At 61.7% G+C, this 57,671-nt stretch carries 52 protein-coding genes, 1 tRNA gene and 1 pseudogene (1 of these 54 only partly in view); 24 read left to right on the top strand and 30 right to left on the bottom strand.

All coding sequences use genetic code 11. The features are described 5' to 3' along the window. The 16 genes from CQ12_RS24610 to CQ12_RS24535 form a co-directional block, all read left to right on the top strand. Nucleotides 1-539, top strand: the 3' end of a protein-coding gene (locus CQ12_RS24610; RefSeq protein ID WP_057837888.1) for an ABC transporter substrate-binding protein. It extends 697 nt beyond the left edge of the window; 539 of the gene's 1,236 nt are visible here — the last part of the coding sequence; the start codon falls outside the window, past its left edge; the stop codon is at nt 537-539. Nucleotides 540-574: 35 nt separating this feature from the next. After that, a complete protein-coding gene (locus CQ12_RS24605) occupies nt 575-1,810 on the top strand; it encodes an ABC transporter substrate-binding protein (RefSeq protein ID WP_057837887.1) in 1,236 nt (411 codons plus the stop codon). Nucleotides 1,811-1,836: 26 nt separating this feature from the next. Next, nucleotides 1,837-2,217: a carboxymuconolactone decarboxylase family protein gene (locus tag CQ12_RS24600; protein WP_057837886.1), complete on the top strand. Its 381-nt coding sequence runs from the start codon at nt 1,837-1,839 to the stop codon at nt 2,215-2,217. Between the two features lie 13 nt (nt 2,218-2,230). Next, nucleotides 2,231-3,001: an SDR family oxidoreductase gene (locus tag CQ12_RS24595; protein WP_057837885.1), complete on the top strand. Its 771-nt coding sequence runs from the start codon at nt 2,231-2,233 to the stop codon at nt 2,999-3,001. A gap of 31 nt (nt 3,002-3,032) precedes the next feature. Then, nucleotides 3,033-3,773, top strand: a complete 741-nt coding sequence (locus CQ12_RS24590) for an SDR family oxidoreductase (protein ID WP_057837884.1) — start codon at nt 3,033-3,035, stop codon at nt 3,771-3,773. A 23-nt stretch (nt 3,774-3,796) separates the two neighbouring features. Continuing rightward, complete coding sequence (locus CQ12_RS24585) at nt 3,797-4,507, top strand: GntR family transcriptional regulator (protein WP_057837883.1); 711 nt, start codon at nt 3,797-3,799, stop codon at nt 4,505-4,507. A gap of 23 nt (nt 4,508-4,530) precedes the next feature. After that, nucleotides 4,531-5,508 carry a tripartite tricarboxylate transporter substrate-binding protein gene (locus CQ12_RS24580; protein ID WP_057837882.1) on the top strand — a complete coding sequence of 326 codons (978 nt, stop codon included), beginning with the start codon at nt 4,531-4,533 and terminating at the stop codon, nt 5,506-5,508. A gap of 430 nt (nt 5,509-5,938) precedes the next feature. Beyond that, the gene (locus CQ12_RS24575) at nt 5,939-7,054 is read left to right on the top strand and encodes an efflux RND transporter periplasmic adaptor subunit (RefSeq protein ID WP_245310110.1); all 1,116 of its coding nucleotides are present in this window, start codon (nt 5,939-5,941) and stop codon (nt 7,052-7,054) included. Beyond that, nucleotides 7,051-10,134: an efflux RND transporter permease subunit gene (locus CQ12_RS24570; protein ID WP_057837880.1), complete on the top strand. Its 3,084-nt coding sequence runs from the start codon at nt 7,051-7,053 to the stop codon at nt 10,132-10,134. The genes CQ12_RS24575 and CQ12_RS24570 overlap by 4 nt, the downstream gene beginning before the upstream one ends. A 31-nt stretch (nt 10,135-10,165) precedes the next feature. Further along, nucleotides 10,166-10,684, top strand: a complete 519-nt coding sequence (locus CQ12_RS24565; RefSeq protein WP_057837879.1) for a Na+/H+ antiporter subunit E — start codon at nt 10,166-10,168, stop codon at nt 10,682-10,684. Further along, on the top strand, nt 10,677-10,937 hold the full coding sequence (locus CQ12_RS24560) for an MrpF/PhaF family protein (protein WP_057837878.1): 261 nt from the start codon (nt 10,677-10,679) through the stop codon (nt 10,935-10,937). Before CQ12_RS24565 ends, CQ12_RS24560 begins: the two co-directional genes overlap by 8 nt. Before the next feature lie 4 nt (nt 10,938-10,941). Further along, entirely contained in the window at nt 10,942-11,184 is a 243-nt protein-coding gene (locus CQ12_RS24555) for a hydrogenase subunit MbhD domain-containing protein (RefSeq protein WP_057837877.1), read from the top strand. Beyond that, on the top strand, nt 11,181-11,519 hold the full coding sequence (gene mnhG / locus CQ12_RS24550) for a monovalent cation/H(+) antiporter subunit G (protein ID WP_057837876.1): 339 nt from the start codon (nt 11,181-11,183) through the stop codon (nt 11,517-11,519). Before CQ12_RS24555 ends, mnhG begins: the two co-directional genes overlap by 4 nt. Beyond that, nucleotides 11,516-12,217: a hydrogen gas-evolving membrane-bound hydrogenase subunit E gene (mbhE, locus tag CQ12_RS24545; protein ID WP_057837875.1), complete on the top strand. Its 702-nt coding sequence runs from the start codon at nt 11,516-11,518 to the stop codon at nt 12,215-12,217. Before mnhG ends, mbhE begins: the two co-directional genes overlap by 4 nt. A 26-nt stretch (nt 12,218-12,243) precedes the next feature. Then, nucleotides 12,244-12,603 carry a sodium:proton antiporter gene (locus CQ12_RS24540; protein WP_057837874.1) on the top strand — a complete coding sequence of 120 codons (360 nt, stop codon included), beginning with the start codon at nt 12,244-12,246 and terminating at the stop codon, nt 12,601-12,603. Next, nucleotides 12,597-15,710, top strand: a complete 3,114-nt coding sequence (locus CQ12_RS24535; RefSeq protein ID WP_057837873.1) for a proton-conducting transporter transmembrane domain-containing protein — start codon at nt 12,597-12,599, stop codon at nt 15,708-15,710. Before CQ12_RS24540 ends, CQ12_RS24535 begins: the two co-directional genes overlap by 7 nt. A gap of 720 nt (nt 15,711-16,430) precedes the next feature. Here the strand turns inward: CQ12_RS24535 and CQ12_RS24530 are convergent. Genes CQ12_RS24530 through CQ12_RS24515 form a run of 4 tightly spaced genes read right to left on the bottom strand, consistent with a single transcriptional unit; the run spans nt 16,431 to nt 20,422 of the window. Then, nucleotides 16,431-17,582: an acyl-CoA dehydrogenase family protein gene (locus CQ12_RS24530; protein WP_057837872.1), complete on the bottom strand. Its 1,152-nt coding sequence runs from the start codon at nt 17,580-17,582 to the stop codon at nt 16,431-16,433. A gap of 3 nt (nt 17,583-17,585) precedes the next feature. Further along, the gene (locus CQ12_RS24525) at nt 17,586-18,863 is read right to left on the bottom strand and encodes an MFS transporter (protein WP_083519468.1); all 1,278 of its coding nucleotides are present in this window, start codon (nt 18,861-18,863) and stop codon (nt 17,586-17,588) included. 49 nt (nt 18,864-18,912) lie between these two features. After that, nucleotides 18,913-20,157, bottom strand: a complete 1,245-nt coding sequence (locus CQ12_RS24520) for a cytochrome P450 (protein WP_057837870.1) — start codon at nt 20,155-20,157, stop codon at nt 18,913-18,915. A gap of 16 nt (nt 20,158-20,173) precedes the next feature. Next, a complete protein-coding gene (locus CQ12_RS24515) occupies nt 20,174-20,422 on the bottom strand; it encodes a 2Fe-2S iron-sulfur cluster-binding protein (RefSeq protein WP_347337444.1) in 249 nt (82 codons plus the stop codon). A 276-nt stretch (nt 20,423-20,698) separates the two neighbouring features. On the opposite strand from CQ12_RS24515, the gene CQ12_RS24510 reads away from it, so the two are divergent. After that, a complete protein-coding gene (locus CQ12_RS24510; RefSeq protein WP_157088454.1) occupies nt 20,699-21,718 on the top strand; it encodes an AraC family transcriptional regulator in 1,020 nt (339 codons plus the stop codon). A gap of 188 nt (nt 21,719-21,906) precedes the next feature. Beyond that, complete coding sequence (selD, locus tag CQ12_RS24505) at nt 21,907-22,434, top strand: selenide, water dikinase SelD (RefSeq protein WP_083519466.1); 528 nt, start codon at nt 21,907-21,909, stop codon at nt 22,432-22,434. Between the two features lie 396 nt (nt 22,435-22,830). Here the strand turns inward: selD and CQ12_RS24500 are convergent. The 6 genes from CQ12_RS24500 to CQ12_RS24470 all read right to left on the bottom strand — a co-directional run bounded on the left by CQ12_RS24500 (nt 22,831) and on the right by CQ12_RS24470 (nt 29,182). Beyond that, nucleotides 22,831-22,906 (bottom strand) — tRNA-Lys (locus CQ12_RS24500). Nucleotides 22,907-23,083: 177 nt separating this feature from the next. Beyond that, nucleotides 23,084-23,662, bottom strand: coding sequence for a Spy/CpxP family protein refolding chaperone (locus CQ12_RS24495; protein WP_057837867.1), 579 nt, complete (start codon nt 23,660-23,662; stop codon nt 23,084-23,086). Between the two features lie 132 nt (nt 23,663-23,794). Further along, on the bottom strand, nt 23,795-25,120 hold the full coding sequence (locus tag CQ12_RS24490) for a TRAP transporter large permease (RefSeq protein WP_057837866.1): 1,326 nt from the start codon (nt 25,118-25,120) through the stop codon (nt 23,795-23,797). Next, nucleotides 25,117-25,692, bottom strand: coding sequence for a TRAP transporter small permease (locus CQ12_RS24485; RefSeq protein ID WP_057837973.1), 576 nt, complete (start codon nt 25,690-25,692; stop codon nt 25,117-25,119). Before CQ12_RS24485 ends, CQ12_RS24490 begins: the two co-directional genes overlap by 4 nt. 128 nt (nt 25,693-25,820) lie before the next feature. Then, complete coding sequence (locus tag CQ12_RS24480) at nt 25,821-26,822, bottom strand: TRAP transporter substrate-binding protein (protein ID WP_057837865.1); 1,002 nt, start codon at nt 26,820-26,822, stop codon at nt 25,821-25,823. Nucleotides 26,823-27,622: 800 nt separating this feature from the next. Next, the gene (locus CQ12_RS24470; protein ID WP_057837863.1) at nt 27,623-29,182 is read right to left on the bottom strand and encodes a 2-isopropylmalate synthase; all 1,560 of its coding nucleotides are present in this window, start codon (nt 29,180-29,182) and stop codon (nt 27,623-27,625) included. A 437-nt stretch (nt 29,183-29,619) separates the two neighbouring features. Here CQ12_RS24470 and CQ12_RS24460 point away from each other — a divergent pair, with 437 nt between their 5' ends. Next, nucleotides 29,620-31,134, top strand: a complete 1,515-nt coding sequence (locus CQ12_RS24460; protein ID WP_057837861.1) for a CYTH and CHAD domain-containing protein — start codon at nt 29,620-29,622, stop codon at nt 31,132-31,134. Nucleotides 31,135-31,180: 46 nt separating this feature from the next. Here CQ12_RS24460 and CQ12_RS24455 read toward each other — a convergent pair whose 3' ends face one another. Next, entirely contained in the window at nt 31,181-31,753 is a 573-nt protein-coding gene (locus CQ12_RS24455) for a bifunctional transcriptional activator/DNA repair enzyme AdaA (protein WP_057837860.1), read from the bottom strand. Nucleotides 31,754-31,882: 129 nt separating this feature from the next. On the opposite strand from CQ12_RS24455, the gene CQ12_RS24450 reads away from it, so the two are divergent. Further along, nucleotides 31,883-32,308 carry a nuclear transport factor 2 family protein gene (locus tag CQ12_RS24450; RefSeq protein ID WP_057837859.1) on the top strand — a complete coding sequence of 142 codons (426 nt, stop codon included), beginning with the start codon at nt 31,883-31,885 and terminating at the stop codon, nt 32,306-32,308. Between the two features lie 269 nt (nt 32,309-32,577). Here CQ12_RS24450 and CQ12_RS45210 read toward each other — a convergent pair whose 3' ends face one another. The 8 genes from CQ12_RS45210 to CQ12_RS24410 all read right to left on the bottom strand — a co-directional run bounded on the left by CQ12_RS45210 (nt 32,578) and on the right by CQ12_RS24410 (nt 39,435). After that, nucleotides 32,578-32,820 carry a hypothetical protein gene (locus tag CQ12_RS45210; RefSeq protein ID WP_198164250.1) on the bottom strand — a complete coding sequence of 81 codons (243 nt, stop codon included), beginning with the start codon at nt 32,818-32,820 and terminating at the stop codon, nt 32,578-32,580. A 136-nt stretch (nt 32,821-32,956) separates the two neighbouring features. Continuing rightward, complete coding sequence (locus tag CQ12_RS24440) at nt 32,957-33,364, bottom strand: RAD23 family protein (RefSeq protein WP_057837857.1); 408 nt, start codon at nt 33,362-33,364, stop codon at nt 32,957-32,959. Nucleotides 33,365-33,595: 231 nt separating this feature from the next. Beyond that, complete coding sequence (locus CQ12_RS24435; RefSeq protein ID WP_057837856.1) at nt 33,596-34,510, bottom strand: polyphosphate kinase 2 family protein; 915 nt, start codon at nt 34,508-34,510, stop codon at nt 33,596-33,598. Between the two features lie 190 nt (nt 34,511-34,700). Continuing rightward, on the bottom strand, nt 34,701-35,672 hold the full coding sequence (locus tag CQ12_RS24430; protein WP_057837855.1) for a branched-chain amino acid ABC transporter permease: 972 nt from the start codon (nt 35,670-35,672) through the stop codon (nt 34,701-34,703). After that, nucleotides 35,669-36,550 carry a branched-chain amino acid ABC transporter permease gene (locus CQ12_RS24425; protein WP_057837854.1) on the bottom strand — a complete coding sequence of 294 codons (882 nt, stop codon included), beginning with the start codon at nt 36,548-36,550 and terminating at the stop codon, nt 35,669-35,671. Before CQ12_RS24425 ends, CQ12_RS24430 begins: the two co-directional genes overlap by 4 nt. A gap of 65 nt (nt 36,551-36,615) precedes the next feature. Next, nucleotides 36,616-37,320 (bottom strand): ABC transporter ATP-binding protein, encoded by a 705-nt coding sequence (locus CQ12_RS24420; RefSeq protein WP_057837853.1) that lies wholly within the window; start codon nt 37,318-37,320, stop codon nt 36,616-36,618. 3 nt (nt 37,321-37,323) lie between these two features. After that, complete coding sequence (locus tag CQ12_RS24415) at nt 37,324-38,091, bottom strand: ABC transporter ATP-binding protein (protein ID WP_057837852.1); 768 nt, start codon at nt 38,089-38,091, stop codon at nt 37,324-37,326. A gap of 33 nt (nt 38,092-38,124) precedes the next feature. After that, nucleotides 38,125-39,435, bottom strand: a complete 1,311-nt coding sequence (locus tag CQ12_RS24410) for an ABC transporter substrate-binding protein (protein ID WP_057837851.1) — start codon at nt 39,433-39,435, stop codon at nt 38,125-38,127. Nucleotides 39,436-39,718: 283 nt separating this feature from the next. On the opposite strand from CQ12_RS24410, the gene CQ12_RS24405 reads away from it, so the two are divergent. Next, nucleotides 39,719-40,525: a FadR/GntR family transcriptional regulator gene (locus CQ12_RS24405; protein ID WP_245310109.1), complete on the top strand. Its 807-nt coding sequence runs from the start codon at nt 39,719-39,721 to the stop codon at nt 40,523-40,525. Between the two features lie 70 nt (nt 40,526-40,595). Here CQ12_RS24405 and CQ12_RS24400 read toward each other — a convergent pair whose 3' ends face one another. From CQ12_RS24400 to CQ12_RS24390, 3 genes are all read right to left on the bottom strand, one after another. Beyond that, nucleotides 40,596-43,745 carry an ABC transporter substrate-binding protein gene (locus tag CQ12_RS24400; protein WP_057837849.1) on the bottom strand — a complete coding sequence of 1,050 codons (3,150 nt, stop codon included), beginning with the start codon at nt 43,743-43,745 and terminating at the stop codon, nt 40,596-40,598. 295 nt (nt 43,746-44,040) lie between these two features. Continuing rightward, nucleotides 44,041-44,751 (bottom strand): hypothetical protein, encoded by a 711-nt coding sequence (locus tag CQ12_RS24395; protein ID WP_057837848.1) that lies wholly within the window; start codon nt 44,749-44,751, stop codon nt 44,041-44,043. Nucleotides 44,752-44,792: 41 nt separating this feature from the next. Next, complete coding sequence (locus CQ12_RS24390) at nt 44,793-45,821, bottom strand: ABC transporter substrate-binding protein (RefSeq protein WP_057837972.1); 1,029 nt, start codon at nt 45,819-45,821, stop codon at nt 44,793-44,795. 133 nt (nt 45,822-45,954) lie between these two features. Here CQ12_RS24390 and CQ12_RS24385 point away from each other — a divergent pair, with 133 nt between their 5' ends. After that, nucleotides 45,955-46,404 (top strand): cupin domain-containing protein, encoded by a 450-nt coding sequence (locus tag CQ12_RS24385; protein WP_057837847.1) that lies wholly within the window; start codon nt 45,955-45,957, stop codon nt 46,402-46,404. A gap of 124 nt (nt 46,405-46,528) precedes the next feature. Here the strand turns inward: CQ12_RS24385 and CQ12_RS24380 are convergent, their stop codons facing one another. From CQ12_RS24380 to CQ12_RS24360, 5 genes are all read right to left on the bottom strand, one after another. Further along, nucleotides 46,529-47,479, bottom strand: a complete 951-nt coding sequence (locus CQ12_RS24380; protein ID WP_057837846.1) for a phosphotransferase family protein — start codon at nt 47,477-47,479, stop codon at nt 46,529-46,531. A 138-nt stretch (nt 47,480-47,617) separates the two neighbouring features. Continuing rightward, nucleotides 47,618-48,406 carry an ABC transporter permease gene (locus CQ12_RS24375; protein WP_057837845.1) on the bottom strand — a complete coding sequence of 263 codons (789 nt, stop codon included), beginning with the start codon at nt 48,404-48,406 and terminating at the stop codon, nt 47,618-47,620. Further along, nucleotides 48,406-49,233 carry an ABC transporter ATP-binding protein gene (locus CQ12_RS24370; RefSeq protein ID WP_057837844.1) on the bottom strand — a complete coding sequence of 276 codons (828 nt, stop codon included), beginning with the start codon at nt 49,231-49,233 and terminating at the stop codon, nt 48,406-48,408. The genes CQ12_RS24375 and CQ12_RS24370 overlap by 1 nt, the downstream gene beginning before the upstream one ends. 163 nt (nt 49,234-49,396) lie before the next feature. Continuing rightward, a complete protein-coding gene (locus CQ12_RS24365; RefSeq protein ID WP_157088452.1) occupies nt 49,397-50,341 on the bottom strand; it encodes a TorF family putative porin in 945 nt (314 codons plus the stop codon). 2 nt (nt 50,342-50,343) lie between these two features. Then, nucleotides 50,344-51,003: a VIT1/CCC1 transporter family protein gene (locus CQ12_RS24360; protein WP_063799803.1), complete on the bottom strand. Its 660-nt coding sequence runs from the start codon at nt 51,001-51,003 to the stop codon at nt 50,344-50,346. A gap of 267 nt (nt 51,004-51,270) precedes the next feature. Here CQ12_RS24360 and CQ12_RS24355 point away from each other — a divergent pair, with 267 nt between their 5' ends. Together CQ12_RS24355 and CQ12_RS24350 are read left to right on the top strand one after the other, a co-directional pair. Continuing rightward, complete coding sequence (locus tag CQ12_RS24355; protein WP_057837841.1) at nt 51,271-52,059, top strand: ATP-binding cassette domain-containing protein; 789 nt, start codon at nt 51,271-51,273, stop codon at nt 52,057-52,059. Further along, nucleotides 52,056-53,615 (top strand): ABC transporter permease/substrate-binding protein, encoded by a 1,560-nt coding sequence (locus CQ12_RS24350; RefSeq protein WP_057837840.1) that lies wholly within the window; start codon nt 52,056-52,058, stop codon nt 53,613-53,615. Before CQ12_RS24355 ends, CQ12_RS24350 begins: the two co-directional genes overlap by 4 nt. Nucleotides 53,616-53,853: 238 nt before the next feature. Here CQ12_RS24350 and CQ12_RS24345 read toward each other — a convergent pair whose 3' ends face one another. From CQ12_RS24345 to CQ12_RS41480, 3 genes and pseudogenes are all read right to left on the bottom strand, one after another. Further along, a complete protein-coding gene (locus CQ12_RS24345; RefSeq protein ID WP_083519463.1) occupies nt 53,854-55,608 on the bottom strand; it encodes a sulfatase-like hydrolase/transferase in 1,755 nt (584 codons plus the stop codon). Between the two features lie 5 nt (nt 55,609-55,613). After that, nucleotides 55,614-57,323: a sulfatase-like hydrolase/transferase gene (locus CQ12_RS24340; protein WP_057837839.1), complete on the bottom strand. Its 1,710-nt coding sequence runs from the start codon at nt 57,321-57,323 to the stop codon at nt 55,614-55,616. A gap of 220 nt (nt 57,324-57,543) precedes the next feature. Then, nucleotides 57,544-57,671 (bottom strand): annotated as a pseudogene (locus tag CQ12_RS41480) (TetR family transcriptional regulator); the annotation flags it as partial.

The following is a 57,671-nucleotide window of genomic DNA, read 5'->3' as shown; positions in this document are numbered from 1 at the left end:
CCGCACGTCCCGATCTCCTGCTCTTCATGCCGAACGCGGTATCGGACGCCAAACTCGGGCTGGAGAAGATCAACGAGTTCGGCCTCGGCCAAGGCAAGATACCGACCGTCTCCTTCAGCATCACGATTGCCGAGCCCGACATGCTGCAGAGCGTGAGCACGGAGGCTGTGCAAGGCATCATGACGATCGTCGCCAATTGGGGCTCGAAGGGCCAGGAAGAGCTGATCGCGGAGCTGAAGGCCAAGTACAAGGAGCCCTGGGCGACACAGAACGTCGTCTCGACCTATGGCGACATGTGGCTGATGAAGGAGGCTCTGGAGAAGGCCGGCAAGGTCGACCGCCAGGCCGTCGCGCAGGCTTTCCGCACCATGGATGCCGGACCTTCGAGATATTATCCCGGCGGCCAGCTCAAATTCGACGAGAAGGGCCGCCGCGTCGGCGCCGGTGTCGTCATCGTGCAGTGGCAAAATGGCGTGCCGGTCACCGTCTATCCGCCCGAACTCGCGCAGGCCTCGCCGTTCTGGCCGAAAAAATCCTGACAAGAATACTTGTTCACCATTGAGGGAGGATCGTCATGACTGGGAATTTCCAGACCAAAGTGACCCGGCGAACATTGCTCGCCGGCGCATCCAGCGCACTGATTGCATCCCGTGCCTGGGCGCAGCAGCTTTCTGAAGTCAAGGTCGGCCTGTTGGTGCCGATTTCCGGCATGTACGCGCGGCCAGGAACCGTGATGCGCCACGGTGCCGAAATGGCGATCGATCACATCAACGCCCAGGGCGGCATCAAGGCGCTTGGCGGCGCCAAGATGAAACTGGTGGTGCTCGACTCCGGAGACAGCACCGAGAAGGCCAAGAATGCTGCACAGCGCATGGTGGCGCAGGAGACCGACCTGGTGGCGGCGAGCGGCGCCTATCTCTCTTCCTTCACGCTGGCGGTCACCGAGGTTACCGAGCGGGCCAACCTGCCTGTCCTCACCCTCTCCTATTCCGATCTCATCACCGACCGCGGCTTCAAATACGTCTTCCAGACCTCGGCGACTGCGGGCTCCCAGGCCCGGCAGGCGTTGCCGCAGATCATCAAGCTTGCGGAATCCGCCTCCGGCAAGCGGCCGAAAACGGTTGCGATCCTGACCGACAACACGGCGGCTTCGGTCGCCTCAGCCAAGTCGATGCGCGAAGGCCTCCTTGCGGAGAACCAGCTGCAACTCATCGTCGACGAAACCTTCACACCGCCGCTGGCCGACGCCACGTCGCTGGTGCAGAAGATTCGCTCGGCCAAGCCGGACCTGCTGTTCTTCCTGCCGACCGTGATCTCCGACGCAAAACTGCTGCTGGAGAAGATGAACGAGTTCGGCCTCGGCCAGGGCAAGATCCCCACCATCTCGTTCGGCATCGCGATTGCCGAGCCGGACATGCTGCAGACCGTCAGCCCGGAGCTGTTGCAGGGCGTGTTGACCTGCGTCGCAAGCTGGGGCGCGAAAGGGCATGAAGCGCTGATCGCGGAGCTGAAGAGCCGCTACAAGGAGCCATGGATGACGCAAAATGCGATCTCCACCTATGGCGACATGTGGGTGATCAAGGACGCACTCGAGAAGGCCGGCAAGGCCGACCGCGTCGCGGTGGCCGAAGCGCTGCGCAGCATGGATGCGGGCCCGTCCAAGTACTACCCGCTCGGCGAGATCAAGTTCGACGAGAAAGGCCGCCGTCTCGGTGCCGGCATGACCATCGTGCAGTGGCAGACGGGCGTACCGGTCACGGTGTTCCCGCCACAGCTTGCAATGGCGCAACCATTCTGGCCGAAGAGCTGACATCGCCGCAATAAACGGAGAACACGATGGACAAGACGACCTACGACCGCGGGCTCGAGATCCGCAAGAGCGTGCTCGGCAGCGAATTCGTCGACAAGGCGTTGGCATCGGCGGATGATTTCAACCGCCCGATGCAGGATCTGACGACCGAGTACTGCTGGGGCTATGTCTGGGGCCGCGACGGCCTGACACGAAAAACCCGCAGCTTCCTCAATCTCGCAATGCTCTGCGCGCTCAATCGCCCGCACGAGCTGAAGACGCATGTCCGCGGCGCACTGGCCAATGGCGCCACACGCGAGGAGATCCGCGAGGTGTTCATGCAGGTGGCAATCTACTGCGGCGTGCCCGCCGGCGTGGATGCATTCCGCAACGCCAAGGAAGTGTTTGCCGAGTTGGACAAAAAATAGGAGCCGCCGCGCAATGAAGGACAAATGGGCCCTCGTTACCGGAGCGACCGCCGGCCTTGGCCTGGCGGTGGCGGAAAGCCTTGCCGGCGCGGGGGCCAATATTGTCCTGCACGATCTCGTGGCGCCCAGGGAAGCCGCCGATCGTCTCGGTGCTCGCTTCGGCGTCGACGTCATGACGGCCGAAGCCGACTTGTCTCAACGTGCCGCCATTGAAGCTATGATGGCAGAGTTGCTCAACCGCTGTGGTGCGATCGATATCCTCGTCAACAACGCCGTTATCAGGCATTTTGCCGCCGTCGAGCATTTTCCGCCGGACGAATGGGACCGCGCGCTGGCAGTGAACCTGTCGGCGCCCTTTCATCTGATCCGGCTGGCGCTCCCTGCCATGAAGCAGCGCGGCTGGGGCCGCATCATCAACATGGCCTCGATCTATTCGACCCGCGCCGTCGAGGATCGCATCGACTACGTCACCACCAAGACAGCGATCCTCGGTGTCACCCGCGCCGTCGCGCTGGAAACGGCGCGTACCGGCATCACCTGCAACGCGGTAGCGCCTGGCACGCTGCCGACACCTGCCATTCAGGGCAGGATCGCATCCATCGCCGCGAAAGCCGGGGAGAGCGTTGAAAGCGCCACGGAAAGGTATCTCGCGACGCGCCAGCCCTCCGGCCGGTTCGTCGGTATGGAAGCTGTCGGCGCCCTCGTGGCCTTCCTTTGCAGCGCGGCCGCACAGGACATCACGGGGACCTGCCTGCCGATCGATGGAGGATGGTCGGTCGCATGAGAAGAGTTGAGCTGGAAAAGGAGCGCTTCCGATGACTGAAGAATCAGGCCAGACTGTTGTTCTGACCGGCGCTGCCGGCGGCATGGGGCGCGCGATCACGAAGGCTCTGGTCGAGAGTGGACGCCGCGTCGTCCTGGTCGACCGTGACGCGAGCGCCCTTCAGGAGTTGGCCGCCACGACGGGCAATGCCGTATTCCCCATCCAGCTCGATGTGAGCAATGCGCAAGACGTGGATCGCCTGCCGGATTCGATCCCGGAAAAATTCAGGCCGATCGATGTCCTGATAAACAATGCGGGGCACGACATCGGTGGACGAACGCGCTTCGACATCGGATCGGCGGATGACTGGTCCAACATCATCCAGACCAATCTGATCGGCCTGATGCGCGTCACGCGCGCCATTCTCCCCGATATGGTCAAACGCAATGCCGGGCACATCGTCAACATCAGCTCCATCAATGCGGTGCGAATCGTTCCTGACATGGCCGCCTATAGTACCAGCAAGGCGGGCGTCCACATGTTCACCGAAACCCTCCGCGGCGAGCTGGCCGAGACGGCGATCCGGGTGACCGAGCTGCAGCCGGGCTTGACGCGGACGAACATCATCCTGACCCGCTATCGCGGTGACCGGCAGCAGGAGAAGGAGTACTTCGACCAGTTCAAGATGGCGCTGGACCCGGCCGATATTGCCCGGTCGATTGTCTTCGCCCTTGACCAACCCGCCCATGTTCAAATTGCCGAAATGATGATTCTGCCTGTAAACCGGTACTGAGCCACGCAAACGAAGGCCCGGCCATGGACAGACGTAGGGAATTGCAGTCGACACTTCGAATAGAGGACGTTCCGACCGTCCGGGCGATGGTTGCACAGAAGCTGCGCGAGGCAATCATGTCCGGCACGCTGAAGCCGGGCCAACGGCTGGTCGAGCGCGAATTGTGCGAGATGATGGGTGTCAGCCGTCCTTCGATCCGCGAGGCGCTGCGGCTCCTGGAAGCCGACGGGCTCGTCAACACCGTGCCGCACCGCGGTCCCGTTGTCAGCACGATCAGCCTTGAGGAGGCCAAGCAGCTCTACGCTGCCCGCGCGGTGCTGGAGGGGTTTGCGGGCCGCGAATGCGCCCGCCTGCGCGACCCCGACGTGGTGCGCCGGATCGGCGATGCCTTGACGCGGCTGAAAGCGGCTGCGGCCAATCAGGACCTGGTCGGATGCCTGGAAGCCAAGACCGACTTCTATGGCGCACTGATCGGCGGCTGCCGCAACAGCTTCGTCGAGCGGATGCTCAAGCCGCTGCACGACCGGATCACGCTGTTGCGGATCACCTCGATGTCGCAACCGAAGCGGATCAACAAGAGCCTGCGCGAGGTGACCGCGATCTGGCGCGCGATCCAAAGCGGTGATGAAGAACTTGCCGAACGCTGTTGTGTCGATCACATCAAGGCAGCCGCGGTGGCTGCCCTCGACATGATCGAGCGGTCGGCCAAGGAAAAGACGCTTCCCGACGAATAGGCCAAGCGCGCAGGGAGATTTCGATGAAGTTTTTAGTACGATCGCTGCCTTTGCTTCTTCTGCTGTGCTCCCCGTTTGCTACGGCGTCTGCGCAGGACTATCCCTCCCGCCCGATCACGATGATCGTGCCCTTCTCTGCCGGCGGTCCCGGCGACGTCATCGCACGGATTCTCGCAACCTCGATGAGCGCCACGCTGAAGCAGTCGTTTGTCATCGAGAACGTGGTCGGTGCCGGCGGCACGCTCGGCACCAATCGCGTCGCGAAGGCCCCGCCTGATGGTTACACACTGCTCTTGATGCATGTCGGCCAGGCGACTGCGCCAGCGCTCTACGCCAAATTGCCGTTCGATCCGGTCGCCGATTTCGCGATGATCGGCCTCGTTACCGACGTGCCGATGATCCTCGTGACGCGGCCGAATTTTCCCGCCAAGGATTTGAAGGAACTGATCGCTCGCATCCGCAGCGATGGCGACAAGATTACGTTCGGCAATGTCGGCCTCGGCTCCGCCTCTCAGCTCTGCGGCTTGATGTTCATGAGCACGACCGACACCAAGCTCACACCGGTCTATTACAAGGGCGGCGGTCCGGCTCTGAATGACGTCGTCGCCGGTCATATCGATGTCTATTGCGATCCCGCGACCGGGCCGACGCCCCATATCCAGTCCGGCACGATCAAAGGCTATGCGATCACCGGCAAGCAGCGCGTGGCGACATTGCCTGATGTACCGACATCGGCCGAGGCCGGCCTTCCCGCTTTCGATGTGACCACCTGGTACGGCCTCTATGCGCCGCGCGGCACACCGAAACCCGTAGTCACTTCGCTGGTCGCTGCCCTGCAGACCGCCCTCAAGGACCCGGCACTTGTCAGCCGCTTTACCGAACTCAGTATGGCGCCCGTCGAGCAAGAGCGCGCGACGCCGGAAGCGCTTGAGAGCTTCCTCAAGGCGGAAGTCGACAAGTGGCGACGGATAATCAAGGCGGCGGGAATCGAGCCGCAGTAAGCGGAATCAGCACTTCCGCAGCTCAAAACAGACAACGCAAGTCACCACCAGGTTCCCGGTGCGCCGCAGGCTGAGCAAATGTTTCGCCCTTCTCGTTGAGAAAGTCGAAGTTCCCTGGGCCCCAGGCTTTGCTGCCGCCGGCGGAATGGCTGGAGGCGCAGGAGAATGCTTTCGCGACGGTGGGCGCACCAGGGCTCGAACCTGGGACCCGCTGATTGAGGGTCAGCCATCGGTTCAGAGCAATCAATGAGTTGCAGGGTCGCGCACCTGGGCTTATCCGGCCGAAAATGGGCATTCGTCGCACGTTCATAGTACTTCGTTGCACCGCCCGTTACGCCGACATCTCTCTTGATCTAAATCAACGGACTCCCGCCGATGACGATCAACGAATGGCGGGAAGAACCAGGTAAGGCAAGAAAGGGAGTGAGCCATGTCCGCATGTGCCTCCCATTTGATGAAAACTCGTCGCCTGCGGCAGGCCGGACTGATTGTCCTGATCGCTCCCGTGCTGTTTACAGCCTGCCAACGTGAGACGGAAACAGCGGCTCCAGCAGTCCGTCCGGTTCGAACCGTAACCGTGGAAAAGAGCAAGGCAGGAACACAGCTCACTTTTACCGGCAGGATTGAAGCCGAGGACGAAGTATCGCTTTCGTTCCGTATTGGCGGCCGGCTTCTCGAGAGCAATGGTAAGCTCGGAGATCGGGTGGAGCGTGGTCAGGTTATCGCGCGCCTTGAACCACAGAACGAGATGAACGGCCTGCGGCAGGCGCAGGCCGCTCTCGCGGCCGCCCAGGGGCAGTTGGTTCAGGCCCGCAATCAGTTCGAACGTCAGCAGACCCTCTTCGGGCAGGGCTGGACCACCAACGTCAACTTCGATCAGGCAAAACAGGCCCAGCAAACCGCTCAATCGCAGGTCGATGCGGCCGAGGCCCAACTCAAGATCGCGCATGATCTGGTTGGCTTCACCGAGCTCAAGGCTGACGCTCCGGGGGTTTTGACGGCAACCGGTCCCGCGGCGGGTGAAGTCGTCCAAGCCGGACAAAGCATAGTCAGGGTTGCCCGCAAGGATGGCCGCGATGCCATCTTCGACATTCCCGCCCAGGTCCTCCGAACGGCGCCGAGCGATCCTGAGATCAGCGTAAGTCTGACCGACGATCCCGCGGTGACCGCCCGCGGGCGCATCCGCGAAGTTGCCCCCCAAGCCAATCCGGCAACACGAACCTTCGAAGTCAAGGTTGGCCTGACTGATCCTCCACCGGCGATACGTCTTGGTGCAACCGTGACCGGGCGCATGGAAACGGAGGCTGTTCCGATCATTGAGATCCCGGCTACGGCGTTGACGAAAGCAAATCAACAGCCCGCCGTTTGGGTCGTCGATCCCACAAAAAATACCGTATCGCTGCGAAACATCGACGTGCTGCGCTTTAACCAGGCGCTGGTGGCAGTTTCCCAGGGAATTGACACCGGCGAAATCGTGGTCACGGCGGGCGTGCAAGCTCTACACCCGGGTCAGAAGATTCGCATACTCGGATCGGGCCCGTCATGAGGTTCAATCTTTCAGAATGGGCGCTGAATCACCGCTCGTTCGTCGCTTATCTCATGATCATTGCCGTCATTGCCGGCCTCGTATCCTATTTCCGTCTTGGGCGCAGCGAGGATCCCACCTTCATCATCAAGACCATGGTTGTTCAGGCTGCGTGGCCGGGAGCAACCATTGAAGATACGCTGAAGCAAGTAACCGAGCGACTTGAGCGCAGACTGCAGGAAACGCCACATCTCGACTTCCTGCGCAGCTATACCAAGGCAGGCATCACGACGATTTTCGTCAATTTGAAGGGCAGCGCAAACGCGAAGGAAGTCGCCGACACCTGGTATCAAGTTCGCAAGAACATCGGCGATATCAGGCACACGCTGCCAACAGGCATCGTTGGACCCGGTTTCAACGACGATTTCGGCGCGACGTTCGGGATCATCTACGGTTTCACCAGCGACGGGTTCACCCATCGCGAGCTTCGCGACTACGTCGAAGACATCCGCTCGAAGCTGCTTCTTGTTCGTGACGTCTCGGAGATCGAACTGCTGGGAGCTCAGGACGAACGGATCTATGTCGAGTTCTCGACGAAAGAACTCGCCGGCCTAGGCATCGACCGCTCGGCGCTCATCGCCGCGCTCCAGGCGCAAAACGTTGTACGTCCGGCGGGCACCATCCAAACCGGCGACGAGAGTCTGTCGCTGCAGGTTTCAGGCGCGTTCCGTACGGAGCGGGACGTCGCCAACGTCAACTTCATCGCGGACGGACGGACGCTGCGCCTGAGCGATATCGCGCAAGTGCGGCGCGGCTTTTCTGATCCTCCCCAGCCCATGTTCCGCGTAAACGCCGAGCCGGCGATCGGGCTTGCCATCGCCATGCGGGAGGGCGGAGATATTCTTGCCCTCGGCAGGAACATCAAGCGGGCGATGGACGCGGTCACGGCCGACCTGCCGATCGGAATCCAGCCAATCCTGGTCGCCGATCAGGCCGTCACGGTTGATGGCGCGATCTCCGAATTCATGACCTCGTTGTTGCAGGCGATTGCCATCATTCTCGTGATCAGCTTCATCAGTCTGGGCGTCCGCCCAGGGCTGATCATCGCGCTTTCCATTCCCTTGACGCTCGCCATCGTGTTTCCGATCATGCAGATGGCGAGCATCGACATGCAGCGGATATCGCTCGGCGCCCTCATCATCGCGCTGGCACTGCTCGTCGATGACGCGATGACCACCACCGACGCTACCCTCAACCGCCTGGCCGCGGGCGATGACAAGATTGAAGCTGCGACGTTCGCGTTCCGGACCTATGCATTCGCCATGCTCGCGGGAACGCTGGTAACCATCGCCGGATTTGTTCCCGTCGGCTTTGCGGCCAGCTCCGCCGGGGAGTACACATTTTCGCTATTTGCCGTCGTCAGCATCGCACTGCTCGTATCATGGTTTGTGGCGGTCGTCTTCGCCCCGCTGCTGGGCGTCCTCATTCTGAAACCGCCCCGTACCTCGCAAACCGCGACTCCCGGCAGAATTCTTTCTTGGTATCAGAACTTCCTGACCGCGGCCATGCGGGCGAAATGGGTGACTATTCTTCTCACCTTGGCTCTCTTCGGCCTGTCCTATCTCGCCCTTCCGCTCATTCCCCGCCAATTCTTTCCATCTTCCGATCGTCCGGAGCTTCTGGTCGATATCAGCTTGCCGCAGAACTCGTCGATCTATGCCAGCGAAGCCGCCGCGAAGCGCTTCGATGCGACCCTGAAGGGCGATACGGATGTAGCGCGCTGGAGTACCTATGTGGGACGCGGCGCCATTCGCTTCTATCTACCGCTCAATGTACAGTTGGCGAACGATTTTTTCACACAGGTGGTGATCGTTGCGAAGGATGTCCCGGCGCGTGAGCGCCTTCGCGTCAAGCTTGAAAAATTCCTGGCCAATGAATTCCCGAGCGCGATTTCCCGGGTCGCTCCGCTCGAACTCGGCCCGCCGGTTGGCTGGCCCGTCCAATATCGCGTAAGCGGCCCCGACATTGACCAGGTGCGCGAAATCGCACTGAAGCTTGCCCAGATCGTCGCAACCAACCCGCAAGCCGAGCAGGTCAATTTTGACTGGATGGGGCCGGCGCGTCAGTTGCGCATCCATGTTGACCAGGACGAAGCGCGATTGCTGGGCTTGAGCTCGCAGGCGGTGGCGAGCGTCCTCAACACCGTGATTTCAGGCACGCCCGTCACCCGGGTTCGCGACGATATCTATCTTGTCGACGTTCTGGTGCGCGCGACCGACGAACAACGCGTCTCGCTTCCAACTCTGAGCACCCTGCAGGTACCGCTTCCGAACGGGCGAACCGTCCCGCTGAACCAGTTCGCAACGTTCGAATACAAGCAGGAGTATCCATTGGTGTGGCGGCGCGACCGTGTGCCCACGCTGACGGTGCAAGCCGATGTGGCGCAGGGAGCACTTCCGGAAACCGTCATCAACGCGCTGGCGCCCACGGTCGATAGACTGGCAGCAACCCTTCCCCGCGCTTATCGCGTCGTCGTGGGCGGGACGGTTGAGGAAAGCGCGTATTCGCAAGCTTCCGTGATGGCGGTCGTTCCGGTCATGCTGTTGCTGATGTTCACGGTCCTCATGGCCCAGCTGCAAAGCTTTCAGCGGCTGTTCCTGGTCCTCAGCGTCGCGCCTCTCGGCTTGATCGGCGTTGCCGCGGCGCTTCTCGTGTCGCGCAGGCCGCTCGGCTTCGTCGCAATTCTTGGCATCCTGGCATTGATCGGCATGATTACCAAGAATGCCGTGATCTTGATTGGCCAAATCGACGCCGAACGCGCGCAGGGGAAGGACGTCTGGTCTGCCGCAATCAATGCCAGCAGCTCCCGCTTCCGCCCGATCATGCTGACCGCCGTATCGACCGTCCTCGGCATGATCCCGATCGCTCCAACGGTGTTCTGGGGACCAATGGCGTTCGCGATCATGGGAGGATTGCTGGTTGCGACGATTCTTACGCTTATCTTCCTTCCTACCCTGTATGTAGCCTGGTTCAAGGGAACCGAGAAATCAGCCGGTCTGCAGAAGCCGGCGGAGATCGGCATTCCGACGACCAAGTCGTAACACTCGATTCTGACAGTCGGGGGGTCTGACAATGGTGCCAAATCAATCCGCAGCGAGACGGCCCAGCGGCTTCCTTTGGCTATCGGTGCTTCTCACATTTATCTGGTTCGCGGCGAACTCGTCCTTCGCCATTAGCGTGATCGCGACCGGCGCAATCATTTCCGTCGTTCTGGCCTACATGTTCACACGCAAGCCGGGCGCGTGGCGAGACGTCCGCTTGTCCCCGGGGCGCCTCTATCATTTCGTTCTCTACACATGTGTCTTTCTGATCGAGTTGGTCCGCGCGAACATCAACATGATGCGCTACGTCTATGCCCCACGCATCAAGATAAACCCCGGCATCGTCAGGATCAGAACGAGACTCGAGACTCCCGTCGGACGTCTTGCACTTGCCAGCTCCATCGCGCTGACGCCTGGGTCACTCGTTGTCGACATCGATGGCGACAGCCTCTTCGTTCATTGGCTCGACGTCAAAACAACAGACACGGACGAAGCAACCCGTGTCATTGCCGGCGTATTCGAAGAACACCTGAGGAAGACCTTTGGCTGACGCAATCCTTACCGCCGCGGCGATTCTGATCTTTCTCGGGGTCGCGTTTGGCGTGTTGCGTCTCGTTCTCGGACGAACCACGGTAGACCGCGTTGCGGCAATCGACATGCTGACCGTCGTTTCGATTTCGCTCATTGCGCTTTACGCGCATGTGGCCGGCCGTTCGATCTACCTGGACGTCGCTCTGGTTTACGGTGTTCTGAGCTTTCTGGCTGTCCTGGCGATTGCACGCTATCTCGAGCGAGGTCTTTGACAACATGCTTGATCTCTTCGTTTACCTGTTGTGCGGCAGCATTCTTGTGAGCGGTATGCTGGCAGTGTGCCTGGACAGCACCCTGGCGGCGGCGGTCAGCGGGGGACTCGCGAGCCTCTTCGCAGCGGTTTGCTACGTCCTGCTAGGCGCGCCGGATGTCGCAATGACGGAGGCGTCGATCGGCTCCGGCTTGTCGGTGCTCATTTTCCTTTACGCGATCCACAGGACAACAGAGAGAGCACGATGACGGATCTGATCGGAAGCGTTCTAGTCCTGCTTGGCGCAATCTTCCACTTTTCGGCAGGGCTTGGCATGTTGCGCATGCCCGATGTGTATACCCGCATGCAGGCGGGCACCAAGGCCTCCACACTCGGCAACACTTTGGTGCTCACGGGCCTGGCCATCCATCACCCGGGCTGGAGTTTCAAGCTCCTGATCATCGTCTATTTCGTGCTGATGACGAATCCGGTCTCCTCGCATGCGTTGGCTCGGGCGGCGCATGCTATCCGAATTCCCATGGCGGGTGATACGGGCATAGATGCGCTGCGTGACGCACAGCAGAGAGTTGGGAACGGCGCATGATCCGCCGCCTCTCCATCGTCATCGCTCTCGTCTCGTTCGGGCTTGTGTTCGCAAGTCTTGTCGCCGGCTATGCCGAGCGGCAATCGCCGCGGCCCCTGGCGGAAGGCTACATCAGGCTCGTCCCGCAGGAGCTGGGCGCGGCGAACGTCGTTACCGGCATATTGCTGACCTACCGCGCGTTCGACACACTCGGGGAGGTAGCCGTTCTGTTCATGGTGGCGGCGAGCGTCGGCCTCGTGCTCGGTGGGGAACGCCCACCGCGCGGCGTGCGCTCCGAGGTTCGTCCTGACGCGGCCCGGCCATCGTCGGAGATCGTACAGACTGGCACGCAAATCCTCGTTCCGCTCATTTCCATTTTCGCGGCGTACATCATCATGAACGGACACCTGACCGCGGGTGGCGGCTTCCAGGGCGGCGCCGTCATTGCGTCCGGCGTTCTGCTCGTGCTGCTAGCCTACCCGCAATACCAGCCCGATCTCGAATTCCTTGGCATCACAGAGTCTGTGGCCGGCGCATTGTTCGTGCTGGCAGGCATCGCGGGGCTGATCGTTGCGGATGGCTTTCTGGACAATCGGATCCTCCCACTTGGGCAATTCGGTGCGTTCTTCAGCGCCGGTGCCATTCCCGTCCTATCGGCGCTTCTGGGCATCAAGGTTGGCTGCGAGCTAAGCGTCATTCTCGAGAGGTTCCGGCCCTAACCCGATCATACGAAGGGAGCCGTCCGATGATTTCGAGGATCGTTCTGACGACAGGGCTTCTCCTCGTCCTGATCGGACTTTGGGGCATGCTCACACACCGCAACATCCTGCGGATCATCATCGGATTCTCGTTGATGGGAACCGGCACCCATATCGTCATCGTCGCAATCGGATACGTGGCGAACGGCACAGCACCGATCATCGACCGCGCGCTGAGTGTGTCGGAAGCGACATCACGTGCCGTCGACCCGGTACCGTCTGCACTCGCCGTCACCGCGATCGTGATTGGCATGGCTGTGACGGCGGTCATGCTGGCCTATGCAATACGGCTCTATGAGTGCAGGAAAACACTATCAATCGACGCCTTCACGGAGTCGAAATGGTAGAGGGCCTGCTCCACCCACTCAACATTTTCATTGTGGGCCTGGGTGGCGGCTTCCTGATTCCACTGTTCTATCGTCTTGGCAAATCCTGGACAGCCGCCGCCTTTATCGTCGCGCTCGCGGCCATGACGCTGATCTCCGGCTACGCACTGTTCGTCCTCTTGAACGGCGCCGCGCCCACTGAGATCCTGACCGGCGGCGCGAAGCCGCCTTATGCGATCAATCTGCGCATGGGGCTCGCCGAAAGTTTCTTCGCCTTCAGCGTCAATCTCGTCGCGCTTTTCGGCGTCGCCTATGTCGCGCGCGAAAGGTACGGAACGATGCTGCTTTACCTGCTGCTGGTCATGGGCATCCAGGGCATGGTGATGACCCGCGATCTCTTCAATCTGTTCGTCTTCCTGGAGATCGTCTCGATCGCGACCTATGGGTTGCTCGGCCTGCGGGACGCACACGCGGCTTTGTCGGCGACGTTCAAGTTTCTCATGGCGACCGTCCTGGCGTCGACCTTCTTCCTGATCGGCACCTTGCTGCTCTATGCCACAACCGGCATCCTGAACATCGACGAACTGATCGCAAAGCGCGCCTCGATCACAGGTCCGATCGGCTTCGCCGCACTCATCTTCCTGCTGGCGTGCCTGCTGCTGGAGCTGAAGCCCTTCCCCGCAAACGGCTGGGGCCTCGACGTCTATGAGACGGCGCGCAGTGACGTTGCCGCGATGATCTCGGGCGGAGTTTCGGCGGGCGTCTTCTTCGCCCTTCTCAAGTTATTGCCCCTGTTCGAGGACCAGCTGGAACTTATCGCCGCCCTGGGCGCGATGACATTCGTCTTCTCAAACCTCATCGGCCTCCAACAGACGAACGCACAGCGTCTTCTCGGCTATTCTTCGATCGGCCAGATGGGCCTGCTGACCATCGCCGCGCCCCTGCTCTACCGACTCAACGCCGACAATGCGATGTTCCTGGTGGTCGGCGGGCTGTTCATCAATCACCTGTTCGCCAAAGTCGGACTTTTCTGGCTGGCCGGTTACGTCGGCAAGGAACGCCTGCAAGATTGGGCGGTCCTCGCCAGACGGCCGGGAGCGATCCTGACGTTCGGCATACTGATCGTCGCGATATCAGGATTGCCGCCATTCCCGGGATTCTGGGCGAAATGGCAACTCGTCATGACCCTGGCAGTCGGCGATCTCTACGTCTGGATCGCCATCGTGCTGGTAGGATCGTTGCTCGAAGCGGCCTACATGTTCCGCTGGTTTGGCCTCGCCCTTAACTCTCCAGCCGAGGCGGACGGCGTGTCCCACGGCCAGGCTGATTTATTTCCAATCTTCGGAATGGCTCTCCTTCTTGTGGTCAGCGGGTACGTCGCCGGCAAACTTGCCGGCCTTGCCGCACTGTGGGCGTACATGCCGCTTGCTGCAGGCCTCGTATTATACATGCTCGCTCGGCTGCCGAGCCGGGTGCAGTATCTGATCGTGCTCGTTCTGGTGACCGTTGGTGGAGGCCGGCTCATTCTCGAATTGTCCGGCATAAGTTTTCTGTTTGCGATGCTCCTTCTCGCTGGCGGCCTTGTTCTGTCGATCGCCTGCCTCGCCCGCACGGACCGCCGTTCGGGTTTTTATCCGCTGCTTGCCGTCATGCTGCTGTCGCTGCCGGCGTTGCCGCGCGCCACGACCAGCCTTGAATTCATTTTCGTTTGGGAGCTGATCACACTATCCTCCTATTTCCTGATCCTGCAAAGGACCGAGGCCGCGTCCCACGCGCTGCAGTATTTGCTGTTCTCGCTGGCCGCGGCCTTCTTCCTGCTATGCGCGTTCGCAGTACTGCACGCGCAGACCGGCAGCGTGTCGCTATCGGCGCTGCGCGTGGCGGGCCCGGACAGCGCTCCCGTCTTTGTGCTGCTGGCCATCGGCCTGCTGATCAAGGCCGGCGCCATCGGGGTCCATGTCTGGCTACCGGGCGCCTATGCGGAATCCGATGACGACGTATCCGCCCTGCTCTCGGCCGTCATCAGCAAGGTGTCGATTTTCGGACTGCTGGTCGGAACCTACGTCGCGATCCGCTCTGACGTGAGCTTGAATCTGGCGCTCGTCGTGGGCTGGATCGGCATGCTGACCACGCTGGCCGGCGCCATGCTTGCCGCGCGCCAGGACGATCTGAAGCGCATGCTCGCCTATTCCAGCATGAGCCAGCTTGGCTACATCGTGGCGGCGATCGCACTGATGAGCCATCTCGGCTGGGTTACGGCGCTCTACCTCGCTGCCAATCATCTCCTGGTGAAGGGCATCCTGTTCCTCGTCGCAGCCGCGATCATCTTGCGAACGGGGAAGCGGTCGATCGTCGAACTCGGCGGTCTTGCCGGCGTCATGCCCGTCACATTCACAGCGGCTGCGATCGCGATTGTCGCGATGTCCGGTCTACCGCCGCTCGCCGGTTTCGGCGGCAAATGGCTGCTGCTGAGCGCAATGATGGAGAAGGGCTGGTACGGGCCGGCGCTGATGACTCTGCTGGCGACCTTTGTCGGCTTCATATACATGGCACGCTTCATCCAGGCGATCTTTCTCGGACCTCGGAAGGCTGCACATGACGCCCTGGCGGAGGCGCCGATTTCCCTGCTGATACCGCAGACCCTGCTGATCGCCGGCATTTTCCTGATGTCATTCTTCCCGAAACTGCTGATCACCCCGCTCTCCAACGCGATCGATCCGCAATTCGCATCGACGCTGGTGTGGCAGGGCATGTCGCTGGAGATGATCTACGGCTACTGGAATCCGGTACCTGTCATGGCGCTCGCCGTGATCGCATCCACGATATTGTTCGGATTGTTCTGGTTGCTGCAACGAAGCGGCTGGTGGTCAGCCATCGCAAATGCCGAGATCGGTGGCACACGATCAAGCCTCTACAAAGGCCTCACGACTGTCTTCACAGTCCTGACGCCTCCATGGGCCGGCGCGCTCTGGGGCGGATTGACCGAGGCCACCACGAGCTCGGCCGAGAGGATCCGGATCCTCTACACGGGCAACGGCCAGACCTATAACCTCTACATTTTGTATTACTTTATTGCTCTGTACGCGGCCGCAGGCGGCGTTCGCCATTTGTGGGCGGGGGTCGACTAAACCAGAGCGCGTATCTCAAGCGAACTCCGTCAACGCGTCGTACGAGACCCGTTTTGTTCTCGGGAAGCTCCGCTCTAACTTATTGAAGATGAATGCTCGCGATGGTGGGCGCACCAGGGCTCGAACCTGGGACCCGCTGATTAAGAGACACGCTGCTGACCTTGATTTCTCAAGAGAATTTTTCCAACTGAGACAAGATCTGATCATTAGAGATCAATGGCTTACAGCGAAAAATCCAACTGTGAGCGCGCGTCCGGGTTGTCAGATCGATGCATCCGAGGCGTCGGGGGTCGAGTGACTGGAGCGACTCGTACCCCCGACAGCGTTTGTCCTCATTGCGGTTTGCATAAGTCTTCGTGACTGACCGAACACTGAACTCTGCTCATAAGGGGCATTGTCACTCCCCGGTCGTGCGCGAGTACCTTCGCTTGCGACTTCCGCGAACGTCATATCATCCAAAAGATGACTTCCCACGCTTGCCCTCACGAGATTTTTCTTGATCTTCCGCTGCACACGTCATGCACACACGCCATCCTAAGCACTTGAAGGAACTCTACTCTCGCTCCAATCCATCATGAGGAAGTTTGAGCTAGGTCCAGCCCTCGACATCTAACGAAGGAAGTATTTCGTGGACGGGAATGTCGTGGTGCTAACTGGACTCCCAAACTGGCCACGCAGTGCCCATCGCCCCCCGTTCCAGCGGCGGCGACGAGGGTCGCATTAGTTCGATCGCAGCAACCGCTTGGCGATATTTAGAAGGTGAATTTGGCTAGTTCCCTCATATATGCGAAACGCCCGAACGTCTCGGTAGAAGCGCTCGATGCCAGTACCTTTCACGTATCCTTGCGCGCCAAAGACCTGGACTACCCGATCGGCCACCCTGCCGCACATCTCGGTAGCGAAATATTTGCATATGGAGACGTCCATTGTGACGTCCTCGCCCCGATCGCGTTTTCGCGCGGTCTCGACAATCAGGGCACGGGCAGCCTCGATCTCGACCTTGCATTCGGCCAGCATCGCCTGCACCAACTGGAAATCAGCAATCGGCCGACCAAATTGTTCCCGTCGCCGCGCGTAGGCGATTGCCTCATCGAGCATCCGAATGGCAGGTCCGGTACAAAGCGCCGCAAGATTGATGCGCTGCTTATTTAGCGCCTTCATTACCGTCTTGAAGCCACGCCCCGGCACGCCGCCGACGATGGCGCTTGCTGGTACCCGGCAATTGTTCAGGACGATTTCGCCGATCGGGGCTCCTTCCTGTCCCATCTTCGGCGTCGAACCTCCAGGCTCGAGGCCAAGTGTACCGCGTTCGATCAGGAAAGCACTAATACCCGACGCGCTCGGATCATCGGGATTGGTACGTGCGAAAACGGTAAAGAGGTCGGCGATCGGAGCAAGTGTAATGTAGCACTTTTTGCCATTGATAACGTACTGACCGTCGCCAGTCGGCTGCGCCGTCGTGCTCAAGGCGATCGCGTCCGAGCCTGCGTCCGGCTCTGTCAGCGCAAGACAGCCCAGCATCTCGCCTGACGCGAGCCTTGGAAGGTACTTGCGCTTCTGCTCTTCCGTTCCGTCCTGGACCAATCCTTCGGAGCCGATACCGGCGTTGGTGGCGATATGGGCCCGGTAGGCCACCGAGCATCGGGACAATTCGATGAAGGCGAGCGCCAGTTCCTCGGTCGTGAGGCCACTGCCGCCATACTCCTTCGGAATGCTCCATCCGAATGTGCCGAGACGTCGCGCCGCGACAACAATGTGGTCGGGAACCCTGTCTTCGGCCTCGACCCGATCTTCTTCCGGAATGCCCAATTCGCGGACAAAGGTCTTGATGTCGCCCAGCAGGCGATCGAGCTTTTCGGTATTGGTGATCATTGCTTAGGTTGCCTGGACCGCCGCGGACTTGACTATATCGAAGCGGGCGCGCTGCGATTCCGGACGTAAGAAAAGCAGCCCTATGACACCGCCAACGAGCGTGACCACCCCGCAGATCGAGAACCCGAGGCTGTAGCCCTCGACCGTCGAGGCAGCCCCTTCGATAACGCTTCCCATCAAGTAGGGGGCGATGATACCTGCCGACGTGCCCACAGCGCTATTAATGCCCAGCATGGCGCCGCGCTGACTAGGCGGCGTTATCTCGGCAAGGATGGCCGGAGAAATCGGATAGACAATCGATGGCAGTGCGACACCGATTAGAACGAGAACGATCTTCAGCGCGACACTGGCGACAAAGGGCGCGGCCAGGAGAGCAAGCCCACCGACAATGAGGGCTGCGCCTGTGAGCACGCCACGCGCTGCTCGGCTTGAGTATCCCCTGCGCATCATCGATTCGGAAACCCAGCCCCCGCCGATCACCACAAAGAACCCGACCAGGAAGGGCAGAGCCGTCAACTGACCTGCCACCGACTGCGAGAAGCCCAGCGCCTTGATCAGCCACGGTGTGAACCAGGAGAGCACCAGAGCCAGACCAAAATAGGCGCCAAAGTAGCTGCACCAGGAAGCAAGATTCGTGGGGCTCAATAGTAGCGAGCGGTAAGGAAGCCGGTCCAGAGTGTCGGCCTTGGCCGAGCGAGCCGCAACATCTGGTCCCTCTTCTCCGAAAATGGCAAAGAGCAGCACCCAGAGCAGTCCAACGACGCCAAGAGATCCAAACGCATAATGCCAGCTATAGTTGGTGATGATCCAGGTGAGGATCGGAACGACGATGATAACGCCGATTGATGCTCCCTGAGAAATGATGGCGCCAGGAAGTGCGCGCCGGTCGTCCGGAAACCACTTGTAGGTGGCATGGAGCGCCACCGGATAGGCTGGCCCCTCACCCGCACCGAGCACAATGCGGCAGACGATCAAGGTTTCGATACCAACCTTGCCCAGCATCGGAAACTGGACCAGCGCCCATATCAGCCCCATCGCCAATAGCGCCCATTTCGAATGGATGCGGTCGACGAGGAACCCGGTGACGATCGCGGAAACCGAAAACAGGAAAAAGAAGCTCGAACCGACAAGGCCGAACTGCTTCGGAGTCAGTTGCAGGTCTGTCATGATGGGAACGCCGGCCAGGCCAACAATGACCTTGTCGGCGAAGTTAATCATCATGAAGCCGAAAAGCAGGGCAACCATGACCCAGGCCTTTCCAGCCGTTCTTTGATCCGACATCGATTCCTCCCTTATTCTTTTGTTTGCTTCGAACGGGCGCGTTGGACGCTCAGGCTGATATGCGGACCGACAGCGATGAATAGCCGTGCACGAAGTTCGACGGCACCCGCACCGGCTCTCCAGTCACCTTCACATCCAGTTCGCGCCTTAGAATCTCTTCCCAGAGGATTCGCAGTTGCATTTCTGCGAGGCGATTGCCAACGCAGCGGTGAATGCCGAAACCAAATGAGAGATGCTGCCGTGGGTTCTTGCGATCGATGATGAAGCTGTTCGCGTTCTCGATCACTTCCTCATCGCGGTTGCCGGAAATGTACCACATGACAACCTTGTCACCCTCGCGGATACGCTTTCCCCCGACTATAGCGTCCTGAACAGCGGTCCGGCGCATGTGCGCAAGCGGTGTCTGGTAGCGGATGATCTCGGAAACCGCGCTCGGAATGAGGGCGGGATTGTTGCGGAGTTTCTGCAACTGATCCGGATTCTGGTTCATGAACCAAAGCCCGCCGGTGATCGAGTTGCGCGTGGTATCGTTGCCGCCGACGATCAGGAGAATGAGATTGCCGAGGAATTCGCGCGGCTGCATGTTGCGCGTCGCAGGCGAATGGGCCAGCATCGAAATCAGATCGGAGCCTGGCGCCTTGTTGATGCGCTCGTTCCAAAGCCGGGTGAAATACGCCAAGCACTCGGCCAGAATGGCGTCGCGCTTCTCCCAAGTATCGATCGGCTGGCCAGCCTGCGGAAACGTGGTTGCCACGTCCGACCAGTACGTCAGCAGCCGCCGATCCTCAAAGGGAAAGTCGAACAGAGTCGCGAGCATCTGCGTCGTCAACTCGATCGAGACCTTGTCGACCCAGTTGAAGCTTTCCTGACGAGGCAGACTATCGAGGATCGTGCAGACCCGGCTGCGGATCAGCCCTTCAAGATTGGCGAGATTGGCCGGCGCGACGATCGGGCTGACGGTCTTGCGCTGCTCATCGTGCTTGGGAGGATCCATCGCAATGAAGTTAGGAAATCGCTCACCCACATTGCGATCGACGATGATGATGCCGCCGGCCTCGGAAGAAAATGCCTTGTGATTGGTATCGACCGCCATGATGTCTCGATATTTGGTGATCGACCAATAGGGGCCAAACATGCCGTCCCTGCAGAAGTGGACGGGGTCTTCCTTACGCAAGCGCTCGAAATACGGCCAGACGGTATCGTCCTGAAAGCGCTTGGGATCGCTCACATCGATTCGATCCAGCGGTACCGCCTGCGCCTCATATTGGGCCCGATTGACAGCCAGTGTGCTCATCGCAGATCTCCTCGCCTTAGTGCTGGCTTTCCGGCAGACGGACCCGGAGACCATCCAGGGCATCATCCATCCGGATCTGGCAGGCGAGCCGCGAATTCTCCTGCGCCGTCGACGCAAAATTCAAGAGTTCGTCTTCGGGGACTGTTCGCTCGCCAGTCTTTTCCAGCCAGGCCGGCTCGACATAGACGTGGCAGGTGGCGCAGGCGCATTCGCCGCCGCAGTCACCGTCGATTCCTGGCACATTGTTGTCCACGGCCGCCTGCATCACGCTGGTTCCGGCTGGGACTTCGATCAGATGTTCGCGTCCTCCGAACTCAAGAAAATGGATTTTCGGCACGGCAATCCTCCCAATGTTTGCGAGTTGATCGGGCGATGAACGAAGCCGCCGGTCCAAGCCTGGCTGCCTTGAAATCGCTTCTTGGAATTGGCGCGCATATAGGCCACCGATAGCGGCTACGTTTTGCTTACCGGGGCAGCCGCTTTGCAATTTGGGGCGCTTGGCGCTAAGGTCCGGTACCTCCGAAGGGATGCCGAGGGCTCCATGATGGCCATTCCCGCAAATCTCTTCCGGGCCGCGATCCTTACGGGCTACTTTGATGTGGCACAGTCGTTTGGCCTCGACACCTATCGACTAACCAAAGGCGTCGGCCTGCACCGACTAGACCTATCTGATCCGGATGTACTCATCCCCACGGCAGCAGTCCTCGAACTGCTGGAGCGCTCGGCCCTTGCCGCCGGCGCCGAAGATTTCGGGCTTCGCATGGCCGCAAAGCGCAGTCTCGCGCATCTTGGACCGATCGGCCTCGTCGCGCGCGAAGAGCCTACACTTCGAGACGCCCTTAAATTGTTCGAGCGCCATTTCCGGCTTCACACTGAGACCCTGATTCTCACGATCGACGAACGAGGTGATATTGGAAGCGTCGGGGTTCAGTTGATGCTCGCGACGAAGGGCAGCGCGCGGCAGACGATAGAACTCATCGTCGGAATTGTGTTTCGTACTCTAAAGGCGCTCGCAGGTGATCGATGGTCGCCAGAATACGTAAGCTTCTCCCATTCATCACCAAAAGGGCGCACCACCCACAACAGTTTCTTCAAATCGCGCCCTTACTTTGATGACGCGTTCAATGGGATCGCATTGCGAACGGACGACCTCAACGCACCGATTACCACCGCGGATCCAGTTATCGCGCGCTATGTGCGTCACTACCTGGAAGACGCGATGGCCCAACCCGCCGTCTTGATCGATGCGACCGTACGGCAACTCGTATTCGCCCTGCTGCCGTCGGGGCGATGCACCAGCGATTTGTTGGCGCGTCATTTAGGGATCGATCGTCGTACCCTGAGTCGTCGCCTCGCCACGCGAGGCACCACTTTCTCGGCCATCGTCAACAGCGTACGCCTCGAGCTGGTGCAACGGCACATCCGGACGGAAAGCAGATCGCTCACCGAGACGGCGCAGTTGCTTGGCTTTTCAAGCTTGGCCACGTTTTCGCGTTGGTTTTTATCTCATTTTGGCACCAATGCCACCGCGTGGCGCAGGATGCACGGTCAAATCACCTGATGAAGAGCTGAGAAGCTCTCCATGAATTCTCGACGCTCCCCACAACGGGTTGGCGATGCTCATCTCGCGGATAAGCCGGCGAATTTCCGACGGTGCAATTGGTCGGCCGCAGCGACGATCTGGTGGCGCAGTCGGCTTGATCACACGGCATCTGGTCGGGATCGGCTCGAGCAAGCTATTCGGCCTAGATTTCCCTCAAGCCGCTCGGCGTCGGCATCTATTCCGCCGCGATCAAGAAGGATAAGCTACCCGATAGCGGCTACGCCGATATGATCGCGACCACGACGCGGCTCAACAAGGTGGGGGCGAAGCTTGGCGCAAACAGCGCCGTGCATGCCATGACCGATGTGACAGGGTTCGGCCTGCTCGGACACGCCCTTGAAGTGGCGCGCGGCTCGAAAGTGTCGCTCGTTGTCGACATGAAGGCCCTGCCCTTCCTCAGGGAGGCAGCGCAGCTAGCCCAACAGGGATGCGTCACCGGCGCCTCGCACCGCAACTGGGCAAGCTATGGTGCGAGTGTCACCTTGCCTCTTCACTGCGCCGACTGGCAGCGCCACCTTCTCACCGATCCGCAGACCTCCGGCGGGTTGCTGGTGGCCTGCGAGGCCGCGGAAGCGCAAGGCATCCTGGAGACGATCCGGGAAGAAGGATACGCCGAGGCGCGCGTCATTGGTCGCGTGGAGGCGGGACCGCCCGTTGTAAGGATCGGCGTGTAGCGGCTTCCATCCGTCAGAACTCTGCAATCGCGGTCTGGTATCGAAATCTGTCACAAGTACGGGCCAGCTCGATCGCCACCGTCGAGCGCACGAAATCGTAAGCAGGCGTGCAGAATCATCTGTTTGGTAGCAGGGGAGCAACTCGAACCCCCTACCCGAACATTCCGGTTGTGGTTCCGGGCGAGCTGCGCCCGTCGGACTGTCCTATCTGCGCGCCTTAGTATCCCAATCTACGACGAGCTCGCAATCGATCTGCACCAATTGACCTGAGCGCTGCACTTCATGGCGAACGTACAGAAACGAAGGAGAAGCGCTCAGAAGTTCAGAACGATCAAGCCGTCCTCCCAACTGAAAAGCCCGTTCTGATCCGAAAATGCCCTAAGTCTTCGAAAGGATTGGTGGGCGCACCAGGGCTCGAACCTGGGACCCGCTGATTAAGAGTCAGCTGCTCTACCAACTGAGCTATGCGCCCGGACGCTTTAGGTCCGGAAAACCCTTGCGAGGGGCGTCGTTTAGCAAAGCGATCCCGCGATGTCCAGCAAGCCGGGTGAAGTTTTCCCGGGCTTTGGTGGCTTTCCGAAATGGCGAAAAGCCGCTGGATATCAGCGGCTTCTGCCGATGTCGGGACCCGGGGCCGATCAGGGGCGCATCAGAGCCGTTCGGGGCCGCCGCGGTCCGGGCTGCCATCCCGCTCATAGCGGTTGCGATGCCGGTCAAAGTCGCGATCCCGGCCCATTTCGCGCTCGAACCGGTGGTGGCGCCAGCCTTCCCGGCTCCCGAACCGGTCCATCCGGGTCAGGATGGCAAGCCGGCGCTTCTGGCTGTCATCCAGCGTCTTGTAGAGCGGATCGGCCGCATCCGCGATCTTCTTCATGGCCGCCGCCGAGGCCGCCATGGTCTCGGCCCGGTCACGCAGCCGGGCGACCGGATCGTCCGGCTTCTGCTGGCTGGAATCGTCCCGAGACGCATTCATCCGCGCATTGGCGCGATCGATCCTGAGCTTGGCGAACTCCTTGACCGCGGCCTCGACCGGCGGCCACAGCTTTTCCTGCTCGGCCGAGAGTTTGAGGCCGGCATGAACGGCGGCAATCCGCGCGTCCGCAAAAGCCGCCCGGTCCTCCGGGCTCATCCGCATATGGCCATAGCCCCAATGGCGGTGCTGGGCGTAGACGGCGGTGGAGCCGGCGATGGCGAGAACCGCAACCGCTGCGATGGCGAACTTCCTCATGCGAACCTCCTGTGAAAGGTTGCCTGAAGATGAGCCGGCCCCGGGCCGTGTTCAACTTAAGGATTGGCAAGAGAGGCTTCCCTTACCAAGATGTAATCCACCCTCCGTTTGACCCGGTGCAATGCGGCATGGCTAGAGCATGCCGAGCATTCGCGGCAGCCACAGCGAGATCTCCGGCACATAGGTGACGATGCCGAGGAAGATCAGCATGGTCAGAAGCCACGGCCACACCGCGATCGTAAGCTCCGTGATACCCATCTTGGCGATGCCGGACGCAACATAGAGGTTCAGCCCGACCGGCGGATGGCACATGCCGACCTCCATGTTGACCACCATCAGGATGCCGAGATGCACCGGATGGATGCCGAGCTTAACCGCCACCGGAAACAGGATCGGCGCCATGATCAGCACGATCGAGGACGGCTCCATGAAGTTGCCGGCGATCAGCAGCAGCACGTTGACGACGAGCAGGAACACGATCCAGCCGACGCCGATCGAGGTGATCCAGTTGGCGATCTGCTGCGGAATGTTCTCGTTCGCCATCAAGAAGGAGAACAGCACCGCGTTGGTGATGATGTAGAGGATCATCGCACTCATGTTGGCCGAGCCGAGCAGCACCTTCGGCACATCCCGCAGCGTCATGTCGCGATAGACGAACACGGCGATCACGAAAGCATAGACGGCGCTGATCGCCGCGGCCTCGGTCGGCGTGAAGACTCCGGCATAGATGCCGCCGAGCACGATCAGGATCAGCAGCAGGCCCCATACGCATTTGCGGAACGCAGTAATGCGTTCGCCCCAGCTCGCCTTCGGCAGCCTCGGATAATCGTTGCGCCATGCGCGGTAGAAGGTGGTCAGGCCGAGCAGCGTCGCCAGCATCAGGCCGGGAATGACGCCGGCGATGAACATCTGGCCGACGGACGCGGAGGAGACGCGCTGGCCGGCCGGATCGAGCGCAATGTTGCCGCCGGTTGCCACGCAATAGATTACCATCACGATCGACGGCGGGATCAGGATGCCGAGTGCGCCCGAGGTGGTAATGACGCCGGCGCCGAAGCGTTTCGGGAAACCCTGCTTCACCATCGCGGGCAGCATGATCGACCCGATCGCGATCACGGTAGCGGGCGAAGAGCCCGACACTGCGGCGAACAGCGCGCAGGCCAAGACGCCGGCAAGCCCCAGCCCGCCATACCAGTGGCCGATCATCGATCTCGCGAAATCGATCATGCGTCTCGCGACGCCGCCATGGGTGAGGAAGTTGCCGGCGAGGATGAAGAACGGGATCGCCATGATCTCGAAATTGTCGATACCGGTGAAAAGCTTCAGCGCCACCGATTCCGTCGGCACGTTGGTCATCGTGTAGATGAACGTGAGCACCGTGAGGCCGAGCGCGATCGAGATCGGCATGCCCGTGAGCATCAGCGCGATCAGGAGGCCGAAGATGATAACCGAGGTCATCGCGTCACCCCCGCAGCGCCCGCACCGGGCTCGTCGACGTCCACGCCCTCGACATGGGCGTGGTCGTGATGCGGCAATTCACCAGTGAAGAAGTAGTGATATGCCACCTGCAGGAAGCGGAAACACATCAGATAGGAGCCGAGCGGAATGCAGAGGTAGACGAACCAGCTTGGAATCTCGAGGTCGGGCGACACCTGGTCGGTATGGTAGAGCCCGTAGACGAACTTCGCGCCCATGGTGCCGATCACCACGGTGAAGAAGGCGCCACAAAGCAAACCGAACAGCACGACATAGTTACGCCAGGGCGACCTGAGCTGGTTGACCACGACGTCGACGCCGACATGGATGCCCGTGCGCACACCATAGGCGGCGCCGAACTTGGCCACCCACACGAACATGTAGATGCACAGCTCCTGCGCCCAAGACAGGTTGATCGGAAACAGGATCGGGAAGAGGACGGGTATGCCGAGCAGATAGCGATGGCACACGGCGAGGAAGATCAGCAGGGTTGCGAGCGCCATCAGCGTCGCGATCAATATCTCCTCAAGCCGGTCGAGGATGCGAAGCAATATCAATGTTCCCCCTTCAGGCTGGGCCTCTGACAACCCTCACCTACCCTATCCTGCGCGGCTCGCGCCGCTCGCCCCGAAAAATGCGAAGGGCTTCCGTGCCGTGGCACGGAAGCCCAATCAACATTCACCTAGTTCGTCGCGCCCCTCGTCTCCTTCAGGAACTCGTCGATCAGCGGCTGGCCGACGCGGCCGGCGACATCCTTGTAGACGGGCTCCATCGCCTTGCGCATCGCGGCGTCCTGCTCGGGCGTGAGCTTGATGATCTCGCTCTTGCCCGTCTTCTTGATGTCGGCGAGCGCGTCGTCGTTTTCCTTCTGCGACTGGGCGTTGCCGTAGGCGGTGGCTTCCTTCATGGCCTTCTCGCAATTGGCCCGGACGTCCGCCGGCAGGCCATCCCAGAACTTCTTGTTGGTGACCACGACATAGCCGATGTAGCCGTGATTGGTTTCGGTGATGTACTTCTGCACCTCGTGCATCTTCTGGGTATAGATGTTCGACCAGGTGTTCTCCTGTCCGTCGACGACGCCGGTCTGCAGCGCCTGATAGACTTCCGAGAACGCCATCACCTGCGGGACCACGCCGAGCGAGCGGAACTGCGCTTCCAGCACCTTCGACGACTGAATGCGGAACTTCAGGCCACGATAGTCGGCAGGCGCCACCAGCTTCCTGTTGGCGGACATCTGCTTGAAGCCGTTGTCCCAATAGGCAAGACCGATCATGCTCTTCGGTTCGAGCAGCTTCAGGAGCCTGGCGCCGAGCGGACCGTCAGTCACTTTCCGCAGCGTCTTCAGATCGGGAAGAATGTAGGGCAGATCGAAGACCTCGAACTCCTTGACCCCGATCGGGCCGAACTTCGAGTTCGAGGGCGCCAGCATCTGCACCGCGCCGAGCTGCAGCGCTTCCAGCTCTTCCTTGTCCTTGTAGAGCTGCGAATTCGGATAGACTTCGACCTTGACCTTGCCCTCGGTGTATTTCTCGGCCAGTTCCTTGAACTTCTCGGCCGCCAGCCCCTTCGGCGTATTGGTTGCCACCACGTGGCTGAACTTGATGACGATCGGCGATTGCGCCGCAGCGGGTCCGACCAGAGCGAGCGCCGCGATCGATGCTGCGGCCAAAATCAGCTTGCGCATGTTTCCTCCCGTTATTGTCCCGGAACTCGCGACGCGGCTCCGGTGCTTGCATGCCAGATGCACCAATATAGACAAGCCGACCGAATTGCCATTGCCCGTTAGAAGGGGCCTGTTGACGCCGTTTGCTGCGTTGCAAAAAATTCCCGATTCAGGCGGATCGTGCCGGACGCGCGCACGCCGCGTCCAATAAACCTTCGGCATGTCTGCTTTCCCCGTAACGAAAGGCTCCTCAGGTCCCTCCCCGTCATTGCGAGCGGAGCGAAGCAATCCACGCCTCAACGCGGGGATAGATGGATTGCTTCGTCGCTTCGCTCCTCGCAATGACGGTCGATACAGTTTCGCATTCTCGCGGCGCGTTGCGCCCGAGGTTTGCTTTTAACTTTCCGCCCCCTCCATTCAGAGGGCGCAGGGAAGACCGGGTGCTTGCCACACCCGCGGTCTCGCGTGCCATTGCGCATGGCAAAAAGCGCACACGAGCATACAGGTTCGGCGGAAACACTCCGGCCTTCCCTGCGCAATGGCTTTACGGCTTACTTCGTGCTCTTCCCGGAGAACGGCTCTTTTCGGGATATCTTGTCGCAGTTGCGCGTTGAAAATGCGCTTGCACGGAAAGCAGATCAGTTCGCAGGGATCGTAGGGTGGGCAAAGCGAAGCGTGCCCACCATCGAGCAGCGTGCACGGTGATGGATGGTGGGCACGTCGCTGGCGCTCCTTTGCCCACCCTACAATCGCGTCGCTCAAAACAAAACACGGCGCTCAGAGCGCCGTGTTTCATTACTCGGGGATCGAGCGGGATTGTTTCAGCCCGCCGCCTGTGCCGGCATGTCGCGCTGGCGCTTCATGACGATCTTGTTGAGTGCGCCGAGATAGGCTTTTGCGGAGGCGACCAGCGTATCCGGGTCCGCGGCGCGCGCCGTCATGGAGCGACCCTCATGCGAGAGACGCACCGAGACTTCGGCCTGCGCATCGGTGCCTTCGGTGACGGCGTGGACCTGATACAGCTCCAGCTTGGCCTCGTGCGGCACCAGTGCCTTGATGCAGTTGAAGACCGCGTCGACCGGGCCGTTGCCTTCGGCTTCCTCGATCTTGATCTGGCCGTCGACGTCGAGCTTCATGGTGGCGCGCTGCGGACCATGGGTGCCGGCGATGACCGTCAGCGAGGTCAGCTTGATGCGATCATGCGAGGCCGCCATTTCCTCATCGACCAGCGCCTCGATGTCCTCGTCGTAGATGTCCTTCTTGCGGTCGGCCAGCGCCTTCATCCGCGCGAATGCATCTTCCAGCTGGTTCGGGCCGAGCTTGTAGCCCATCTCTTCCAGCTTGTGCACGAAGGCATGACGGCCGGAATGCTTGCCCAGCACCAGTGAGGACTGCTTCAGGCCGACCATTTCGGGCCGCATGATCTCGTAGGTCGAGGCGTCCTTCAGCACGCCGTCCTGATGGATGCCGCTTTCATGCGCGAAGGCATTACGGCCGACGATCGCCTTGTTGTACTGCACCGGGAACGAGGTCGCCGCCGATACCAGTTTTGAGGCGCGCGTCAGTTGCGTGGTGTCGATCCTGTTCCACCACGGGAATTTGTCGTTGCGTACGTTGATCGCCATCACGATCTCTTCGAGCGCGGCGTTGCCGGCCCGCTCGCCGATACCGTTGACGGTGCATTCGACCTGGCGCGCGCCGCCGGCGATGCCGGCCAGCGAGTTCGCCACCGCCATGCCGAGGTCGTTATGGCAGTGGACGGAGAAGATCGCCTTGTCGGAGTTCGGCACGCGCTCGATCAGCGTACGCATGAAGTGGGTGTACTCCTCCGGCACCGTGTAGCCGACGGTATCGGGAATGTTCACCGTGGTGGCGCCGGCCTTGATGACGGCTTCGACGATGCGGCAGAGGAAGTCCATCTCGCTGCGGGTGCCGTCTTCCGCCGACCATTCGACGTCGTCGATCTGGTTGCGGGCGCGGGTGACGTTGGCGATCGAGAGCTCGACCACCTGCTCCGGCGTCATGTTCAGCTTGACGCGCATGTGCAGCGGCGAAGTCGCGATCACGGTGTGGACGCGGCCGCGTTTGGCAAACTTCACCGCCTCGGCGCAGCGATCGATGTCCTTCGGATGGGCGCGCGACAGGCCGGCGATGACGGCGTTCTTGGAGCGGCGGGCGATCTCGCTGACCGCCTGGAAATCGCCTTCCGAGGTGATCGGGAAACCGGCCTCGATGACGTCGACGCCCATGTCGTCCAGCATCTCGGCGACCTCGAGCTTTTCCTCGTAGGTCATGGTCGCGCCAGGGCACTGTTCGCCGTCACGCAGCGTGGTGTCAAAAATGATGACGCGGTCCTTCTCGGACTTGTTGGCGGTGGTCATGGTTCTGTATTCCTTTGGGTCTTGCGCCGCTTCAAGTGGCGCTGAAGGGTCTGGTGATCTCGCTCAAAACCCCTGAGTGCCCAGGCGCAAATGCCCAGACGGCCCTCAGGGGCCGATAAGAAGCAGAAGCCCGCCAATAAGGAGGGTGGGCGCGGACGCAGCCGGACGAGCGGGGGCAGCCTTGGCGGCTCCACCCAAAACTCCCGACTTTTCGCTGCGAATCAGCATTGCCAGACCCTTGTGGACGCCCAAATCTCGGCCAAAACCATTGACGGTCCGTTGCCGCGGGGGCGTTCCGGGGTTGTTCTAGACGAGAAATATGGCCGGCCGCAATGCCAAAAGATGGTCAGGATGGGTGACCTAACGGCGGCGAAGCGGCCCCAGGAGCAGAAAGCACTTTCCGGCGTTACCAGCCCATAGCTCGAAGCGAACAGCCAATGGGCGTTGAGACCGAAATCAAGCTCCGTATGCCCAAGCGCCATCTCGGGCCCTCCTCCAGATTGACCGTGCCCGGCTGCAAAATTGGCAAGCGCTCCGAGAGCGACTTGCTGTCGACCTACTTCGACACCCCAAAACACAAGCTGAAACGGCGCGGACTTCTGCTCCGGGTGAGGCAAACGGACGGCAAGCACGTTCAAACGATCAAGAAGACGTCTGGCGCGCGGTTCGGCCGTGGCGAGTGGGAAACCGAGATAGCAGGTCGCACTCCCGATCTTGACGAGGCGGACGGCACGCCGCTTGAACGGCTGGCCTCAAACAAGCTGCGGCGCAAGTTGAAGCCGATCTTCGAGACCTCGGTACATCGCATCATCATGCCGGTCCGCACCAAACGGAGCGAACTGGAACTTGCCATTGATCGCGGCAGGATCGTCGCGGCCGGGCACACAGGCCGCATCGAGGAGATTGAACTTGAATTGAAAAGCGGTCCGGCAAGCGACCTGTTTCGCGTCGCGAAGGTGCTGGAGCGAAAGCTCGCGGCCGAGCTTTGTTTGAGAGCGAAGGCAGACCTTGGCTATGATCTCGTCAAGGGCAAGCGCGCTCAGGCTGTTTTCGCCGAACCAATCGAGTTTGGGAAGCGAATGACAGCCATCGAGGGCTTCCAAACCATTGCGCGCTCCGCCCTTCGCCATTTTTCGGGAAACGCTGATGCTGTCCGCAGCCTTGATCCGAAAGGCGTGCATCAGATGCGCGTAGGCTTGCGCCGCCTGCGCGCCGCCATTTCGCTGTTTTCCAAGGCATTGCCTGAGACGAAAGCCGAAGAGATCAACACAGAACTCAGGTGGCTGACAAATGAACTCGCCCGCGCGCGCGAGCTTGACGTCTTCCTGGAGGAGAAGATTGGTCCGGTCGCCCGCGAAATAACCCCGCGCCGGGGCGGCAAGGCCATTGCCAGGCAGTTCGCCGAAAAGCGCACCGAAGCGCTCGAGCAGGCCAGGAGGGCCGTGGATTCGCCGCGATGCCGCGCGCTACTCGTCGATGTGCTCGAGTGGATCGAGGCGCAGCACGGACGGACGGACGCCGCAAACAGCGAACTTGGCAAATTCGCCGCAAAGCTGCTGGATCGGCGCATCAGGAAGGCGCAAAAGGACGCCGGAAAGCTGCAAGAGTTGACAGCGCCCGAGCGGCACAAGTTCCGGATCAGGATGAAGAAGATCAGGTACGCGGCAGAGTTCTTCGAAAGTCTCTTCCCCGGCAAACGTGATCGAAAGGCGCTCGCGCTTCTATCGAAACATGCAAAGAAGATCCAGGATGCTCTGGGCTCGCTGAACGACTTCGTTGCGGATCGAAAGATGGCCGCAGAAGCGGCGCTCAAGGCGCCACCGCAAGACAGGCGCGCCCGAGCCTATGTTTCCGGCATCATCGTTGGCCGCGAAGATGAACAGGCAAGGCCGCTCATGCAAGCAGCGGCGAAGGAACTGCGGGCGCTACGCCATCTTTCCGCCCTTGCCTGATGCGGTCTTACACACGCTTGCGGGGCTGACGCGACTGGATACCTTGTCAATTTCGTCGCCCGCGCCCCTTGGGGCGGAGACTCGATGGCGAGCGGCCGTAAAGATCGGCGAAGGCAGCATTGAAGCGGCGCACACTGCCGAAGCCCGCGCGGAAGGCGATTTCCGTCATCGTGTCGCTGGTGGTGTCCAGCAGTCGCTTCGCCCGCTGCACCCGGCGGGTGGTCGCGACCTGCTGCGGGCTGGCCCCGACGTGGCGCTCGAACAGCCGGGCGAGATGGCGGGAGGTGACCCCCAGCCTCTCCGCCAATGCGACGACTGATCCGCGCTCCAGCGCGCCGCCTTCGATCAGTTTCAGTGCCCGCGCAACCGTCGACCGCGTGCCGTTCCAGGCCGGGCAGAATGGCGCGGTCTCCGGGCGGCAGCGCAGGCATGGCCGATATCCCGCCGCTTCGGCGGCGGCGGCCGTCGGGTAATAGGTGACGTTGCGCGTCAATGGATGCTTCACCGGACAGACCGGGCGGCAATAGATCCGCGTGGTCCGCACCGCCGTGAAGAAACGGCCGTCATAGCGCGCGTCGCGCCGCAGCCGCGCAGCATTGCAAACATCGAAACTCAGCATCCGCGAACCCTACCGCATCGGGCGGCCGGAAAAAATGGCTGGAGGTGATGAGGTCCGATTCCGGCCAGCAGCCAGGGTCGGACCGTTCTACATCGGCGATCGGCTCCACTCCCCACTGAAGGCAACAGCATGAACAATCCGACCGCCAAGGACGTCGTCCTCAACGCCTGGAAGACATTCTCGACACGCGACGCCGGCCAGATCGCATCCCTCTTCACGCCGGACGCCGAATGGATCGCGCCTGCCCGCAATGCAACGGCGGTGGCGCTCGACCACACCGATCACATGATCGGCCCCGACCAGATCGCGCGCTTTATCGCCTCCGAGATGCACCGCCTGTTCTCCGAAATCGATATCTCGTTCCGCGCTGTTCATGCCGATGGCGATTCGGTGATCGTTGAAGAGCGGATGCGGGCGACACTCCCCGAAGGACGGCATTATGACAATGACTACTGTTTCGTCTTTGTCGTCGCAGGCGGCCGCATCAAACAGGTTCGCGAATACATGGACACGCGAAAAGGCTGGCAGATGATCTTCGGAGAAGCCGCGGCGTAACGCGATGGCCGCAGGGTGGGCAAAGCGAAGCGTGCCCACCATTCGAACGACACCACGCGTAACGAGTGGCGGGCACGGCGCAGGTGCGCCTTTGCCCACCCTACTCTGGCGGCTCCCGTAGCCCGGATGAGCGCAGCGATATCCGGGCCCGAGGCTGAACACCGGCAGCGACGATCCCGCATCTCGCTGCGCTCATGCGGGCTGCGGAGCCGCAGGCTGGGCAAAGTGCGCGTGCGCACCATTCCGCGGCGCCTGTCCAACAAGGTGCCTTACGGCAGCGATCCTCTCAGTCCTTTGACACCACCGACGTCAGGAGTAACCGGGACACCGTCCTCTGCCCTGCTGCGCGTGCGGCGCCCATCGTGTTCGGACGCCGTGACGACCGCACCGCCTTTCTCAGCCGTCCCGACATTTTGAACGACGACCGCGCCAAGCACGAGCAGTGCGACCAGAATCAGCCCGCCCGTGGCCGGAGTTAAATTGGACACAAAACGCATCACTTCTACACCCACGCGCATCACCCGCGGCCCGCTGCTACAGCAGTCGTTGAGTCGCCAGGCGATTTAGTGACGTGGCGGTGGCGATGCGGCGTTCATTCTCTCGTGCGCACCGTACACCGCAGATATCCACGAGTGGCGCCCGGCGTTGCTACCCGACGCGCATGCGTTGCTCAACATTGGCCGCCGGCCCGCCTGCGCGGACGTTGCGCATGGCGGATGGATGCGCTTGCGAGGCCGCGATACTTTTCCAGGGACTGATCGTTTCGACGATGATGTTGATTCCGGCCAAGGCGCTGTCGATCTGGCGCTGCACGTTGTTGACCTCGGACTTCAGGAAGTCCTGCATTCTTTGCAGCTCGGAAACCAGCCCCTGAAGTTCGTCGATCGAGTTCGAGGTCAACCGGGCGACGGACGAGCTGATGCGTTCGGCACTGACCTCCAGTGCGCCAGCGGGTTTCGACTTCTCTTGCGGTTCCGATTTGCTGGATTGTGTCGCCAAAGCCGGTTCCGCCGAAGGCGTTTTTTCGTCGGGTGCGGCAGATGTTGGGGTATCCATCAGCTTCTCCGTTGGTGCGGGTTGTCGCACGACCAATCCCGAACCCAATTGGTTAATAATTCGTTTACAACGCCCCTGTTTGGTTAATATTTGTTTACGATCTGCCCGGGTTCTCGCTGAAGAAGCCGGCCGATCCGGAATTTTGTAGGTGGGCAAAGCGCAGCGTGCCCACCCTTCGTCCGGATTACTCGGCACCAATGGTGGGCACGGCGCTGCGCGCCTTTGCCCACCCTACTTCGCCTTTTCTTCCGCCAGCAGCGCCTCGCGCACCTTGGCGAACTCGCTGCGGTCGGCCTTGTCGACCTCGGGGAAATGCAAATCGAGCTTGTCGAGCGCTGAGACGATCGCCGAACCGATCACGACGCGGGCGAACCATTTGTGGTCGGCGGGGACGACGATCCATGGCGCGGCCTTGGCCGAGGTGTGGTGGATCATGTCCTGATAGGCGGCGTGATATTTTGCCCACAGCGCGCGCTCGCCGATATCGACCAGCGAGAACTTCCAGTTCTTGGCAGGGTCCTCCAGCCGCTCGAGGAAACGCTCGCGCTGTTCTTCCTTGGAGACGTTGAGGAAGAATTTCAGGATCACGGTGCCGTTGCGCGCGAGGTAGCGCTCCATCGCCGAGATGTCCTCGAAACGCTCCTTCCAGATGTCCTTGGTGACCAATTGCTGCGGGATCTTCTGCTTGGCGAGGACCTCCGGGTGCACGCGCACGACAAGGCATTCCTCGTAATAGGAGCGGTTGAAGATGCCGATGCGGCCGCGCTCGGGCAGCGCGATCGTGCTGCGCCAGAGGAAATCGTGGTCGAGTTCCCGGCTCGACGGCTGCTTGAATGAAGTGACCTCGCAGCCCTGCGGGTTGACGCCCTCGAATACACTCTTGATTGCGGAGTCCTTGCCGGCGGCGTCCATGCCCTGGAAGATCAGGAGCAGCGACCAGCGGTCCTGCGCGTAGAGCTTTTCCTGAAATTCGCTGAGCCGCTCGCGATTGGCCTCGATGATCTCTTTCGCCTTGTCCTTGTCGAGACCGCCCTTCTCGTTGGTCTTGTGCGATTTCAAATGAAATTCGCCGGAGCCGTCGTAGCGGAACGGGGCGACATAGGGTTTCAGTTCATCCGCGAGCGACTTCGAGGGCTTCTTGTTCATCTATCTCTCCTCGTCATGCCCGGGGCAAAAGCGCGAAGCGCGTCTCCGCGCCAAATGTCCCGGGCAGCCACGCCTTGACGCGGTCACCGATAGAAAGACGTAGATGGCCGGGCATAGGCGAGCGTAAGCGATGCCGTCCTTCGGACGGCTATGCCCGGCCATGACGGAAAGAGTTGTATTCGGAACCCCTTCACGCCTTCTTCGGTTGCGTCTTCAATCTGTCGAGGATGCTACCAAGAATACCCTTGGGCAGGAAGATGATGAAGACCACCAGCATCACGCCATAGACGAGGTTGTCCCAGCCTACCGCGTTGGTCCCGAACTTGATGCGCAGCACCTCCGCGAGCAGGATGGTGATGACGGCGCCGACTGTCGGCCCGAGCGAGACATAGAGGCCGCCGACGATCACGGCGAACACCATCTGCAGCGACACCGCGATGCCGCTGACCGTGTCGGGCGAGATGAACATCTGGTACTGGCAGTACAGCGCGCCGGCGAGCGCGGTCATCAGCGCCGAGATCAGCGTGATCTTGAGCTTTTCGGCTGTGACGTTGACGCCGGCCGCAGCCGCGGCGTCCTCGTCTTCCGAGATCGCCTCCATGGCGTAGCGGCTCATGCTGCGGTCGACCCAGCGCCAGATCAGAAGGCCGAACACCCAGACCCCGAGCGCGATCAGATACCATGTCGTCTTGCTGTCGAACTGCAGCGCCATCAGCCCGTGGCCGCTGGGCGCGCGGTTCGGCGTGTAGCCGAGCGAACCGCCGGTGTGGTCGCGCGTGGCGGTGATGACCTGCAGCACGATGCCTGACAGCGCCAGCGTCACCAGCACGAAATAGTGTCCGGTGATGCGGAAGCGAAAACAGGGATAGGCGACGACCAGCGCCAGCATCCCCGCCGCCACCATGCTGATGGGAATGCCGATCCATGGCGAGACGCCGAGATGGTTCCACAACAGCGCGGTGACATAGGCGCCGACGCCCATGAAGCCGCCGTGGCCGAGCGACACCAGCCCGAAGCGGCCCATGATCGACCACGCGGTATAGGCGAACGACCAGATCAGGATCAGCACGAGAATGTGCAGGTGATAGGGCTCGCGATAGACAAAGGGCAGCGCGATCAGCGCGACGAGTCCAATGGCCCAGGCAGCATTACGGGGATTCACGAGCGCCTCGCCAAAAGGCCCGCAGGCCGGATGAACATCATGACGATGAAGAAGGCAAATGCCAGCACGTAGCCCCATTCGAGATCGGAGAACAGGCCGCCAAGCGAAATGATCTGGGCGAACACGAAGGCCGCGAGGAAGCCGCCGACGAAATTGCCGAGCCCGCCGAGCACGCAGATCAGGAAGGTGATCGGCCCGAACGACAGCCCGACAAAGGGATGCACGTCATACTGCAGCACGAGGAGACAGGCCGCGAGACCGGCGAGCGCGCCGCCGAGCGCCGAGGTGATGAGATAGATGCGCTTGGTATCCACCCCCATCAGCGACATGATCTGCCGGTCCTGCGAGATGGCGCGGATCGCGGTGCCGGTATAGGTGCGCGTCATGAAGAAATAGACCGCCAGCATGCCGAGCAAGGCGGCGACAAAGGCGAGCAGCCGCGAATAGCTGAAATGCATGTCGCCGATCGCCAGCACCGGCAGGCGGATACCGAGATTGCGGAAGTCGATGCCGAAGGCGACGGTGGCAAAACTCTGCAGGATGAACAGCACGCCGCCGGTCGCGAGCAGCTGGTTGATCGGCGGAGCTGTCAATAGCGGCTCGATGACGATGTAATGCAGGAGCGCGCCGAGCGCCGCCACCAGTAGGATCGCGATCGGCGCCGCCACCCAGTACGGCAGGCCGAATACCTGGACCATGTAGTACATGCCGTACATGCCGATCATGACCAGCTCGGCATAGCAGATCCAGGTGACGTCGATGACGCCGAAGATCAGGTTGAGCCCGAGCGCCAGCAGCGCCAGCACGCCGCCGAGCAGGATGCCGTTGACCACGGCTTCCAGCAGGTAGATGTCGAAGATGTCGAGGAACCCTTGCATCGCTTGCCCTATTTTTTGAGCATGATCTCTTCGAAAAACCGGTTTCCACTTTTTCGGATCATGCTCTAGACCCCGAGATATGCCTGCTTGATGGTGTCGGTCTTCATCATCTCTTCCGACGTGCCCGATGCGCGGATGGAGCCGGCTTCGAGCAGATAGGCGCGGTCGACCACTTTCAGCACCTGCTGCACGTTCTGTTCGACGATCAGGACCGTGAGCCCGCTGGCGCGGATGCGCTTGACCAGTTCGAACACCTGCTGCACCACGACCGGGGCGAGACCCGCGGAGGGCTCGTCGAGCAGCAGCAGTTTCGGATCCGACATCAGCGCGCGGCCGATCGCGCACATCTGCTGCTCGCCGCCCGACATGGTGCCGGCCATCTGGCTGCGCCGCTCCTTCATCCGCGGGAACAGGTTGAACACGAATTCCAGCCGCTCGGCATATTTGGCGCGGGCGCCGGGCATGTAGGCGCCCATCTTCAGATTGTCGTCGACGGTGAGCCGCGGAAACAGCCGGCGGTTTTCCGGCACATGGGCGATGCCGAGATCGACGATGCGATGCGCCGGCGTCGCCAGCACGTCCGTATCCTCCATCTTGATGCTGCCCCTGGTCGGCCGGATCAGGCCGGAGATCACGCGCATCAGCGTGGTCTTGCCGGCGCCGTTGGGGCCGATGACGCCGACCGCCTCACCCGCCCTGACGTCGAGATTGATGCCGAACAATGCCTGGAAGGTGCCGTAACCCGCATCGAGCGATTTCAGTTCGAGCATGCGTCAGACTCCCGCCTTCCGGCGCGCTTCCGCCGCCGCTGCCTGGCTCGAATCCGCGTCCGCGCCGAGATAGACCTCGATCACGCGCGGGTCGCTCGCCACCGCGCTCGGCAGACCTTCCGAAATCTTCTCGCCGTGATCGAGCACCATCACGCGGTCGACCACCCGCATCAACACGCCCATGATGTGTTCGACCCAGATGATGGTGATGCCGAGTTCGTCGCGGATCTTGCGCAGCATGTCGGCGGCCTGGTCCATCTCGTGCTCGTCGAGCCCGCCGAGGCTTTCGTCGGCGAGCAGCAGTTTCGGTCCCGTCGCGAGCGCTTTCGCCAGTTCGAGCTTCTTCAGCCCGGCGGCGCCCAGGCCATCGACGCCGGCGTGGCGGTTGGTCGGCAAACCGACCATATGAAGCGCGCGCTCGGCGGCTTCATCCGCCTTGGCGCGGCTGTGGCGGCCCTGGCCGTAATAGCCGGCGAGCGCGACGTTCTCGAAGATGCTGAGCCGGTGAAACGGCCGCGGGATCTGGAAGGTGCGGCCGATGCCGCTGTTGATGATGCGATGCGGCGCATGGCCGGCGATCTCGGCGCCGTTGAACAAGATCGATCCCGCCGTCGGGATCAGCGTGCCCGACAGCATGTTGAAGATCGTGCTCTTGCCGGAGCCGTTCGGGCCGATCAGGCCGAGAATCTCGCCCTGCTCGACCCGGAACGACACGTTGTTAACAGCGGTGAAGCCGCCGAAGCGCTTCACCAACCCTTCTACCGTCAGCACCCCAGAACCTCCGCTTAGCCGTTTGCCCGGCTCTTACTGGTTGCTGAACGTGGTTCCCTTCGGCAGCGGCAGCACGGCCTCGCGCTGCGCCTGGCTCTTTGGCCACACCACGTATGACTTGTCGTCGACATACTGGATAACCACCGGGAACGAGCGTTCGTTCTGGCCGGCCATCTGGGTGCCTTCGCCGTGGAACTTGACGCCGAAGCCCAGCATGGTGCCGCCTTCCGGAATATCGGTCTCGAGGGCCGCCTTGCGCAGCGCATCGGGATCGACGCCGCCATACTTCTTGATCGCGCGCGGCAGTACCTCGGTGAGAAACAGATAGGTGTTGGACGCCGCCATGCCGACATGGGCGGAGCGGATCGCAACCCCCGGCTTAGCCTTGTCGAACTCCTCGCCGACTAGCTTGATCACCGGCGGCAGTTTCGGGTCCATGCTCTTCTGATTGGCGAGCCAGATCGAGATCGGATCGGTGTTGAAGACGTAATTGACGTCGCCGCCCAAACCTTCCTTCAGCTTCTCGTAGACGCCATAGCCCGCGCCGTGGCCGACCAGCGCGGCGAATTTCAGGCCCTGCTCGCGCGCCTGGCGGCCGAACAGGGTGATGTCGGGGTTATAGCCGGTATGGAAGACCACGTCGGGCCGCGCGCGCTTCAGTTTGGTCACCAGCGCGGAAAGATCCGGCGCGGTGGCGGAATAGCCTTCCTTCAGCACGATGTTGAAGCCGGCCTTCTTGGCGCCGGCCTCGTTGCCCTTGGAGACGTCGACACCATAGGCGCCGTCCTCGTGGATGATGGCGACGCGCAGATCCTTCGGCTCCTTGCCGAGCTTTTCCTTAGAGTTCTGCGCGATGAAATCCATCGTCATCATGCCGAACTGATCGCCGGAGGCCTGCGGGCGGAAGACGTATTTGAAGTTCTTGTCTGCCAGCACCGCGGAAGAAATGCAGGTGGTGATCCACATGAAATTCTTGAGCTGCTCGACGCGCGCGGCCACCGGCACGCATTGCGCCGAAGAGAAGAAGCCGAGCAGCATGTTGACCTTTTCCTGCTCGATCAGCCGCACCGCCTCGTTGATGGCGACATCTGGCTTGCTCTGGGCGTCGGCGTAGACGGCTTCAACCTTGTAACCCTCGACGCCGGTCTTGGCGTACTGGTCGAGCATGATCTTGGCGCCGATATATTGCAGCTCCGATCCGCCGCCCGCGAGCGGGCCGGTCAGGTCGTAAATCACGCCTATCTTGATTTTCTTTTCCTGAGCCTCGGCGGTAACCGCCATCCCCAGCGCCGCGATTGCGGCGGTCAGCCCAACGAGAAGGCGTGCAGCTTTGCGCCCCGGCATCAAAACCTCCCTCTGTCGATGGTGCAATGCACCTTTTGTTTTTTATCGTTTTGTTTTTGTCGTTGTTATTCTTCTCATCACACGGGCAGCGCCGTGCGATGTCAAGCCGAATAACCGAGGCCACACTGTCGCGGGCATCTCGGCACCCAAAGTAGCAATCTCCCCCTCATTCGATGCGTGCGTGTGCCGTGCAATCATCGGATGTTAAACATCGGATGATTGCCTATCACAGCAAACGCATGTTAGGCAATCGCGAATTCCCGTGAGATCAGGAGCAGCAGAGGTGGCCAGGCCAAGGACCGCCGACAGGCGCATCAAGCCAAGGCGCATTCGCAGCGTGTTGACGACGCTCGGCCGCGAAATCGCGCAGGATCTCATTCCGGTCGGCACCGCCCTTCCACCCGAACCCGATCTCGAAGCCCGCTTCGGCGTCGGACGCGGCGTGGTGCGTGAAGCCGTCAAGACGCTCGCCGCCAAGGGAATGGTGAGTGTCCGCCCGCGGCACGGCACGCATGTGCTGCCGCGCGCCGAATGGAGCCTGCTCGACCGCGACGTGCTGAGCTGGCTGGTCGGCCAGAAGGAGCCGGACCGCGATCTCCTGCTCGCCATCCAGGAAGTCCGCTCGATCATCGAGCCGGCAGCCGCGGCGCTCGCCGCCGAGCGCGCCACCAAAAACGACCGCTGGCGGATCAATACGGCACTGGCCGCGATGGAGACCGCGCAGGACGAGGCAAGCGCGATTGCAGCAGACAAGGCGTTCCACCTTGCGATCCTCGACGCCACGCACAATCCGGTGCTGCAGGGCTTTCGCAGCGCCATCGACACCATCCTCAACACGGTCTTCGACGTCGCGGTCGGAAGCGTCGGCTGGTTCAAGGACAATTTGCCCAACCATGCCGCCGCCGCGCGCGCAATCGAGAGCGGCAACGCCGAGAAGGCGCGGATCGCGATGGAACGGGTGCTTGATTATACGAAGCTGAAACTGTCGAACCGGCGGACGACGATCGCCGCTGCCGAGCGACGATCGGCCGCAGGCACGTCAAAGAAGAGAATTGCCGGCAACAAGGCGGGTCTCAAGAGAAGGAAATAGCGCGATCCATCGTAACATGAAGGGATTGCTCCATGTTCTCGCCGCGCCCGGGATCACGGGCCCGACCCTCTCAATCTTTGTGCCTGCGATTTGGGGCTAGTTCGGACCTGGTGAGCATGGCGGACGCGACAGGATCGCCGGCAAAAAGGCTTAAGATCCTCTCGTAAGCGTTCGCTGCCCCCTGATGATCGCCAGCCTCAAACATCATCGAAGCGGCACGCGTCATTTCAATCAATTCGACGGAATGCGGGGCCGGCTGCAACTCCGGATCGCCGGTATCCGCAATGCCCATCAATTCGTAGACCATGAAGCGCTGCTCGCGACCCTTGACCATGATGCGGCATAGCGGCCGGACCAGAATCTCGCCGCCGCACGCATCCACGACGCTGTCACTCAAGCAGATCGTCGTGCCGAACTCCTTGTTCATCCCCTCCAGCCGCGACGCGACGTTTACGCCGTCACCCATGGCGGTGTAGCTGAAGCGATCTGCCGAGCCGACGTTTCCGACCAGAACGTTTCCTGTATTCAGCCCGATCCGCATCCGGAAAGTCGGGAGCCCGCGCGCGGTCCACGCCGCATTGACGGCTTCCAGGCGACGAACGGATCGCAGCGCACCGCGGCATGCATGCAGCGCCGGCGCCGGCAGATCCATCGGAGCCCCCCAGAATGCCATGACGCCGTCGCCGATGAACTTGTCGACGGTGCCTCCCTCCTCGGCAATCGCACGCGAAACGATGTCAAAATAAGTCGAGACCTGCTCAAGGAGGAGATCGGGGTCCGATTGCTCGGCATAGCTGGAAAAGTTTTCGATATCCGAGAAGAAGACCGTCAGGCGGCGCTTTTCGACCCCGAGCGAGAGCGGGATGCCGGACTTTACCAGTTCCCTCACGACCTCGACGGGCGCAAATGACGAGAATGACTGGAGCGAATTGCGCAACAAATTTGTTGCCGTCTGCAGCTGCGCAATTTCCCTGATCCTGGACGATCGCCCCCGGCGTTTCTCGAAGGAGAGATCCTCAATCGCTTCAAGCTCCTGCATAACCCGCTCCAGCGGCCGCGTCAGCCGCCGCGCGAGAGCGAAAATGAGACCCATTTCGAGGACGATCAGGGCGATGATGGTCAGAACGATTTTCTGGTTCGTCGCACGCAACTGGCCGACGAAATCGTCCGTGGGCGTCACGATCACGGATTGCCAGGGGCTGCCAAAGCTTTCCGGAAACCGGGCAAACGATGCGCTCAGCTCGCGGCCGTCGCGAGGCGAGGTAAAGACGAAGTCATCCCTGTTGGTCTGGACGTGCAGCCGGTAGGCCTCGCGCACGTCGGCATTGTCGACGTTCGCGAGGGTGGCGATCTGCAGCGATCTGCCGGCGACCTTGACTACCTTCTCCCGCTCCGACGAGGCGATCATTTTCCCGTCGGTGGGATCGGCGATGATGGTGACGCTGTCACGACTCGGCCGCTGCATCGAGAGATAGCGGGAAAGGACATCGAAGGTGATGTTCACCGAGGCGCAGCCCAGAAACTCGTCGTCGCTGCGGTAGATCGGATAACGCGCCGAGATGACGGGATAGCCGGTATCAGGGTTGATCGAAGGCGCTGTCACGTGGAGTGCGCGAGACTCCCGCGCTGCCGCGTACCCCGGAAGGTTCCTTATATCGAGGCTGCTGCGCGCACTGTATTGGCCGACCACATTCGGCCAAATGTCGTAGAACGTGCGGTGGCGTCGACGATCGGGACCGGTCGAAATGGCATCGATGTAGCTCGAATGCCAGTTCGCGCTGGCCGGAATCTGCGGATCGGACCGCTTGCGGTCGGCATCAATGCGGGTGACGACGCGATGATAGCCATCCTCGAAGCTGACGTAGGCCGCATCGATCTGGGATGACGAAGTCAGTACACGGTACAGGGCGTCGCGGCTATCCTCGCTCCTGAAGAATGCGGGCTGCGCAGCCGCAGATTCGGCCAGAAGGCCAAGAACGCCGCCGACGCTTCGCATGAGATTCTCGATGCTTTCGATCGTCGCCGAGCGCGACTTGCCGACCTGCTCCTGAAGCATCGCGATAATCGCTTCGCTGTTCTTCTGGTGATTGTAAGCCAGAATGAAGATCAGGATTGGAATGCTGAGGCCCACGAACAATGCCGACATGACCACGCTCAGGCGGGGCCTGACGGCGAAGAACTTGCTCGCCCTGGCCTTGCGGTAGAACAGGAACACGATGGCAACCGCCGAAAGCAGAGCGGCGGCCATCGCTGCCAATTTCAGCCAGCGCCAGGTCTTCTCTCTGGGCGCTTCGTAGATCGGCGGGTGGGGCAACCGCCCCTGCGGCAACATCCCGAGATCCTGGTAGATCCGCGCGATGCTGTTCCACCGTTCCGGTGTCTGACTGCCGAGCTGGATGAATCCTGGCTGGATCAAAGCCTCGGTCTGCGCGGCCTCGTAGATCAAAGCTTCGCGCGATTTGATCACGCGGTAGCCGCGCAAGATGATGTCGACCGCCTCTTCCTTATTAGCAAGGGCATATTCCCAACCCCTCAGGCTCGCTGCAAGGAACGCGTCGACCATTGCGGGCTCGCGGCGTGATCGCACATCGCGCGTACAAAGGTTGTCGCCGTAGAAGTCGAAGCCGAAGGTGCGTGGCCGGAAAGAGCGATAAGGGATGCCTTTCTGGTCGAAGGCGAATGGCTCGTTCGTGATGTACGAAACCATCGCATCGGCCTTGCCGGCGACCAGATCAAGCGGGTTGCCCGTGTGTTCCACCCTCGGGAGCGCTGCATAGTCGACGCCCTGCTGCTTCAGCATGGCCGCGAGATCGTCGCTGCCGGACGCATCCATCAGCCGTCGGCCGGCGAGTTCCGCCACCGTATTGATGCGGGCCCTGCTTGGAACGAGGATGTTCGCGGCCGAGTGCTGGAAGATGACGCCGAGCACGACCACCTTCGTCTGGGCGGACTGCTGCAACAGAACACCCGTCATGCACACGCCGAAATCGGCCTTGCCGGTCGCGACCTCGATCATCGCATCGATGCCGGGTCCGCCTTCGCGGATTTCGACATCGAAGCCGGCGTCCCGATAGAAACCTTTCTCCAGAGCAACGTAGTATCCGGCGAACTGAAACTGATGCAGCCATTTCAGTTGCAGGGACACTTTTTCGACGGCCCGAACCGATTCCGGCAGAACGAGTGCAACAAGAAACAGGAAGGCGATTGCGGCACCCTTCAAACGACCGCATGCAGGCAGACATGCGGCCAATCTGAGTCGCTTCAGGAAATGGTTTGATCTAGTACGATAGACAGCTGGCATCGTTTCGGCAGCAATCCTGTGCAGATGCCAAGTGATGTCTGGATAAGCCGTATTTGCAGAGCCCTACGTCGAAGCCTTGATCTGAATCAATGCAACCAGGCCGTGATCTCGAGCTGGCCAAAACCGGCATGGAAATGGGCTGATCGTGGAACTCTACGGGGTCTCGGCATTTGCCAGGTGCAGGGTGGCCCTGGCAACCAAAGGAGCCGACAGCCTAAGCGGCGAACTGCGCTTCGAGAAAGGCCGTGACAAACCGCGGCATGGCAGAGGTGAGATCGCGCGGGCTGCGCACGAGGTGGATAGTGGACAGTTCAGGTTGATCCTGCGTGGCGAGATTGCGCTCGATCCGCTCGCGCACCGCCTCGCCCGGCAGATCAATGCGCAGCAGCCGGATCATTGCGACCGCAGGCCCCGTGTAGATGCAGTGCCAATGCGGCTCGCTCTCGTATTCGTTGGGGGCGAGACCAGTCTCCTCCTCGAGTTCGCGCGTGACGCTGCCTGGTATGTCGACCGCGCCGTCCCTGATGTCGTCGAGATCGGGCGTGCCTGATGGGAAATAGATGCGTCCGGCATTGGACGTGTGCTGGCCCATTTCGCCGAGCACGAAGGCGCCGTCGGCACAGCGCAGCGCGCCCATGCCGAAACCGTTGAAGACGGACGCGTCGGGAAAGCCCCAGTCGCGCCACGCGAGAAAGCTGGCGAAGTCAGTCTCGAAATAGCTGGCGCTGAGACGGTCGCCGGCAAACACCGGATTGCGCCCGAGCAGGACGCGACCGTTCCACATCGCCGGCTTTTCGCGCTGCTTGTCGGCAAAATGCGCCGCGATCTCCGCGCGACGCGTTTCGGCAAATGGCCACGTCCACGCTTCGACAACGAGGTCGAGCGCGCGGACGCGATGAATGACAGGCTGCTTCGTGTCACTCATCGCCGGACTTCGCTTGATATCACGCCGAACCTATCCGGACTTCATTTGGTGTTCGTGCCAGAGGTCTTCTTCACCTGTTCGACATATTTGTTGGTGTAGGTCTTGGTCACGTCGATATTGGCCTTGGCGACCTCCGGCGACCCCTCGCTGAACACCGCGAGCACCGCGTCCGCGCCCTTGGGATCCATCTTGCCGGTCAGCGAATACATCGGGATCGTGTTCTTCAGCGCCGCCAGATAAAGCTCCTTGTTCTTGCCAACGATTTCCTCGGGCATCTTCGCCATGATTTCTTCCGGCGAATGCGCGTGAATCCAGTCGAGCGTGTTGACGATCGCCGTGGTCAGCGCCTGCACTTCCTTCTCGTGCGACTTGATCCACGCCGTGGTCGTGTAGAGCGCGCCGCCGGGATACTCCCCGCCGAACACGGCGAGCGTGTCCTTTGCGCTGCGGGTGTCGGCCAGTATCTTCAAATCGGGATAGCTGCCCTGCAAGACGGTGACGGAGGGATCGAGCATCACGGCCGCTTCGATCTGCCCCTGCTGCATCGCGGCGACAGCCGTCGCACCCAGGCCGACGCCGATCACCGAGGCGCTGGTCGGATCGAGGCCGTTCTTCTTCAAGAGATACTTCAGGAAGAAGTCGGTCGAGGAGCCCGGCGCGCTGACGCCGACCTTCTTGCCGGCCAGATCCTTGATCGATTTGATGTCGTTGGTGTGCTTGGGCGACACCACCAGCACCAGGCCGGGGTAGCGGTCATAGATCACGAACGACTGCAATTCCTGCTTCTTTGCGGCCAGATTGACGCAGTGGTCGAAATAGCCCGACACCACGTCGGCGCTGCCGCCGAGCACGGCTTTGAGCGCATCCGAGCCGCCCTTGAGGTCGACCAGTTCGACCGCCAGCCCGGCCTTTTCATATTCGCCGAGCTGCTTGGCGAGCACCGTCGGCAGATAGCACAGGCAGGAGCCGCCCCCGATCGCGACGGTGACCTTGCTTTGCGCTGCGGCAAACCCGGTCGTGAGCGTCAGCGCGAGCAGCGAGGCGGCCAGCCGGCCGAGCAGTTTCTTCATGACTTCCTCCATTCGTTGCGCGGCAACATAAAGCAGCGGGCCGGCCTTGAGAAGGCGACTTTCCGACCGCTGGTCAGGCGCTGGCTGGCGGCATAGCATCGCCGGCACAAGATCAACACAGGGGAGGAATGCCATGAATCGCCTAGCCATCACGCTATCGCTCGCCGCCGCTTTCGCCGCCGGCTGCAGCGTCACCCATCTGCTGCGTCCGGCGATCGCCGCCGAGAACATCACCGCGCAGGTCATCCACACCGGCGAGCTCGAAGGCGATAAGCTTGGCATGCCCTCGGGCACCGGCATGCGCTCAAAACTGTTCGTCGCCGCCGACGGCATGACGATCTCGATCCAGGACGGCAATGTCGGCAAGCACATGCATCCCAACACCAACGAGATCCAGTACATCCTGGACGGCACCGGCACGATCTGGCTGGGCGACAAGGAAGTACGGGTGAAGCCGGGCGACCTCGTGGTGATCCCCAAGGGCACCGCGCATGGCGGCACCAAGCCCGACGGCCGAACGCTGAAGGCGATCGCGATCAAGACGCCGCCGCAGGCGCCTGACGATACGAAGATGTTGAACTGACGCGAAGCGTCATCCCGGAACACGAAAGCCGTAGGGTGGGCAAAGGCGCATCGCGCCGTGCCCACCATCGATCCGCATCGCAATGCTGATGGTGGGCACGCTTCTTTGCCCACCCTCGATTCTGTTATCCGGCGCTGCCGGCTTCCAATTCGAGGGCCAGTTCGTCGAGCCGCTCCTTCTTGCCAATCTGAGCCATCCAGCACCACAGCTCGATCACGAAATACAGGTGATAAAGGTCGAGCGTCTCGGACCAGTGCTCCCGTTCCAAGGGACCATACCCGCCAAGCAAAGCGCGGGTACATTCCTCATCCAGGTAATAAAGCGCCTTGGCAACGTCCATCAGCGGATCGCCGGCCAGCGCCCCCTCAAAGTCCACAACGCCCGTGAGGCGCAGCCCTTCGTTTCCAATCGTCGCCAGCAGATTGCCAGCATGCAGGTCATTGTGACACAGCACGGCTTGCGAGCAGCCCTTTAACAGGTGAGCGCGCTCCGCGACGTGTCCCGCAATCCGCTGCGCAAGCTCGGCGCTGCCGCCGCGCTCGGCGAATTCCTTAAGCTTCCGCTGAAACTGATGGGTCAGGTAATCGTGATTGCTCGAATGCGCCGTCCAGATGCCGGTTGGGCCGATATAGCCGAAGGCTTCCATCGGAATGTGGTGAAACTCGCGGAGCAATCGGCCGATCTGCGCGTAAGCTGAAGCGAGCTGCTCCGACGTCAGGTCTTTTTCCAACACACCCAATCTCGAACCGTCGAGCCTGGTCATCAGGATGAAATTGAGCGGGAGTAGCCGCTTCGAATCGTCTGCAAGCAAAATATCCGGCGCGGGCACGCTGAGACGGCCCTGGATCAGACCAGTGACGGTCACTTCCTTTTGCATCTTCCAGCGCAGATCGTCGGGATAAACCTTCAGCACGAGCGGCCGGTGCGCAGGATCGGCAAAAGCGATCTCGTGGATGGCCGCGATCTCGCCCCCATACAGCCGGGAGACCGTCGTGACGGCGCAGTCGGAGATGACCTGGTCCACAATGGACTGCGCGGTCGACACGGATACCTGTAGATCAGGCTTGAGTTCCATTCCTGGAGCTCCATTCGAGAGCCGTAGGGTGGGCAAAGGCGCATTTGCGCCGTGCCCACCATTGATCCAAATAACCATCGTAAGGGATGGGCACGCTTCGCTTTGCCCACCCTACGAATCCTGCGATGGCGGAGAGACCTATCCCCTGCCCTCCGCCGCCGTCGGCCGCCAGACCAAGAGTCGCCGCTCGACCAGCGTCACCACCATGTCGATCAGGATGACGAAAGCCGACAGCACGAACATGCCGGCGAACACGGCGGCGACGTCGAACACGCCTTCGGCCTGCTGGATCAGGTAGCCGAGACCGGCGGCCGATCCCAGATATTCGCCGACGACGGCGCCAACCACGGCAAAGCCGACCGCCGTATGCAGCGACGAGAACATCCACGACAGCGCCGACGGCCAGTAGACATGGCGCGTCAGCTGCCGCTCGTTCATGCCGAGCATGCGACCGTTATCAAGCACCGTGTTCGAGACTTCCTTGACACCCTGATAGACGTTGAAGAACACGATGAAGAACACCAGCGTCACACCGAGCGCGACCTTGGACCAGATGCCGAGCCCCAGCCACAACGCGAAGATCGGCGCCAGCACCACGCGCGGCAGCGCGTTGATCATCTTGACATAGGGATCGAACACCGCGGCGACGAGCGGTTTGCGCGCGAACCAGAATCCGACCAGTACGCCGCCTACCGAGCCGATCACAAAGGCGAGGACGGATTCCCATAACGTGATGAAAAGGTGCTTCCAGATCACGCCTGTCGTGAACCACTTCACGACCTGGCTGCCGACATCGACCGGGTTGGAGAAGAAGAACGGCGGCAACAGAATGCGGCCGAACACCGGGACAGTGGTGAGGACGTGCCACATCGCCAGCGCAACGACCGCGACCAGCAATTGCAGGGACAACAGCGTCAGGCGCGACATCAGCCTACCTCCGCCGCTTGCGTCGACTGTACATAACCCTTCATTACTTCGTCCTTCAGCACGCTCCAGATTTCGCGGTGCAGTTCGTGGAATTGCTTTTCCATCCGCACTTCCGAGATGTCGCGCGGGCGCGGCAGCGTCACCTGCCAGTCGCCGATGATGCGCGCGGATGGTCCTGCCGACATGATCACGACCCGGTCGGCGAGCGCGATCGCCTCTTCAAGATCGTGCGTGACGAACAGCACCGCCTTGCGGTCGGCGTTCCACAGTTCCAGCAGCAGATTGCCCATGATCTGCCGGGTCTGCGCATCCAGCGGGCCGAACGGCTCGTCCATCAAGAGGATTTTTGGATCACGGATCAGCACCTGCGCCAGGCCGACACGCTTGCGCTGGCCGCCGGAGAGCATGTGCGGATAGCGATTGGCGAAGGCGCCGAGCCCCACCGACGTGAGCCAGCCCTGCGCACGCTGCAGCGCGTGCTCACGCGGCGCGCCCTTGATCTCCAGCCCGATGGCGACATTGTCGATCGCGGTCTTCCAGGGAAACAGGGCATCGGCCTGGAACAGATAGCCGGCATCCCGGTTCAGGCCAGTCAGCGGCTGACCGAAAATCTTCACCGACCCCGCGGCGGGCTTCAAGAGTCCGGCCGCCACGTTGAGCAGCGTCGATTTCCCGCAGCCGGTCGGCCCGACAATGGCGACGAATTCGCCATGGGCCACGTTCAGGCTGGCCCGTTCCACCGCCGTATAGACCCGATCCCCGGCCACGCGAAACGCTACCGTCGCATCGTTGAGCGCGACCGCGGCCGGTTGTGCGGTATCTGCCATCTTTCTCCCCAAGTCTTTGGAGGGATGCCTTAGCGGTTACGCGGGATAAGTTCAACGCGGCGTCATGACGTGGTAGTTGATCTCTCACCCTCCCCTGGAGGGGGAGGGTGAGAGAGTCGAGATGGCGTGATGGAAGGCCGAGGCCACAAAATGTGCCGATCATCTAGAACGCAAACCAGGCCTTGGCGACGAACGTCGCGCCGCACCAGTTCGAGATGAGGCCAGCCGGGTTGGTAACGGGATCGACACGGCCCCCCGGCCGTGCGTTTGGATCGCCGGTGAAGACGAAGCAGTTTTCTTTCGAGAGATTGGTGTCGTAGTAGCGCAGATCGAGGTTGAAGGCCTTGTGAGTGAAGGTCACGCCCGCCTGCCAATTGAGATAGGCGGGCAGCGGAAAACCGCCGAGGGCCAGCGCCTGATTGCCGAACCACGAATAGCCGGCAGCGGTGGTAAAGGATACGCCAAGGTTCGGCGGGAGCAGACGTCCCGGCACGTCGTAGCCCACACCAGCCGCGACGTATTGGCTCCATGCGCCGGTGTTTGAGACATCAGGCGAATAGGCGTAGCCGGCGGCGACGCGGACCTGTTCGCCGATTTTCCGGTCGCCGCGGAAAACCGCCTCCCAATAATTGATGCCGCCGGTCTCACCAGGCAGCCTCTCTCCGGGATAGGCGAAATAGGTGACACCGAAATCGAAATCGATCGTTGCGATCGTCCGGCGGATGCCGGCCGCATAAGTGAACTCCGCGAGCGGTTGGGTGGGTAGCTTGACCGTGGCCACCGTGGTGCCGGCGTACAGGGCGCCAAACCGTGCTTCAACGGCAGCCCCGGCTGCGGGCCCGTGATCGGACAGCGTGGTGCCGCGATAAATGTAGTCGGATGCAGCCCCCGCGCGGGCGCTGAATTCGAGCTCATTGGCAGACGTTGCGCGGTTCGGATCGGAGGCGGACCAGCCGCGATTGCCAAGGCCGATCGCACCGCCCGTGCCGACCTCGGGGGTTTGCGCGCGCGCCATGCCGCCGGTCATCGGCGGCAGCGACAGGGCAACGAACGCGGCAATCGAGCTGCCGCCGACGTGCCAGACTCTTGCTGCGCCTCGTTGTCGCACGACTATCCTCCAAGGGCTACCGTGGTGCCGACCAGCGCACTGCCAACGGCCACCATCGAAAGGCCGGCGGCCCAGGGGTTAATTCCGCTACGAAGTCCGAACGCGTAACCACAGCAGAACAGCATCGCGATGGCCACGGCGTTGGAGACGCGCAACGCCAGTTTGGCGTCGCTGATGAAGATGAAGGGAATAACGACCGGGAAAGTCGCAAGGAAACTCAGCAAGCAAAGCCCCAGCGCTCCGGTCCAGTCGCGGCCGGTCAGCTTCGGACGCTCGGGCTCAGGCGACTGCAGCACTTTTTGCCGCATCAACTCCAGTTGCTCCGAAGGCAAGACCGACGCCAGCTCCGGCGGCAACGCGTCGGCGATGACGCGTTGCGCGGACTTTGCATCCGGCGCCTGCCGTATGGCGCGCAGGGTCAGGTTCTTGCCGCCTCGCTCATTGATGCGCGCCAGCAGATAAAGACCACCGTCAACGATGCCCCAGGCCAGGTTGCAGCCGAGCGCACCGATCAGCATCGTTTGAATCCTGATGTTGCCGGAGGTCGCGATACCGAGGCTGCAGATGAAGGTGAGCGCCATGATCAGGCCGAACAAGGTCTCCGAGATCCGTTCCATCGGATCCAGCACATGCCCGAAAGGAGTATCTGAGACCTCTGACATCGAATCAAACGCCCGTTCGCTCAATCTTCAGGGCTGATTTGCCGATTATCTTGGCCCGGGATGATGTGTAGGTTATCGCCGGAAGTCAAAGCCATTCATCGCGGGGTGATCCGCAATCATCAGGTTTGACGTGAGAGGCCCTCCTTTGGATGGACTCACTTCCAGCGTTCCCGTCGGCATAAAAGATCCGCGCGCGGCTCACGGCCGGCCATTTATCGGCTATCACTGTATCTGCTGGGAATCGCCCAAGGATTGGGATCGCACCGAATGCCGACCATGCCACTGATCGCCTACGCGCATGTCGGCAAGACGTTCGACGATGGCCGCGTGGTGGCCGTCGATGACGTCTCGCTCGACGTCGCCGAGGGCGAATTCCTCGCCATCGTCGGCGGCTCCGGCTCGGGCAAAACCACACTGCTGCGGCTGGCCAACCGGCTGATCGAGGCGGATACCGGCACCATCACGGTCGAAGGCGAGGATGTGCAGAGCGTCGATCCGATCCTGCTGCGGCGGCGGATCGGTTATGTGTTCCAGAGCGGCGGGCTGTTTCCGCACCTGAGCGTCGCCGGCAACATCGGCATCACGCCAAAACTTCTGGGCACGCCGCCTGCGGAAATTTCCGCGCGGGTGGATGAATTGCTGGACCTGGTGCGGCTCGACCGCGCGCCATACCGCGACCGGCTGCCGCATGAACTTTCCGGCGGCCAGCGCCAGCGTGTCGGCGTGGCGCGCGCACTCGCCGCACGGCCGCGCATCGTGCTGATGGACGAGCCGTTTGGCGCGCTCGACCCCCTCACCCGCGACGCGCTCGGAGAGGATTTTCGCGAACTGCATCGCAAGCTCGGCCTGACCACGGTCATGATCACGCATGACATGACGGAAGCGATCCTGCTTGCCGATCGCATCGCCGTGATGCGCGGCGGAAAACTTTTGGCGCAGGGCACGCCGGCGGAGCTGTCCGCTTCCGACGATCCTTATGTCGGCGAACTCCTGCGCACGCCACGGCGACAGGCCGAGCGATTGGGTGCGCTGCTGCCGCAGGGCGGTGCGGCATGAACATGTCAGCCGATCCGCGCCTGGCGGAAGCATGGAGCCACCTGCCCGACTATCTCGGCAGCCATGTTCGCGTCAGCCTCGCTGCGCTGGCGCTGGGCCTGATCGTCAGCCTGCCGCTTGCGATTCTTTCGCGCCATCGGCCGGTGCTGCGCGGCGCGCTGCTCGGGCTCGCCAGCATCGTGCAGACGGTGCCTGGGTTGGCGCTGCTCGCGCTGTTCTATCCGCTGTTGCTGGCGCTGGCGGCGCTGTCGCTGTCGTGGTTCGGCGTCGGTTTTTCCGCGTTCGGATTCCTGCCCGCCGTGCTGGCGCTGGCGCTCTATTCGATGCTGCCGGTGCTGCGCAACACCATCACCGGCCTGCAGGGCGTCGATGCCGCGATACTCGAGGCGGCGCAGGGCGTCGGCATGACGCCGCGGCAATCCCTGTTCACGGTGGAACTGCCGCTGGCGCTGCCGGTGATGATGGCGGGAATCCGCACCGCGGCGGTGTGGGTGATCGGCACCGCGACGCTGTCGACGCCGATCGGCCAGACCAGCCTCGGCAATTACATTTTTGCCGGGCTGCAGACCCAGAACTGGGTGTTCGTGCTGTTCGGCTGTGTTGCCGCCGCGGTGCTGGCGCTGGCGGTGGATCAATTGCTGACGTTGATCGAAAGCGGATTGCGTAACCGCAGCCGCCTGCGCGCGATCCTTGGCAGCACCGGAATTGCGGCGCTGGTCGTCGCCACGCTGGCGCCGGCGATGACCCGCCCGCAAACGAGCTACGTCATTGGCGCCAAGACCTTTACCGAGCAATATGTGCTGTCAGCCTTGATCGGGCAGCGGCTGAAGGCGGCCGGGCTTTCCGCCTCGACGCGCGAGGGACTCGGCTCCAACGTGATCTTCGAGGCGCTGAAGGCCAACGACATCGACGTCTATGTCGACTATTCCGGCACGCTGTGGGCCAACCAGTTCCAGCGCAACGACATCAGGCCGCGCCGCGAGCTGCTGGCCGAGTTGAAGGCGATGCTGGCAAGGGAGAACATCACGCTATTGGGCGAACTCGGCTTCGAGAACGCCTATGCGCTGGTGATGCCGCGCAAGCGCGCCGAGCAGCTCGGCATCCGCACCATCGCCGACCTCGCCTCGCGCTCAGCCAACATGACGATCGCCGGCGACTACGAGTTCTTCTCGCGGCCCGAATGGACGGCGCTGCGCAAGGCCTACGGGCTGTCGTTCCGCGGGCAGCGGCAGATGCAGCCGGACTTCATGTATGCCGCGGTCGCCTCCGGCGAGGTCGATGTCATCGCCGGCTACACCAGCGACGGACTGATCGCGAAATACGACCTGATCACGCTCGGCGACGTCAGGCACGCGATCCCGCCCTACGACGCCATCGTGCTGCTTTCGCCGAAGCGCGCCGATGATGACGGCCTGCAGAAAGCGCTGGCGCCGCTGCTCGGCAAGATCGACATCGCGACGATGCGCGAGGCAAATTTGCGCGCAGCCGGCAATGACGCGGCGAGTTCGCCGGATGCGGTGGCGCAATGGCTGTGGGAGAAGGTGGGGAAGAAGTAGAGGCTTGGCAACGCTCTCTCCCCGTCATTGCCTGCGACAACCGCGAAGCGTTTGCGCAAGGGAGCGTAGCGACGAAGCAATCCATGCCTCCGCTTGCGGCACGATGGATTGCTTCGCTTCGCTCGCAATGACGGGGATGGGCCGCGGACACGCGTCCGATGTCGTGAACTACATCGCCCAGCATGGTGGGCACGCTTCGCTTTGCCCACCCTACTAGACCTCGCAACAACGGAGAGAGCTAAAGCCCCTTGATCATCCCGGCGTCGATCAGCATCCGGTTGAACCTCCGTGCCTCCGCGCCCTTCTTGCAGGCGTAGAACGCGCCCCTGCAACGGAGCATGATGCTCTTCTGCTCGGCAAATGTCGGATCGAGCGGGATGCCGGCGGCTTCCTGCAGCACGAGGGGGATGTAGGCCGCATCGAGGGTTTCGAGCGCCGACGACAGGTTGGCGGGCGAGTAGTTGATGCCGTCGATGGCATAGTAGGTGGAGAAATAACGCGGATCGGTCGCCATCAGGCGCTTCGCGAGCGATTTGCGATCGATGCCGGGCTCGAGCATTTTTTGCGAGATCGCCGGCTGGTGATCGCCGAAGCGCAGCACGAGGAACTGTTCGTCCGGATAATCGCGCTTCAGCCGCTCGGTGAATGCGCGATAGTCGTTGGCCGTCATGGTCTGGCGGCGGATGTATTCGTCGACCTCGGCGGTGTTGCCGGGCGGCGTCCAGCCCGCAGGCGTCAGGTCGGGCCGGTAGACGTCGGTCCAGGGAAAATGATTGGCGGTGAGGTAGACGAACATGAAGACCGGCGACCGCGAGAGCTGCTCGCGCGCGAACGCCTTCAGCGCCTGATCGTAATAGAAGGTGTCGGGCTGCATGTCCTCGTTCACGCCCATCTCGGCCATGTCGATGAAGCGGTCGACGCCGGTGCCCTTCTGGAAGGCGCGCGCGCTGAGGAAATCGCCGTAGGTCGGATAGAGAGAGACGGTCCTGTAGCCGCAGTTCTGCAGCGCCTGCGGCAACCCGCGCGTCACGCGGCCGGCGGTGATCCGCGTGACATAAAACTTCAGATCGCCGAACGAGCGCGCCGACAGGCCGGTCAGCACATTGAACTCGGTGTACCAGGTCGGACCGCCGGTCGATTCCGCGATCATGGTCCGCCGCTTGCCGTCGATCGACTTGAAGAAGTCGGTATATCCCGCGGGCACCTTGATGCCGGGCGCCGAGGTGACGTCAAAGCTGGACTCGTCGAGCAGCAGGATGATGTGCGGCCGCTTGGCCGCCGGATCGCAGGCCGTAACCGGCGGCAGCATCGCAGGACGGGCGGCGTACGCCTCCGAGCCCAGGCGCAGCGGGCGATCCGCCGGCGGATCGGCCTCGATCCAGCCGGTCGAAGCCAGCCGCGATACCGCGACGACGCCGGAACGCGCCAGACTGGAAATATGATTGACGCCCTGGAACGGCTCCCAGGCCTGCTCGGGCGATGCGACCGACATCGCCGCGATCAGCGCGGCCGACGCCGCCACGCCCGTCAGTGCAACGCGGCGGCGCACACGGAACGGATCGAAACGCCAGATCAGCCACAACAGCGGACCCGCGACGAGGCCTGCCGCGATCAACTGCATCTGCAATCGCGGAAACACCGAGAGCAGAAACGAAAACGTATCGCGGTCGATGATCAGGAAATCGAGGAAGGTCAGCGTCAGCTGCAGAATGCCGAATTTGAAGTGCGACAACGCGATCAGGATCACGATGAAGGCCAGCGCCAGCGCTGCGCTGACGCCGGGCCGCTGCAGCACGACCAAGAGGAAGCAGTTCACGAACACCCATGCCAGCACGGACAGCGTGATCGCGAACGGCCCGTATTCGGTGGTCAGGAGGACCGCGAGCGCGGCCAAATGGATCGCCGCGACCAGGCCGGCCGAAGCAAAGAACCGGACGCCGCGCCCATCTGCGCGTGAGCCTTCGCTCCTTCCGGGTTCCGCAACGGCTGACATGTTCTCTAAAGCCCTTTTATAAATCCTGCCTCGATCAACAACCGGTTGAACCTGCGCGCTTCGGCGCCGTCCTTGCAGGCATAAAATACACCCTTGCAACGGAGCATGATGCTCTTCTGTTCCTCGAACGACGGATCGAGCGGAATGCCGGCGGCCTCCTGGATCACCAGTGGCAGATAGGGCGCGTCGATCGTGTCCATCACCGCAGAACTCTTCACCGGCTCGAAATTGACGGCGTCGATCGCGTAGTAGGTGGTGAAGTAGCGGGGGTCGTAGGTGTCGAACTTGCGGACGACCTTGGCTTCATCCAGACCGGGGTCCAGCAGGTTCGAGGAAAACTCCGGCTGGTGGTCGCCGTAGCGCACGATCAGGAACGGCTGCGCCGGGAACTTCTTCTTCAGGCTGGCGAGGAAGCCCGCGTAATCGTTGGCGCTCATGGTCTGGCGGCGCAGATATTCGTCGACCACGGGCTCGTTGCCCGGCTTGCGCCAGGACGGCAGCAGGTCGGGGCGGAATTTGGTTTCCCAGGGGAAATGGTTGGCGGCGAGATAGACGAAGGTGAACAGCGGCGTGTTGGCCGGCTGCTCGGCGATCAGCTTCACCGCCTTGTCGTAGAAGAAGCTGTCCGGCTCGATGCCCTTCGCGCCGAGGTCGCGCGCGTCATAGAAGTGCTGGATGCCGGTGGAGGTCTGGAAGCCGCGCGCGCCCATGAAGGCGCCATAGGCCGGATAGAGCGAGAGCGTGCTGTAACCGCAGCGGCGCAGCGCCAGCGGCAGTCCGCGCTCCACCCTTCCCGACGCGATGCGGGTGACGAAATAGGAGAAGCGGCCGAACGAGCGCGAGGACAGGCCGGCCAGCACGTTGTATTCGGCCATCCAGCTTGCGCCGCCGCTGCTCTCGGCCATGAACTTGCGCTCGCGGCCATCAAACGACTTGAAGTGGCTGCCATAGCCCGGCGGCACCTTGACGCCATTGGCCTGACGGATGTCGAAGCTCGACTCGTCATGGATCATGATGATGTGCGGGCGGCGGCCGGCCGCCTGACAGGAATCCTCCAGCGGCACCTTCAACCGTTCGGCGACCACCGCGTCCGATTCCATGAAGCCGTATTTGGCGAAGTCGGAAACCGCCGTCACGCCCGAGCGGGCGAATTTGGACAGATAGCCGTCGTCGTAATAGCCGTGCCAGGCCTCATCGGGCCAGGCGGCGGAATAGCCGGTCAGCGCGGCGAGACAGGCCAGAAGGCCGGCAGCCGCCGGCAGGCGGCGGATGCGGAACGGATCGAGCCACCACAGCGCATACATCAGCGGCAGGATGACTAGGGATGCGCCGACCACGCTCCAGCGCAGATTAGGAAAGATGGTGAACAGGTAGGCCGCGGTGTCGCGGTCGATCACCATCAGGTCGACGAAGTTCGCGGTCATCTGCACAACGTCGTGCTTGAGCCGCGACAGCAGCACCAGCACCACAACCAGCGTCAGCGACAGCGCGCCCGACAGCGCCGGGCGCCTAAGCAGCGAAATAAAGAAGAAGTTCAGGATCCCCCAGGCCAGAGCGAAACCCAGGCGGCCGCCGAAATCGGCTTCGGTGTGCAGCAGGATCCCCAGCGCGGCCATGTGCGGTGCAGCAACAGCCGAAAGGCGCCAAAAGCCGATCGCGGCAAGGCCGGCGGCAAGTGTGGTGGCGGAAGGCCCTGAATTTGGCGCGGGCGCCATCGGAAGTACGCAACATGACCCGGCGCAATGCAAAGCCTTGGGCTGGCGACGTGCCAGGAGACGCACGACCCAGCCGGAACCTGTGCCGCGTCACAAAAACGTAGTGGAATCGTCATGAACGCGCAATGAATTTGCCCCCGATGGACTACGCAGTGGTGAATACGGAGAGGTAGTCACTCCGGGATGGTGCGAACGGCCAGATCGGGAATGACCGGACAAGTCAGCTGCTCTTCGCAATGCCCTCGATGAAGAGATCGAGGATCGCCTCGGCAGTCCGCTCGGCCTCGGCGGCGCCGACGCCCCAGCGCGGAAAATGGCCGTCGATATTCATCCGGGCAAAGCCATAGA

The organism is Bradyrhizobium jicamae (assembly GCF_001440395.1).
In the GTDB taxonomy this organism is placed as follows: Bacteria; Pseudomonadota; Alphaproteobacteria; order Rhizobiales; family Xanthobacteraceae; genus Bradyrhizobium; species Bradyrhizobium jicamae.
This window is presented reverse-complemented; position numbering and strand designations above follow the sequence as displayed.

Coding starts and splice junctions, on each gene's coding strand:
- CQ12_RS24530 (WP_057837872.1), bottom strand. CDS start 17,582: ATGATCACCAATACCGAAAAGCTCGATCGCCTGCTGGGCGACATCAAG.
- CQ12_RS24360 (WP_063799803.1), bottom strand. CDS start 51,003: ATGTCAGAGGTCTCAGATACTCCTTTCGGGCATGTGCTGGATCCGATG.
- CQ12_RS24370 (WP_057837844.1), bottom strand. CDS start 49,233: ATGGCAGATACCGCACAACCGGCCGCGGTCGCGCTCAACGATGCGACG.
- CQ12_RS24450 (WP_057837859.1), top strand. CDS start 31,883: ATGAACAATCCGACCGCCAAGGACGTCGTCCTCAACGCCTGGAAGACA.
- CQ12_RS24380 (WP_057837846.1), bottom strand. CDS start 47,479: ATGGAACTCAAGCCTGATCTACAGGTATCCGTGTCGACCGCGCAGTCC.
- CQ12_RS24390 (WP_057837972.1), bottom strand. CDS start 45,821: ATGAAGAAACTGCTCGGCCGGCTGGCCGCCTCGCTGCTCGCGCTGACG.
- CQ12_RS24435 (WP_057837856.1), bottom strand. CDS start 34,510: ATGAACAAGAAGCCCTCGAAGTCGCTCGCGGATGAACTGAAACCCTAT.
- CQ12_RS24515 (WP_347337444.1), bottom strand. CDS start 20,422: ATGCAGGCGGCCGTGGACAACAATGTGCCAGGAATCGACGGTGACTGC.
- CQ12_RS24470 (WP_057837863.1), bottom strand. CDS start 29,182: ATGACCACCGCCAACAAGTCCGAGAAGGACCGCGTCATCATTTTTGAC.
- mnhG (WP_057837876.1), top strand. CDS start 11,181: ATGACGGATCTGATCGGAAGCGTTCTAGTCCTGCTTGGCGCAATCTTC.
- CQ12_RS24585 (WP_057837883.1), top strand. CDS start 3,797: ATGGACAGACGTAGGGAATTGCAGTCGACACTTCGAATAGAGGACGTT.
- CQ12_RS24535 (WP_057837873.1), top strand. CDS start 12,597: ATGGTAGAGGGCCTGCTCCACCCACTCAACATTTTCATTGTGGGCCTG.
- CQ12_RS24385 (WP_057837847.1), top strand. CDS start 45,955: ATGAATCGCCTAGCCATCACGCTATCGCTCGCCGCCGCTTTCGCCGCC.
- CQ12_RS24520 (WP_057837870.1), bottom strand. CDS start 20,157: ATGAGCACACTGGCTGTCAATCGGGCCCAATATGAGGCGCAGGCGGTA.
- CQ12_RS24375 (WP_057837845.1), bottom strand. CDS start 48,406: ATGTCGCGCCTGACGCTGTTGTCCCTGCAATTGCTGGTCGCGGTCGTT.
- CQ12_RS24490 (WP_057837866.1), bottom strand. CDS start 25,120: ATGACCTCGGTTATCATCTTCGGCCTCCTGATCGCGCTGATGCTCACG.
- CQ12_RS24440 (WP_057837857.1), bottom strand. CDS start 33,364: ATGGATACCCCAACATCTGCCGCACCCGACGAAAAAACGCCTTCGGCG.
- CQ12_RS24350 (WP_057837840.1), top strand. CDS start 52,056: ATGAACATGTCAGCCGATCCGCGCCTGGCGGAAGCATGGAGCCACCTG.
- CQ12_RS24590 (WP_057837884.1), top strand. CDS start 3,033: ATGACTGAAGAATCAGGCCAGACTGTTGTTCTGACCGGCGCTGCCGGC.
- CQ12_RS24575 (WP_245310110.1), top strand. CDS start 5,939: ATGTCCGCATGTGCCTCCCATTTGATGAAAACTCGTCGCCTGCGGCAG.
- CQ12_RS24595 (WP_057837885.1), top strand. CDS start 2,231: ATGAAGGACAAATGGGCCCTCGTTACCGGAGCGACCGCCGGCCTTGGC.
- CQ12_RS24395 (WP_057837848.1), bottom strand. CDS start 44,751: ATGAGTGACACGAAGCAGCCTGTCATTCATCGCGTCCGCGCGCTCGAC.
- CQ12_RS24525 (WP_083519468.1), bottom strand. CDS start 18,863: ATGTCGGATCAAAGAACGGCTGGAAAGGCCTGGGTCATGGTTGCCCTG.
- CQ12_RS24600 (WP_057837886.1), top strand. CDS start 1,837: ATGGACAAGACGACCTACGACCGCGGGCTCGAGATCCGCAAGAGCGTG.
- CQ12_RS24345 (WP_083519463.1), bottom strand. CDS start 55,608: ATGTCAGCCGTTGCGGAACCCGGAAGGAGCGAAGGCTCACGCGCAGAT.
- CQ12_RS24495 (WP_057837867.1), bottom strand. CDS start 23,662: ATGAGGAAGTTCGCCATCGCAGCGGTTGCGGTTCTCGCCATCGCCGGC.
- CQ12_RS24565 (WP_057837879.1), top strand. CDS start 10,166: ATGGTGCCAAATCAATCCGCAGCGAGACGGCCCAGCGGCTTCCTTTGG.
- CQ12_RS24555 (WP_057837877.1), top strand. CDS start 10,942: ATGCTTGATCTCTTCGTTTACCTGTTGTGCGGCAGCATTCTTGTGAGC.
- CQ12_RS24540 (WP_057837874.1), top strand. CDS start 12,244: ATGATTTCGAGGATCGTTCTGACGACAGGGCTTCTCCTCGTCCTGATC.
- CQ12_RS24605 (WP_057837887.1), top strand. CDS start 575: ATGACTGGGAATTTCCAGACCAAAGTGACCCGGCGAACATTGCTCGCC.
- CQ12_RS24480 (WP_057837865.1), bottom strand. CDS start 26,822: ATGCGCAAGCTGATTTTGGCCGCAGCATCGATCGCGGCGCTCGCTCTG.
- CQ12_RS24580 (WP_057837882.1), top strand. CDS start 4,531: ATGAAGTTTTTAGTACGATCGCTGCCTTTGCTTCTTCTGCTGTGCTCC.
- mbhE (WP_057837875.1), top strand. CDS start 11,516: ATGATCCGCCGCCTCTCCATCGTCATCGCTCTCGTCTCGTTCGGGCTT.
- CQ12_RS24455 (WP_057837860.1), bottom strand. CDS start 31,753: ATGCTGAGTTTCGATGTTTGCAATGCTGCGCGGCTGCGGCGCGACGCG.
- CQ12_RS24410 (WP_057837851.1), bottom strand. CDS start 39,435: ATGCCGGGGCGCAAAGCTGCACGCCTTCTCGTTGGGCTGACCGCCGCA.
- CQ12_RS24420 (WP_057837853.1), bottom strand. CDS start 37,320: ATGCTCGAACTGAAATCGCTCGATGCGGGTTACGGCACCTTCCAGGCA.
- CQ12_RS24570 (WP_057837880.1), top strand. CDS start 7,051: ATGAGGTTCAATCTTTCAGAATGGGCGCTGAATCACCGCTCGTTCGTC.
- CQ12_RS24425 (WP_057837854.1), bottom strand. CDS start 36,550: ATGCAAGGGTTCCTCGACATCTTCGACATCTACCTGCTGGAAGCCGTG.
- CQ12_RS24460 (WP_057837861.1), top strand. CDS start 29,620: ATGGGCGTTGAGACCGAAATCAAGCTCCGTATGCCCAAGCGCCATCTC.
- CQ12_RS24355 (WP_057837841.1), top strand. CDS start 51,271: ATGCCGACCATGCCACTGATCGCCTACGCGCATGTCGGCAAGACGTTC.
- CQ12_RS24340 (WP_057837839.1), bottom strand. CDS start 57,323: ATGGCGCCCGCGCCAAATTCAGGGCCTTCCGCCACCACACTTGCCGCC.
- CQ12_RS24510 (WP_157088454.1), top strand. CDS start 20,699: ATGATGGCCATTCCCGCAAATCTCTTCCGGGCCGCGATCCTTACGGGC.